35 protein-coding genes and 2 tRNA genes are annotated in these 42039 nt (G+C 56.6%); 25 read left to right on the top strand and 12 right to left on the bottom strand.

The annotated features are described in order from the left end of the window. The 4 genes from VM163_10565 to gltA all read left to right on the top strand — a co-directional run. The coding region (locus tag VM163_10565) for an NADH-ubiquinone oxidoreductase-F iron-sulfur binding region domain-containing protein (protein ID HUT04319.1) at positions 1-1686 on the top strand (1686 nt) is incomplete at its 5' end. A 14-nt stretch (positions 1687-1700) separates the two neighbouring features. Further along, positions 1701-4175 (top strand): molybdopterin-dependent oxidoreductase, encoded by a 2475-nt coding sequence (locus VM163_10560; protein HUT04318.1) that lies wholly within the window; start codon positions 1701-1703, stop codon positions 4173-4175. Next, positions 4168-5001 (top strand): sulfide/dihydroorotate dehydrogenase-like FAD/NAD-binding protein, encoded by an 834-nt coding sequence (locus tag VM163_10555; protein HUT04317.1) that lies wholly within the window; start codon positions 4168-4170, stop codon positions 4999-5001. The genes VM163_10560 and VM163_10555 overlap by 8 nt, the downstream gene beginning before the upstream one ends. Before the next feature lie 38 nt (positions 5002-5039). Further along, the gene (gltA, locus tag VM163_10550) at positions 5040-6410 is read left to right on the top strand and encodes an NADPH-dependent glutamate synthase (protein HUT04316.1); all 1371 of its coding nucleotides are present in this window, start codon (positions 5040-5042) and stop codon (positions 6408-6410) included. 100 nt (positions 6411-6510) lie between these two features. Here gltA and VM163_10545 read toward each other — a convergent pair whose 3' ends face one another. Continuing rightward, positions 6511-7209, bottom strand: coding sequence for a YggS family pyridoxal phosphate-dependent enzyme (locus tag VM163_10545; GenBank protein ID HUT04315.1), 699 nt, complete (start codon positions 7207-7209; stop codon positions 6511-6513). 559 nt (positions 7210-7768) lie between these two features. Here VM163_10545 and VM163_10540 point away from each other — a divergent pair. After that, positions 7769-9649 (top strand): pentapeptide repeat-containing protein, encoded by a 1881-nt coding sequence (locus VM163_10540; protein ID HUT04314.1) that lies wholly within the window; start codon positions 7769-7771, stop codon positions 9647-9649. Between the two features lie 353 nt (positions 9650-10002). Here the strand turns inward: VM163_10540 and VM163_10535 are convergent, their stop codons facing one another. Next, positions 10003-10230, bottom strand: coding sequence for a hypothetical protein (locus tag VM163_10535; protein HUT04313.1), 228 nt, complete (start codon positions 10228-10230; stop codon positions 10003-10005). Between the two features lie 33 nt (positions 10231-10263). Here VM163_10535 and VM163_10530 point away from each other — a divergent pair, with 33 nt between their 5' ends. Then, entirely contained in the window at positions 10264-11955 is a 1692-nt protein-coding gene (locus VM163_10530) for a hypothetical protein (protein HUT04312.1), read from the top strand. 116 nt (positions 11956-12071) lie between these two features. Beyond that, the gene (locus VM163_10525; protein HUT04311.1) at positions 12072-13544 is read left to right on the top strand and encodes a MotA/TolQ/ExbB proton channel family protein; all 1473 of its coding nucleotides are present in this window, start codon (positions 12072-12074) and stop codon (positions 13542-13544) included. Between the two features lie 107 nt (positions 13545-13651). Here VM163_10525 and fmt read toward each other — a convergent pair whose 3' ends face one another. The 5 genes from fmt to VM163_10500 all read right to left on the bottom strand — a co-directional run bounded on the left by fmt (position 13652) and on the right by VM163_10500 (position 15822). After that, a complete protein-coding gene (gene fmt / locus VM163_10520) occupies positions 13652-14647 on the bottom strand; it encodes a methionyl-tRNA formyltransferase (protein HUT04310.1) in 996 nt (331 codons plus the stop codon). Between the two features lie 22 nt (positions 14648-14669). After that, on the bottom strand, positions 14670-15188 hold the full coding sequence (gene def / locus VM163_10515) for a peptide deformylase (GenBank protein HUT04309.1): 519 nt from the start codon (positions 15186-15188) through the stop codon (positions 14670-14672). 3 nt (positions 15189-15191) lie between these two features. Continuing rightward, complete coding sequence (locus VM163_10510) at positions 15192-15473, bottom strand: hypothetical protein (GenBank protein HUT04308.1); 282 nt, start codon at positions 15471-15473, stop codon at positions 15192-15194. Between the two features lie 50 nt (positions 15474-15523). Then, positions 15524-15597, bottom strand: a tRNA-Lys gene (locus VM163_10505). Positions 15598-15737: 140 nt separating this feature from the next. Then, positions 15738-15822 (bottom strand) — tRNA-Leu (locus tag VM163_10500). Positions 15823-16466: 644 nt separating this feature from the next. Between VM163_10500 and VM163_10495 the strand changes: the two genes are divergently transcribed. The 14 genes from VM163_10495 to VM163_10430 all read left to right on the top strand — a co-directional run bounded on the left by VM163_10495 (position 16467) and on the right by VM163_10430 (position 31474). Further along, positions 16467-17738, top strand: coding sequence for a pentapeptide repeat-containing protein (locus VM163_10495; GenBank protein ID HUT04307.1), 1272 nt, complete (start codon positions 16467-16469; stop codon positions 17736-17738). Between the two features lie 710 nt (positions 17739-18448). Beyond that, positions 18449-20896 carry a hypothetical protein gene (locus tag VM163_10490; GenBank protein ID HUT04306.1) on the top strand — a complete coding sequence of 816 codons (2448 nt, stop codon included), beginning with the start codon at positions 18449-18451 and terminating at the stop codon, positions 20894-20896. Positions 20897-21061: 165 nt separating this feature from the next. Next, positions 21062-23512 carry an LPS export ABC transporter permease LptG gene (gene lptG / locus VM163_10485; GenBank protein HUT04305.1) on the top strand — a complete coding sequence of 817 codons (2451 nt, stop codon included), beginning with the start codon at positions 21062-21064 and terminating at the stop codon, positions 23510-23512. 559 nt (positions 23513-24071) lie between these two features. Continuing rightward, positions 24072-24644, top strand: a complete 573-nt coding sequence (locus tag VM163_10480) for a rubrerythrin family protein (protein HUT04304.1) — start codon at positions 24072-24074, stop codon at positions 24642-24644. Positions 24645-24694: 50 nt separating this feature from the next. Continuing rightward, on the top strand, positions 24695-25342 hold the full coding sequence (locus VM163_10475) for a peroxiredoxin (protein ID HUT04303.1): 648 nt from the start codon (positions 24695-24697) through the stop codon (positions 25340-25342). A gap of 12 nt (positions 25343-25354) precedes the next feature. After that, positions 25355-25780: a desulfoferrodoxin gene (locus VM163_10470; GenBank protein ID HUT04302.1), complete on the top strand. Its 426-nt coding sequence runs from the start codon at positions 25355-25357 to the stop codon at positions 25778-25780. Between the two features lie 2 nt (positions 25781-25782). Continuing rightward, on the top strand, positions 25783-26301 hold the full coding sequence (locus VM163_10465) for a ferritin (protein HUT04301.1): 519 nt from the start codon (positions 25783-25785) through the stop codon (positions 26299-26301). Between the two features lie 3 nt (positions 26302-26304). Beyond that, positions 26305-26823, top strand: coding sequence for a ferritin family protein (locus tag VM163_10460; protein HUT04300.1), 519 nt, complete (start codon positions 26305-26307; stop codon positions 26821-26823). Between the two features lie 21 nt (positions 26824-26844). Beyond that, a complete protein-coding gene (locus VM163_10455; GenBank protein HUT04299.1) occupies positions 26845-27339 on the top strand; it encodes a ferritin family protein in 495 nt (164 codons plus the stop codon). Positions 27340-27468: 129 nt separating this feature from the next. Continuing rightward, complete coding sequence (locus VM163_10450) at positions 27469-28671, top strand: flavodoxin domain-containing protein (GenBank protein HUT04298.1); 1203 nt, start codon at positions 27469-27471, stop codon at positions 28669-28671. 1 nt (position 28672) lies between these two features. After that, on the top strand, positions 28673-29203 hold the full coding sequence (locus VM163_10445; protein ID HUT04297.1) for a flavin reductase family protein: 531 nt from the start codon (positions 28673-28675) through the stop codon (positions 29201-29203). A 29-nt stretch (positions 29204-29232) separates the two neighbouring features. Beyond that, positions 29233-29394, top strand: a complete 162-nt coding sequence (locus VM163_10440) for a rubredoxin (GenBank protein HUT04296.1) — start codon at positions 29233-29235, stop codon at positions 29392-29394. 6 nt (positions 29395-29400) lie between these two features. Then, a complete protein-coding gene (locus VM163_10435; GenBank protein ID HUT04295.1) occupies positions 29401-30216 on the top strand; it encodes a TIGR02757 family protein in 816 nt (271 codons plus the stop codon). After that, complete coding sequence (locus tag VM163_10430) at positions 30209-31474, top strand: SO_0444 family Cu/Zn efflux transporter (protein ID HUT04294.1); 1266 nt, start codon at positions 30209-30211, stop codon at positions 31472-31474. Before VM163_10435 ends, VM163_10430 begins: the two co-directional genes overlap by 8 nt. 93 nt (positions 31475-31567) lie before the next feature. Here the strand turns inward: VM163_10430 and VM163_10425 are convergent, their stop codons facing one another. The 4 genes from VM163_10425 to cobO form a co-directional block, all read right to left on the bottom strand. Beyond that, complete coding sequence (locus VM163_10425) at positions 31568-32575, bottom strand: NDP-sugar synthase (GenBank protein HUT04293.1); 1008 nt, start codon at positions 32573-32575, stop codon at positions 31568-31570. Between the two features lie 100 nt (positions 32576-32675). Then, the gene (locus VM163_10420; GenBank protein HUT04292.1) at positions 32676-33782 is read right to left on the bottom strand and encodes a class I SAM-dependent methyltransferase; all 1107 of its coding nucleotides are present in this window, start codon (positions 33780-33782) and stop codon (positions 32676-32678) included. An 11-nt stretch (positions 33783-33793) separates the two neighbouring features. Beyond that, the gene (locus VM163_10415) at positions 33794-34468 is read right to left on the bottom strand and encodes a hypothetical protein (GenBank protein ID HUT04291.1); all 675 of its coding nucleotides are present in this window, start codon (positions 34466-34468) and stop codon (positions 33794-33796) included. Between the two features lie 89 nt (positions 34469-34557). Next, entirely contained in the window at positions 34558-35073 is a 516-nt protein-coding gene (gene cobO, locus VM163_10410; protein HUT04290.1) for a cob(I)yrinic acid a,c-diamide adenosyltransferase, read from the bottom strand. A gap of 509 nt (positions 35074-35582) precedes the next feature. On the opposite strand from cobO, the gene VM163_10405 reads away from it, so the two are divergent. The 4 genes from VM163_10405 (at position 35583) to VM163_10390 (ending at position 41485) form a co-directional block, all read left to right on the top strand. Continuing rightward, positions 35583-36971, top strand: a complete 1389-nt coding sequence (locus VM163_10405; GenBank protein ID HUT04289.1) for a GAF domain-containing sensor histidine kinase — start codon at positions 35583-35585, stop codon at positions 36969-36971. 150 nt (positions 36972-37121) lie between these two features. Continuing rightward, on the top strand, positions 37122-38510 hold the full coding sequence (locus VM163_10400) for a GAF domain-containing sensor histidine kinase (protein ID HUT04288.1): 1389 nt from the start codon (positions 37122-37124) through the stop codon (positions 38508-38510). A 109-nt stretch (positions 38511-38619) separates the two neighbouring features. After that, positions 38620-40038, top strand: coding sequence for a DUF4139 domain-containing protein (locus VM163_10395; GenBank protein HUT04287.1), 1419 nt, complete (start codon positions 38620-38622; stop codon positions 40036-40038). A gap of 70 nt (positions 40039-40108) precedes the next feature. Beyond that, positions 40109-41485 (top strand): nodulation protein NfeD, encoded by a 1377-nt coding sequence (locus tag VM163_10390; protein ID HUT04286.1) that lies wholly within the window; start codon positions 40109-40111, stop codon positions 41483-41485. A gap of 80 nt (positions 41486-41565) precedes the next feature. Here the strand turns inward: VM163_10390 and VM163_10385 are convergent, their stop codons facing one another. Then, on the bottom strand, positions 41566-41838 hold the full coding sequence (locus VM163_10385) for a hypothetical protein (GenBank protein ID HUT04285.1): 273 nt from the start codon (positions 41836-41838) through the stop codon (positions 41566-41568). Positions 41839-42039 lie beyond the last annotated feature (201 nt).

Here is a 42039-nt window from a genome sequence, read left to right as displayed (position 1 = left end):
CTACAAGAGGAGATGATTGTGGTCCCGACCGGCTGCAACGGGTTCTGTGAGAATGGGCCGCTGGTTCTTTTTCAGCCCGAGGACATCCTTTATCGGCGTGTGAGGGTCGAGGACATCCCGTTGTTGGTGGAGGAGCACTGCCTGAAGGGTCGGCCTGTGCCGAGCCTGATGTATGTGCCCCCTGGGGGGAAATCGCCAATCCCTGCCAGGAAGGACATTGAGTTCTTCAAGCACCAGAAGCTCGTTGTCCTGCGCAATAGGGGGCGGATTAATCCAGAGAACATCAACGACTACATTGCGTTCGACGGGTATATGGGGCTTGCCAAGGCGCTGAGAGAGATGACGCCTGAGGAGATAATCGAGGCGCTCAAGGTTGCGGGGCTGAGGGGGCGGGGCGGCGCCGGATTCCCGACGTTCAAGAAGTTAGAGATTTGCAGGGCTCAGGCCGATACGCCCAAGTATCTTATCTGCAATGCTGATGAGGGCGACCCAGGGGCGTTCATGGATAGGAGCATACTCGAGGCGGACCCGCACGCGGTTATCGAGGGCATGGCCATCGGTGCTAAGGCGATCGGTGCCCAACAGGGGTTCGTTTACGTCAGGATGGAATACCCTCTGGCCCTTGAGCGCGTCAAGAAAGCGATCGCACAGGCCGAGGAGAATGGCCTTTTGGGCGATGACATCTTGGGCAGCGGCCTTAGGTTTAATCTCTCTGTCGTTAGGGGCGCAGGGGCTTTCGTGTGCGGCGAGGAAACGGCGCTTATGAGTTCCATTGAGGGGAAAGTGGGAAGACCACGGCCGCGGCCACCGTTTCCAGCCGTGAGTGGACTTTGGGGCAAGCCGACCAATATCAACAATGTAGAGACTTGGGCCAATGTTGCGCAGATCATGCTCAAGGGCGGGGAGTGGTTCTCCGAGATTGGCACTGAGAAGAGCAAAGGGACAAAGGTTTTCTCACTCGTGGGTAAGATCAATAACACCGGCCTTGTCGAGGTCCCAATGGGCATAACCATGAAGGAGATTGTTTACAGAATCGGCGGTGGCATACCGGGCAACAGGAAATTGAAGGCGGTTCAGACGGGCGGCCCTTCCGGGGGATGCGTGCCTGCATCGCTTATTGACATGCCGATCGACTATGAGAGCCTTAGCGATGCAGGGTCGATGATGGGCTCAGGTGGGCTTGTGGTGATGGACGAGAAGACCTGCATGGTGGATATCGCGAGGTATTTTACTAGCTTTCTTGCCAGCGAGTCGTGCGGCAAGTGCAGCAGCTGCCGGGTAGGGCTTGTGCGCATGTTGGAGATATTGACCAGAATCTGCGATGGCAAGGGCGGGCATGGCGATGTGGAGCGCCTTGAAGAGCTGGGAGCGGTGATCAAAGAGACGGCCATGTGTGGTCTTGGGCAAACCTCCGCCAACCCGGTTCTATCAACCATACGTTACTTCAGGGATGAATATGACGCCCATATCAAGGAGCATAGGTGTCCGGCCGGCTTCTGTAAGGAACTGATAACCTACGGCATCCTGGAAGATAAGTGCGTGGGTTGTGGCGCCTGCTCGAGAGTCTGTCCAACGGGGGCGGTGTCTGGGCAGAAGAAGCAGGTTCACAGGATCGACACGCAAAAGTGCATCAAATGCGGAGCGTGCAGCGAGGTCTGCAAGTTCGACGCGGTCCAGGTTCGTTAGGAAGGAGGAAGAGGGTGCCGACGTTGACGATCGACGGCATTGAGGTTGAGGTTGAGGAAGGCGCTATGGTGCTTTCGGCGATAAGGTCCCTTGGCATGGAGATACCAACCCTATGTCATCAGGATGGATTATCTCCCTACGGTGCGTGCCGGCTCTGCATCGTTGAGATAGAGGGCATGCGCGGCTTCCCCGCCTCGTGCAGCACCCCCGCTAAGGACGGGATGGTCGTCAGGACAAACACGCCCCGCGTTCAGCAGCTCCGACGCTCTGTCCTCGAGCTCATTCTATCGGAGCATCCTAGCGGCTGCCTCCTGTGCGAGCGAAAGCAGGAGTGCGAGGAGTTCAGAGGCCATGCAGGCAAATCCGGGCTCGTAACCGGCTGCATGTTCTGCCCCAAAAAGGACGACTGCGAGCTGCGGGAGCTGGTGGAGAAGGTAGGCCTCTCAGAGATCAGGTTTGAGCCGATCCACAAATCTCTTCCCGTTGAACGACTGGACCCGTTCTTTGACCGGGACTACAACCTCTGCGTTCTCTGCGGTAGATGCGTGCGGGTCTGTCAAGAGGTGCGAGGCGCTGGCACGATTTCGTTGATAAACCGAGGCCACGAAACTAGGGTGAGCACGGCATTCCATGCGCTTCATCTCGACATGAGCTGCCAATTCTGCGGCGCCTGCGTTGACGTCTGCCCCACTGGGGCGCTCTCAGACCGAACGAGCAAGTGGGAGCCCAAGCCCGAGAAGATGGTCCGCAGCACTTGTTCGCTGTGCCCGGTCGGATGCGGCATACAGGTGGGAGTGGCGCAAGGTCGCGTCGTCAAGTCACTCGCGGCAGAGGATGACAGCGTAGGCGCCGGCCAGCTCTGCGCTCTGGGCAGATTCGCCATTCAGGAGCTCACTAATACCAGGGAGCGCGTCTCAGTGCCGCTCGTCAGGAGATTCGATAACCTCCTCAAATCCTCCTGGGACGAGGCGATAGCACTTGCGGCAGAGGGTCTGGCCAAGTTCAAGCCCTCCGAGAGGGCCTTGATGTTCCCCAGATCGGTCACGCTCGAGGAGGCCCTCGCCTTCTCGAGGTTCGCAGACCAGGCGCTTGAGACTCAGAACGTATCATCCCTATCCCCGCCGCAGAAATGGGAGCTGTTCGACGCGAGCCTCACCTCACTCGAAGCGGGCGACTGCGTCCTGCTTTTGGGCGCCGACCTGATGCAGACGCACCCCATCCTCGGCCTCAACGTGAAGCGCGCCACCGAAAGGGGAGCGAGGCTCGTCATTGCCGATACTGTCTCAACCTTCCTCGACAAGTTCGCCTCGGCAAAGATAGCCACCCGTCCTGGCGGCTACGTATCGGCTGTGGCCGGTCTGGTCAAAGCCCTTTTAGAGACGAGTGACAAACAGCGCTATGAAGAGCTTGAGGGGTTCAATGAATTTGCCGGATGGGCCTCTCAGATCAGCTTTGACGATGTAGGCTCTGCGGCAAGCGCCGACGCAGGCTGCCTCAAGAAAGCCGCCGAAATGCTGAGCTCCTCTTCAAACGCGCTGGTCATTGTAGGCCCGGAGGTTGGTTCTGATGCCACAAGCGAGCCGTTCACCACGGGCGTCAATGACCTCCGGCTATTGCTTGGCGCAGAGGGCCGGCAGTGCGAGGTGGCCTCGCTAGATACGAGAGGTGATTTTGACGCTGATTGGCTTAAAACAGTTCAAGACATTCAGTCAGGACGAGTCAAAGCGCTCGTCATGGTGGGCGATCTTGTGCCGGAGCTCGGCCCGGAGGTCAAGAATCCGCTCGACCGCCTCGATTTCCTTGTCGTGATCGACAGCCACCGGGGCTCTTATGCGCCTCATGCTGACGTTGTCCTGCCCTCTGCTTTCGTGACGGAGATGGGCGGGACCTACACAGCGGTGGATGGCAGCAAGCGAGAGATCAAGCCTGCTGTCAGACCGCTTGGCCACGCCAAACCCGGCTGGGTGGTCGCTTCGCTACTTGCCAAGGCACTCGGCACAGATCTTGGCTGGGAGGATTTGGAGTCGATCAGGCGCGGTCTGGATGCCGATCGCAGAGAAGGCGCAGACCTCGGCGAGAGGCGGCCCGCTGTTCTTGCGCCGTTCGAGTTATGCGCCGTCGCGAGGCCCTCTAGCGAGTGGCCTTTGGTTCTGGTTAATCGGCACAATTCACATCTTTACAACGGGCATCGCATTGGTGGTCTCGTGCCCGGGATCGGCGCTTTGGATGATGGCTGTTTGCGGATTTGTGGGGAGACGCTGGTTGAGCTCGGCCTCAAGGACCGGGACGAGATTGAGATAGTTGCTGAGCACGGTCAGGTGGTCGCAGAGGTTCGCGCGGATGCGACCGTTCCGAAGGGGCTTGCCGTCTCGCGATGGTCGGCGAACGATCCTCGGCTGTTGGGCCTGCTTGGGGTTGAGGCCGTCTGTTTGGGGCACAATTCTGTTGCGGTGAGGATTGAAGGCATCAGAAGGGATAGCGATGTATAGGATCGTCGAGAAACACGAGATAGCGCCGAACACACACTTTGTGAGGGTCGAGGCGCCTCATGTGGTTTCTAGGGCAAGGCCTGGGCAGTTTGTTATCGTGATGGTTGACGAGCGTTCCGAGCGGATTCCTTACACGCTGTCGGGCTGGAACGAGGCGGACGGAACGATCGCTTTTGTGTTCAATGAGGTGGGACGTTCCACTCGCAAGCTGGCTGATTGCAGGGAGGGTGATTCGCTCTACTCAGTCGTCGGGCCGCTGGGAGTCCCGCTTGAGATCGGCAAGGTCGGGACGGTGGTCTGTGCGGGCGGGTGCTACGGGATTGGTGCAATAGTTCCAGTGGCAAGGGCTTTCAAAGAGGCCGGCAATCGCGTCATCTCGATCATCGAGGCGAGGACGGGGTTCTTGCTCTATATGGAGCGAGAGAATAGGGCGGCCTGCGACGAGCTGATCGTGGCCACTGGCGACGGGTCTCGTGGAATGAAGGGCTTTGCGCCGGATGCGATCGGGATGCTCATTGAGCGTGGTGAGAAGATTAACGAGGTCGTGGCGATAGGTTGCACATTCATGGCGAAGTTGGTCTCGGACGCGACGCACGATAAGAAGATCAAGACGATGGTGAATCTGTCGCCGATAATGGTTGATGGGACGGGGATGTGCGGTTGCTGTCGGCTCGAGGTGGGCGGAGAGACGAAGTTTGCGTGCGTCGATGGTCCGTTTTTTGACGGGCACAAGATTGACTGGCAAGTTCTGTCAGCACGTAGTGCAGCGTATCTCAGGCAGGAAAGGGACTCTGTGGAGTATTCAGATGCGCAGGGTGGGTCGTGAGCGAGCAGTCAAAGGGGGCCAAAAAGCCGATTCTCAAGATGGTCCCGATGCCTGAGCAGCCGCCCGAGGTCCGCAGGCGTAACTTCAAGGAGGTCCCGCTGGGCTACTCGCGTGAGCAGGCGATGGCGGAGGCGAGCCGCTGCCTTCAGTGCAAGAGTAGGCCGTGCGTTTCGGGATGCCCGGTCGGCATCGACATCCCGGGCTTCGTCAAGGCGATCGCTGACGGCGATTTCAGGACGGCCATAAGAATAGTCAAGCACGACAACACGCTGCCGGCGGTCTGCGGCCGCGTCTGTCCGCAATCGGGGCAATGCCAATCGCGCTGTGTGCTGGGCAAGAAGGGCGACCCGCTTGCGATCGGCAATCTAGAGCGCTTCGTAGCCGACTGGGAGCGGCGTGAGGGCGGAATGGAGATGCCGGAGCTTGCGCCTCGGACGGGCAAGAAAGTCGCCGTCGTTGGCAGCGGGCCGGCGGGACTAACTGTCGCGGCTGACTGTGCTCGTAACGGGCACGCTGTAACTGTGTTCGAGGCGCTGCACAGCTTGGGCGGCGTCCTGAGGTATGGAATACCGGAGTTCAGGATGCCGAAGGAGATTCTGGACGCAGAGGTGGGGATGCTCGAGAAGATGGGGGTCGAGTTTCGGACGGACGCCGTAATCGGCCCGATGCTCACCGTGCATGACCTGCTGGGCCAATATGACGCCGTGTATCTCGCCATTGGGGCGGGGCTGCCGTTCTTTATGGGCATCCCTGGCGAGAACCTCGCAGGCGTCTATTCCGCTAACGAGTATCTAACAAGAAGCAATCTGATGAAAGCGTACCTGTTCCCACAGTACGACACGCCGATAATCAAGGGCCGAAGGGTCGCTGTGATAGGCGGCGGAAACGTTGCGATGGATTCGGCCAGAACAGCGCTTCGGCTCGGTGCGGAGGAGGTCTTTCTGATCTATCGAAGGAGCAAGAAAGAGATGCCTGCACGGCACCAGGAGATCGAGCACGCATATCAGGAGGGCATCGATTTTCATCTTTTGAGGCTCCCGATGAGGATACTTGGCGACGAGCAGGGGAATGTTGTTGGGATGGAAGTAGTCAAGTCGCGGCTTGGCGAGCCGGATGCCTCGGGCAGGCGCAAGCCAATCCCCATTCCGGGCACCGAATACACTATCGATGTGGACGTCGTCGTCCCGGCGCTAGGCAACGGAGCGAACCGGCTTCTGACGAGGCCGACGCGAGGTCTTGACACGGACAAGAGGGGTAAGATCATCGCAGACCCCGAGACCGCTGAGACTAGCATCAAGGGCGTCTATGCTGGCGGGGACATCGTGCGAGGCGCAGCGACAGTGATCCTTGCGATGGGCGATGGCCGGCTGGCTGCCCGTGCCATCCACGAATACCTAAGCACGAGCTGAGGCGCAACCAACAATCCGCCTCGTGCTCGTTCGTGGCTGGCAGCGTTCTCTCAGTGCGGGGTCGTCTCGCAACTGGCACTAACCGCAAACTCAAAAGTGTTCACATCCGTGGGCCGAAGATGGCCGTCCCAACGCGGACAATGGTGGCGCCCTCCTCGACCGCAACCTCGAAATCGTTGCTCATGCCCATGCTCAGATGGCTTATGTCGGCGCCATCGATGTCTGCATCCCTCAGATTCTCGAACATGCGCCGGGACTTGCGAAAATAAGGTCTGGACTTCTCAGGGTCTGGATCGAACGGCGGTATGACCATTATGCCCTTGACCGCGATGCCCTGAAGGCTTGCACACAACCTTGCCAGACCGACGAGCTGCGAGGGGTCTATGCCGGCCTTTGCGTCCTCTGTGCCGACATTGACCTCAAGGAGGATGTCAATTCTCTTACCCAAATCCACGCATCGTCTCGAGACCTCCTCCGCGATGCGCTGGCTGTCGATCGATTCGATCGTGTCGAAAAGCTCGACCGCCTTCTTCGCCTTATTACGCTGCAAATGCCCAACCAGACGCCAGTGAACGTTGCCCACGATGTGCGGGATCTTGCCAGCCGCCTCTTGCACCCGGTTCTCGCCCAAATGCACAAGTCCGGCATCCACAGCCGCCTGGACCTTCTCTATCGGTTGAACCTTGGAGATACCGACCAGCGTTATCTCGTCCGGCGACCGTCCGGCGCGCTCGGCCGCGGCCACAATTCTGTTCCTGACGCTTTGGAGATTATTCTTGACGCTTTCTATCATCTTCATTCGTTCCCGTTGTTGCCGTGTCCAGAGATTGCCTCGCCACATCCAGCAATTCGCTTGCTTTACGCTTACATCATTCAGGATGCCATACAGAAGAGGCAACACACAACAGGATCTGCCGTCCTAGATAATCAGATTGAGCCAAAGCGGGCGCCTTTTTGGAGTGCGGCGGGTTCACGCCGCTTTCATTGGTGGTGGCTTGACACCACCCTCTGATAGACCGTCTAGAAGCCCTGCCACGGAGAGTGGGACGTTCTCTATCTCGGAAGTATGAACCATGAAGGATGAATCATCGCTCGTCGTTAGAGATGACGCCGCGTCAGGCCGCGGCCAGCCAAAGCGGCGTCAAGCCGCCGCACTCCAGAATCACCCAGCGGGCGCAGCCCACGAACCAACCGCGGTCCAAATCATCGCCTGTCAGGAGCCGCCGAAAATGTTCATCTATGGAGCCGCCTGCCTCGAATCTGATTCTTGGGGTCTTTGCGGGCGTGTGGACGTTCCTTGCACCCTCTGATACTATCTATCTATATGCCACGAGGCACGAACCACTGGGAGACGTTGCTTGACGGAAGATAAGGTTCTGCACACCGATTCTGACGGCCACAAGGTCGAGTGGGAGGTGGACGAGGCCGGCAATCGCACCGGCTACATCAGATACGACCGCTACCCAGATGTGCGATACGCCTATTTGACCGCCCTGCAGGCCGCGGCGAAGATCCTCAAGGGTGAAGTGATTGAGCACTGCTACATCGAGGCTCTCACCGTCGATGCCCTTGCAGCGGCGGAGAACGAACATCCGACCGGCCAGTTCCTGCCAATAGGCTCAATCGGGGTTGACGGTGAGAAACGAGAAAGGCCGGTTCTTAAGCCGGAGATACGATGTTTGGGCTGCCTGATCGGCGAAATCAATTTGCGTGGCCTGATTTTCGAAAGTCATGCGAGTTTCTCTTTGCCCGGGTCCTACATTGACCGAGCCTTTATCTTCGGCAAAGCGGATTTGTGGAGAGCGACATTCTGTGGCGATGCGTACTTCGGGGGAGCGACGTTCAGCGGCGAGACCCAGTTTGAGAAGGCCGACTTCACAGGCGACGCCGACTTTGAGGGAGCGACGTTCAGCGGTGACGCGCATTTCTGGAGCTCGACGTTTGGCGGCGAGGCTGTCTTCTTTAAGAGCGCGAGGTTTGGTGGCGAGGCGGACTTTAGCCTAGCGACGTTCAGGCGCACTGCGGACTTCGGAAAAGCGAGTTTCGACAGTTACGGCGGGTTCATGGGAACCAGGTTCGGCGGCAATGTCAGCTTCGAGACAGTGACCTTCCGTTGCGTAGCGTTCTTCAATAACGCAAGGTTCAGCGCCAATGCGCACTTCCTGGGAGCGACGTTCGGTGCCCGCGCGCATTTCTGTGGGGCGACATTCGATGCTGACGCTACCTTCCGGGACGCGACGTTCAATGGCGACACCAGCTTCTGGGACGCGAAGTTCAGCGGCAAGGCGGAGTTCCGAGGAGCTTGCGCACTGTCGTTCAGTCTCAATGGTACTCGATTCGAGACGTTATGCGATATGAAGGAGATTGCCGCGGCGAGAGTCAATCTGGAAGAGACCATTTATAAAGAAGGTGTGCTCCTTTCAACCGTTCGGGATAGCAAGCAGCTAAAGGCCAGACAGGAGCAGATCTGGCAATCGCTCCGGAAGCGGAAAAACGACCTCCAAACCAGAAGCGACAGAATCCGAGATTCGCTCGAAAAGCCAGAGGAGAAATATGACATTCCCGGGATGCGGACGCTGTTACGAGATTGGTTGTGTCTAATACGGGACAGGCTCAAGCCATTCCACGATTGGCGCGAGAGCAACCGCGGCATTTACACCGTCAACTTCAAAGACACGCTCGTGCAGGGCGAGCTGGACTGCGAATTCAGGGACCTTTCCCCATCAAAGACCGGCCTGCCCGTCATCAAGCCGCACAGAGAGGGCAAATGGGACGAGGCGCGGAAGCAATACGCTTGGCTAAAGGAACAGTTCCGCAAGCGAGGCGCCTACAGGGATGAGGACGAGGCTCATTGGTGGGCCTCGGAATGCGCGCGGAAGGCCAGAAAGGCAAAATGGCCTCTCCGTGTCGGGGTGTGGTTTCTGTATCGCAAGGTGTTCGGCTACGGCGTGAAACCGATCAACGTCGTGATTACGATCGCTGTTGTCATCGCTATATGCTCTGGCTTCTTTTGCTGGGCGTATGCGACGGGGAAGATAATGTCGGATTCGGGATCGTTTCCGTTTGCCTCGGCATTCTTTAATGGGCTGTATTTCAGCGTGATAACGTTCGCGACTGTGGGTTACGGCGATGTGCGTGCGATTGGCTGGGCGGCGGGGCTGGCGATGGTGGAGGGCCTGCTGGGCATCGGTCTGAACGCGGCGCTGGTCGTCGTCATCTTCCGCAAGCTGGTCCGGTAGCGGGAACCACGAAGCGGGGAGGCGCCGCTGGCCTAGCTCCTTTGACCTTCGTGCACCTTCGTGTTCTTCGTGGATCAAGCTTACATTAAACCAGGGGTCCACTAAGGACACGAAGACACACGAAGAAAGCAGGAGAGAGAATCCTGCTATTAGTGTGCATTGGTGTTCACTTGTGGTTTGGGGGCACACAGGGCGGGGCAAGCACCGCCCCTACGCACGCAAAACGGACTTATTAAAGGGTTCTGACACGATGGTCAATCTCGCGAGCGCTTGGGCGGAGGAATGCATGAAGCGCTGCCCTTATGACGCTTGACGCCGATTCGCTCTTGACCGTCTCATGGCCGCCGTTAGACTCAGCATAATAATTTTAGTAGGAACTCGCATCTTGGGGATTCGAAGACATGTCCAAGCAGAATGGCCAGCGCGGCCTTATGCGCCTGTTTTATGTCGGCCGCATGGACGCCAACCTGGGGGTCTGTGGCTTTCTTGGCGGACGTGATTCCCGCAAGAGAGAAGAAACTTGAGGTCGTCGCACAGAACAAGCCCGGCAGCGAAAGCAGCAAATGCTCAAGCTTCATCATTGAATGAGAGCAGCTGAGGGCGCGTAACTCAAAATGGCTCGCGCGAGGAAGCTCTATCTCAACCTGTTGGCTCTATCGATCGGCGTCCTGCTGCTCTTCGGCTTGGAGGGCGTTCTGAGAATCGCCGGGGTTCCAGCCTACACGCATATAATGAGAATGCGGCTCTTGAGCAACGACCCTGGGCACATCTGGGAAGGACGTTCCCTCGGGGCTGCGATATTTGAGCTCCGCACATCTGGCTCCGGCGTCAAAATGTATGCGACCTCAGCGGAGCAGGCTGGGCTCCCGATTCAAACGCAGAGCTTCCCAGCCAAGAAAGGCCCGTCAACGCGCCGCGTATTCTGCTTCGGCGAATCGTCGATGTATGGAGAACCGTATCCGAACAACGTCGCCACGTTCGCGCGATGGATGCAGGAGTTCTTCGACAGGGCATGTGGGGACTACAAGTTCGAGGTGATAAACTGTGGCGTGTCGGGAATCGACAGCTATGGCATCGTCGAGATTGTGCGGGAATGTCTGGAATATGAGCCGGACATCTTTGTGGTGTTCTGTGGTCATAACGAAAGGGGCCGCAAGCCGCACACAAACAGATTGGCTTTTTTCAGGGGGTCCGGGGCTGGCCACAGAATCAAGCGTGCCCTTGCCCGGAGCTCGAGAATCTACTCTGTCATGGCGTCTCTCTTCGACAAAGTCGCCGGCCCGTCGCCGCCGGAAGGGGATGCAACGCTTCCGGAGCTAGCAGCGCTCTCGCCTGAAGAGAGGCAGGTGCGAGACCGCGTGACCGATTTCGAATTCAACTGCAATCTCCAGGAAATCGCCGACATGGCTCGGGAACACGCGGTAGGGCTCGTCTTTGCGGCGCCTTGTCCTAACTACCGGGACTGGCCTGCGTTTGACTGGCGTTTTGACCCCAATGCAAGCCACGAACAACAACGAGAGCTGATGATGAAGTTCTGGCGAGCGTTTTGCCTTTTGGACGCCAAGCAGCCGCAATCCTCCGTCAGTGCGTTTGAGGAGCTCATTGGGATAAGACCGGATTTCTCTGCCTTCTATTTCTGGCTGGGGAGGTCCTATGAGGAAATGGGTGACACCGCATTGGCCAAAGAGAATTACTTCAAAGCAATTGATACTGCAAGCACTGGAAAGCCAGGAATGACTCTCAAAGTCCTGCTTACTATGGAGGCACGAATGACTCTCGGATTGCGGGATACCATGGAGGAAGTGGCCGCGCGCAACTCAGCGCCGTTCGTGGACCTCTTCTCCCTATTTGAGGCCCACAGCGCCAACGGTCTGGTCGGCAATAACCTCATCATGGATGCGTGTCATCCGAGCCTCTACGGCCACAAGATAGCCGCAAAAGCCATACTCCAAGAATGTCAGACCTCTGGACTTATCCCTCCGGAATGTAACCTCGGTAGATTTGACGAGATAATGTCCGAGTTCACCGAGGATGACCTGAGCTGGCTACCGTCAACCGTATCCAAAGAACAGAAGGAAAACTGGCCGCGAGCCAAACCAGAAATGACCGCCCGGGCCTACATGGCGAGCTTAGCTGAATGGATGGGCGACGATTGCCGGCGTACGCACGAGTTTGACCGGTCGGCCGCCTGGTATCGGAAGGGACTCGAGCTGGCCCCCAATCAAGCCGCTCTGGACAAGAAACTCGATGAGGTGCGCCGATTGATGAGAGAGACGGCCGTCCATTCCGACAAGGATGGTGAGTGATTGTGCCAGTGCTTTAGGCAAGCTTCGACGCCGATTCGCTCTTGACCGTCTCATGGCCGCCGTTAAACTCAGCATAATAATTTTAGTAGAAACTCGCATCTTGGGGACTTGATGACATGTCCAAGCAGAATGGCCAGCGCGGCCTTATGCGCCTGTTTTATGTCGGCCGCATGGACGCCAACCTGGGGGTCTGTGGCTTTCTTGGCTTTGTTCTGACCGCTATCTTCTATTATCTGTTCCCGATCCCGCTCCTTAGCCCGGACAACTACGTCTATCAGCTCTTCGTGAAGCGGGGGTGGGTTCCCTATGCAATAACAATCCTTTTCTTCTGGGGTGCATCGATCCTACTCGCCAAATACCTCGGCATGAGGATGGAGAGAGCATACCTGCTGGCGGACCCAGTCGCGAAGGTGCACAAGGGACCTTTCAGCCCCGAATCGGCGAGGCAGATAGCGTCGGACCTCTCTGAACTATGGGAGGCATCGCGAGCAACTGTCCTGCCGAACAGGATTGTAAGGATGCTCGGCCAGTTTGCCTCGACCGGCGAGCCAGAATCGATGCAGGGCGTCCTCCGCGAGGAGAGCGAGATCGACGAGGCGGAGCTCTCGGCGTCCTACGTGATGGTGAAGGTGTTTGCCTGGGCAATTCCAATACTCGGCTTTATCGGCACGGTCATCGGGATCGTGCAGGCCGTTTCCGGCTTCTCGGATTTCGTCGATGCGTCTGTGGCGGACATCTCGCAGATAAAATCTGGCCTGGGCCTGGTCACAGGCGGGCTGTCGGTGGCGTTTGAGACCACCTTGTTGGCCCTCGTGGTCAGCCTGGTCTTGATGATACCGATGTCTGCGCTTCAGAAGTCCGAGGAGAACCTTCTGACTGCGTTCGATAGGTATTGTATCGACAGCGCGATCACAAGGGCGGTCAAGCGGAGAATCGAGACGCCAACGCCTGAATCGGCGATACTCGCAAAGGTTCTGGAACTCTCGATGAGAAATCAGCTCGACATCCTCGAGCGCTTCAAAAGCACGTTCATCTCATCGCTCGCAGGCGAGTGTGAGAAGTTCTCAGCAACGGTCTCAACCTTCACGCAGGACCAGAAGAAAAGCCTACTTGAATTCGCACGGCTCGCCGAATCGATGACTGGTCGCTTCGACGAGCTCAGGGCCGTGTCCAAGGAGGTTACCGAGTCCGCGACGGCCGCTGCATCTGCCGCCAGCGAGGGGATCACTGCGGCGTTCAAGGAGAACGTCGCGCATCTTGCCCAAGAGAGAAAGGCCGCTCAGGAGGAGATATCGGCGCTCATCAAGGCCGTCAGGAAGAGCGCAGCCGACGGCGCGTTGTCAATAGAGTCGCTCAGGGCGGGGCTCGAGGCCAAGGTGGATGCCTTCACAGCCGCCGTCGTGGAACAGAAGAAAGCGACCGAAACGCTCAACGCGGCCAACAAGAACCTCGAATTGCTCGTAACCTCCAAGGAGGTCGTCAGCGTCCTGGGGGCGATCAGGCAGCAGCTGGCTCAGCTTAGGCCCGGCGTTGAGAGGCTTTCTCGCCCGCGCACCATTCGCCTGATTGATGAGGAGTCGGAGCAGTAACCGTAGTCTCAGGCGCCTGCTGGCGATTCTGCTCTGCCCGATTAGGGTGAGTTTGCTGGGCGTATCTCTGGAGCGACCCAACCACACCCGCATTCGCTCGTGGCCATTTATTGCGGCAGCGATTCTTCGGTTAGTAGCGAGAACCGCTGGCCGACTTTCACCCTGTTGCCGGCGAGAAACTCCTTCGCTGTCATCTGTCGTCTTCCGGGTGGTTGAAGCAGCTCAACCGAGACGGCTCCCGGGTTCGCTTTGACAATGAGGCCATCCTTTGGCGACGCTGCGACTATCGTTCCGGCGGGACACTCGGGGCATGTGGGCGGCGCCTCTATATGTCTGAGTTTGGCGATTTTCAGGATGCGGCCCATGTAGTAGGTGTATGTCCCTGGCCAGGGGATTAGCCCTCGGACGTAGTTGACGAGCGTGTCAGGGTCCTTTGACCAATCAATGAGGCCGTCCCTTCTCGTGAGTTTTGGGGCGTATGTTGCCTTCTCGTGGTCCTGTTTCCTCGGGACTATCGTGTCGTTGGCAAGCCCGACTAGCGTCTCGAGCAGAAGCTCGGCCCCCACTTTGGCAAGCCTGAAATAGAGCTCCGCCGCTGTCTCCTCCTCACCGATTGGTGTGGCCTCTTGCAGCAGTATGTCGCCGGTGTCCATCCCCTTGTCCATCAACATCGTTGTTACGCCCGTCTCCCTATCCCCACGGATTATTGGCCAGTTGATGGGGCTAGGCCCGCGATACTTGGGCAGAAGAGACGGATGAAGGTTGACACATGCGGTCTTCGGGATGTCGAGCACCGATTCCTTCAGGAGCTGTCCGAAGGCAACTGTAACGATGAAGTCCGGCTCGAAACTGTCCAAAACCGCCCGTGGGTCGCGGCGTGAGACCCGCTCCGGGCAGAAGACATCAAGCCCGAGCTCTTGCGCCAGGACCTTGCAGACACATGGTGTCAGCCTCAACCCGCGGCCAGAAGGCTGGTCCGGCTGCGTAACGCACATCATCTCGTAACGGCCCGAATCGAAAAGAGCTCTCAGCGACGGAACGGCGAAGTCGGGCGTCCCCATGAAAATAAGGCGCAGCTTGCTAGGCGAACTTCCAGCAGACAATCTGGCGCGTTGCTCCAACTATCTAGAAAAAGACTTTCTTCTTGGACTGCTGCTCTCGGAACCTGCGCTCGAAGAGGTCTCTCTGTAACGGATTGAGAAAGTCCACGATCAGGCGCCCGTTGATGTGATCGATCTCATGTTGAATCGCTCTTGCAGCGAGGCCTTCCGCCTGGACCTCTATCGATTTGCCGTTCAAATCCTGGCCGACCACCGTTACGGAAGTTGCCCTTTGCACGCTCGTCACGAACTCCGGTATACTCAGACATCCTTCCTCGGCGACCTCCTCGCTGGACATCTCCGTCAACTCAGGATTGAGCAGCACCAAGCGCTGCGTGGCGTCGCGACCGGCGCTGGTGTCCAGGACTATCACTCTAACCGAGGCGCCCAACTGCGGTGCGGCCAGACCAACACCGTGGCTAGCATACATGGTGGCCTGCATGTCCTCCACGAGCCTGATCACGTCGCTCTTGACAATAGTGACTGGCTCGGCCTTCTTCTGGAGCACGGGGTCACCGTAAATGACGATCTCTCTTTCGGGCATTCCTTACTTTGCCTCCTCCTCAGCCTCCGGGGTCTTCCCCCTCGCAAACAGCGTAACCTCGCATACGGCTGCGCCGGGCCTCTCTTCCGGTGTAAGCCGTCCAGCCGCCTCGCCAGCCGGTGTCAGCTCCCATATCTTGTACTCCCTGCCCACCGTTTGCCTCAAGAACGCCCGACCAAAGTTGAGCGCTGCCCGGGCCACATCCGCAAGGTCCTCGGGACGGCTCACCCTACATTCGTCGCAAGCTCTCACGCCTCGCTCGTCGCCGCGAATCTCTATGTCCATCCCAACCCCCAAGAATCGCTCCACCAATTACGGTCAGGAGAGTCACGTTGCGGGCCATGAAGGAATCGAACCTTCGACCTTCTGATTAAGAGTCAGCTGCTCTACCTAGCTGAGCTAATGGCCCACTCTTGAAACATACGGCTCACCCGCCAAAATGTCAAGACTCGACACACTCCGGCGAGCACACCCATGCCAAATAATACAGCCTGAGGGCGCCTGCTTCTCACCGAAGCGCTGCCCCTTTTCATTGTCAGCTAGCAAAGATGCCGAGGGCCGGACTTGAACCGGCACGAGCCAACGGCTCAGCGGATTTTAAGTCCGCTGCGTCTGCCACTTCCGCCACCCCGGCATAATCGGGCAATCATCTCCACTAACAATAGTCCAAATGCAATGCGAATCAAGGCGAGGGGGAGTTTCCCCATTCTGTTTTGGACTGGTTCATGATGCCGACTTCGTCTCAGATGCTCGACGCCGCCTCCGAATCCCCGAAGGGGATTAACGTGGGTAGCCGTAGGCGTCAGCCTACGGAATCGGAACGCATCCCCACCTCCCCAGATCGGCCCTGAAGGGGCCGCACAACAGTCCTTTCACACCAGAAGCCTTCGTCATGAAACGGTCGATTGTGCAACCCTTTCAGGGTTGTTTTTCTTTTTCTTCGCTGGCCGTGATCCGTAGGCTGACGCCTACGGCTACCCACGTTCCACCCTTTCAGGGCGGAAGTATGCCCCGGCTCCGGTAAGCTCCAATTCCAGTCGATGCCGTCCGGAATTAGAGCCACATAGCCGATAAACCAGCTATTCTGCGCTCAAGATTGGGGAAACTCCTGGAATCAAGCGAGGGGGGTGGAGCAGAGGCGGGGCTGCCTATTGACCTGAAAGGCATCTCAGCAATCTTGATCGAGCAATGTCCCTTGAAAGAACGGGGTCAATAGCGGATAATCCCGCTCGCACAAAAATTGACTAGAAATAACATAAGGAGCCGGAAGCGGAGCGCATGATGGCGAGCGACAAAGTCTGCAAACATGAGGATTGCGAGAAGCTCGCTCTGTTTGACGAGGACAACTGCTGGGAGCACTTAGCCGGGCAGCAGAAGCGTGGATTCAAAATACACATCGAACATCAAAAAGCCAAACTCTTCGGTGCCGTTCTGCAGGAAGCTGACCTTGTGGCGGCAGAGCTTGGGGGCGCCAAAATGGGTGGGGCGAAGCTGGAAGGGGCTAATCTGTCACGCGCCAAGATGCAGGGCGCGGATATTTGCCACGCCAAGCTGAATGGAGCCATTCTTAATCATACACATCTAGCGCAGACCATCGCAGAATGCGCCGATTTTTCAGATGCCGACCTTACTAAGGCGGATCTTCGCGGTGCCAGCCTTCAAAGCGCTGAATTCAACAATGCACGGCTAGACGGTGTTAACCTGGAGGGAGCGACCCTAATTGCCGCCTCGATGAGAGGGGCTTCGCTTCGTCAAGCGTGGATACGGGGAGTTCTGCATGGGTGGGACATGGACCTGCGGGATGCGGGTTTATTCGATGTGAATCTCGAGGGTTCCAACATCTGGAACTCCGACCTTCGAGGGGCAAGTCTTAGAGGAGCCAATCTGACGCGAACTGACCTGCGCTATTCGGATATACGGAATGCGGATCTATCGCTGGCGAAGATGAATGAAGCCGACCTCAGAGAGATAAAGCAGACACTATATACCGTATCGACGATGTTTAGAGATGCACTCAGAAGCAGAGACGGTAGGATCCAAATTACTCGCTGGGACGGCGCCGATGGCATTGATCGAGCTCGCATGACGCCCGCCGCCAGGCGTTACGTGAAGTGGATTTCGCGCGTAGAAGATTACCGTGCACATAATCCTGCAAATGCATTCATGCTGCGCTGGCTCCTCTTCTACGGTAAATCATACATTCTTTTCTTTATCCAAATCGCCATATTGGCTTTCATCTTCGGCTTCGCGTATGCAGACTATACATGCCCTCAATGGCTTCCGGAACCCATTGCAGGATTTCTCTCAGTAATCGATCCCAAGGTGGGGGAAGTTTATGAGCTTTCTCTGGATGGATATGCTTCGGATGGATTCGTTCCCTATTATTACAGCATTGTTACGATGACAACTCTCGGATTCGGCGATGTGGTTCCTTTGAATCTTCCGGGCCGGCTATTTGTGGTAGTTGAGGTGATCTTAGGATATATCTATTTGGGTGTTCTCATATCAGTGTTCGCTAGCGGAATCGTCCAATTCATAAAAGGTGATTGAGGGCGCACAACCAGGTTCGGTGCGATTCTTCGCGGCTCTCGAGGTCATCTTCGGCTACATTGGCCTGGGCGGGCTGATCTCTATTCTGGCGAACAAGGTGGCGAGGCGGGCGTGAGGAGGAGAGGGGAAGGTCGGCCCCGGATCCGTTGCGTTGCACGCACGGCTACCCACGGTGCGCCCTTTCAGGGCGTGTCCCTTTTGCCATTGCGCCTGTTGCCCATTCGCCCATGAGAGGGTGGTGTCAAGCCACCACCAATGAAAGCGGCGTCAAGCCGCCGCACTCCAAAGGGGCCGGCTTCGTGCCCTTCGTGGACGACTCATCTAATAAATAGGGGATCCACTAAGGACACTAAGAGACACGAAGAACAAAAGCTAGTCTGGCGCGATGCCCTCCGTTGATTCCCTTTCTACTTTGCTTCCCTTCGTGTGCCTTCGTGCCCTTCGTGGACGACTCATCTAATAAATGGGGGATCCACTAAGGACACTAAGAACCACGAAGAACAAAAGCTAGTCTGGGGCGATGCCCTCCGTTAAGTCCCTTTCTACCCTTCTTGTCCGCCGTAGCCTGGCGAAGGCGGATTCTCCTTTTGTGCCCCAGTTGATTGATCTCCGATTGACTTTGAGGCGCGGCAGAGGCTACATTGGCGGGACTTTGGAGCCGCTTTTGCGGGATTGAGGGCCAGCGTTTTACGGGTTATTCGAGGGCAGATTTGGACGAACATCAGGGGCGGCGGACGCTCCTTTTTTTGGGTATATTCTTCACGACGCTGTCGCTTCTGATGCTCGAGGTCAATATCACGCGGCTTTTCTCGGTCGTGATGTTCTACCATTTCTCCTTTCTTGCCGTAACGATGGCGCTGTTTGGACTCAGCGCGGGCGGCATCATAACCTACGTTTTCGCCGAGCGGCTCATCAAGAAAGAGCGGCCGCCGCATCTCTCGGTCTTTGGCGTTCTTTTCTCGGCCTCGATTCTCGGTGCATTTCTCGCATTCAAGTGGTTTCCGTTCGAGGCGGCGATGACGGCGAGCTCGTTTTTGAGGCTTCTCGTGTTATGCCTCGAGTGGACTGTGCCTTTCCTCATGGCCGGCATCTGCGTGGCTCTTGCTCTGCGTGCCTACTGCCAGCTAGTAAGCAGGCTCTACTTCGCAGACCTCGCCGGCGCAGCGTGCGGCTGCGTGGGCATCGTGGTGCTGATGCAGAAGTTCGGCTCGCCAACGGCCATCCCGATCATCGCGGCAACTGCGGCTTTGGGCGCGGCATTCTTCGCGGGATTCGAGCGGCGTCGAGCGTGGATTGGCGTCTCGGTCGTGGGGATATGCACGCTGCTGTCCATCGCGGCTTTCAGCCACCGCGACGGCATGCTCGAGGTAACGTCGAAGCGGGACCTCGTGTTGATGAGGAAGGGCGAAAGGCCGAACCTTCTTTTCGTCAGGTGGAATGCGCTATCAAGGGTGGACGTTTTCAACTGGCATTCCGTGCCCGGATGGGGCGTGAGCAAGACCTTCAAGGGCGCTCTTCCGAAAATGCTGGCGGTGCAGATCGATGCCGCGGCAGCCACGCCACTTATTAACTTTGATGGCGATTTTGCAAAGCTCAAGTTCCTCAAGTATGACGTAACCGAGATAGTCTATTTCCTAAAGCAGCATCCAAGCGTCTTCGTGATAGGTCCCGGCGGCGGTCGGGACGTTCTCTCGGCGCTGATGTTCGGGGCAAGAGCGGTCTTCGCTGCCGACATCAACGGGCTTATCGTCGATGTCGTCGGCAAGCATTTCGGGAGGTTCGTGGGAAACATCTACGACCGGCCCGACGTAACGGTTGTGGTTGACGATGCGAGAAGCCAGGTCCGCCGCTGCAAGCGCAAGTTCGACATAATCCAATCCTCGATGACTGACACGTGGGCGGCAACCGCTGCGGGCGCCTTCTCCCTTTCGGAGAACAATCTGTACACGCGGCAGGCGTTCAACGAGTATTGGCAGAAACTTACTGATGACGGTCTATTATCTTTCTCTCGCTACGTCTCCTCGCCGCCAACGCAGACGCTGCGCGTTATGTCTCTTTGCATCGCCTGTCTCGAGGACCAGGGCGTGAAGGACCCCGCAAGGCACGTTGCGGCGCTAGCCTGTCCGCCGGCCGGAACGACAATCCTCAAAAAATCGCCGTTTACTGAGGATGAGATCGACCTACTTCAGAAGATCGCTGAGACGCTTGACTACAAGGTCTTGTTCCTTCCGGGACGGGGAGGGGACCCGACGTTCACCAAGCTGATCGAGAGTAAGGACAGAGACGCATTCTTCAGGCAGTATCCCCTGGACGTATCGCCGCCAACCGACGATCGTCCCTTCTTCTTCAACCTTCTGAAGCCCTTCTCAATGTTTAGCTCGCTCAAACACCTCGGAGGCGCTCTAGACCACAACCTATACGCTCAAATCGTGGTCGTTTTCCTGTTCTTTGTGTATCTTGCGCTCAGCCTATTGCTCATACTCTTGCCGCTCTACTTCAAGAGTGGCAGGCTAAAGAGCCTTTCCGCTAGCGTTTTGCCGAGGCTTCTCTATTTCGTCTCGATTGGCCTGGGTTTCATGCTCGTCGAGATATCCGTAATGCAGAGGATGACGCTTTTTCTTGGCCATCCAACCTACTCGCTTGTCGTAGTGCTTTTCTCTCTGCTGCTGTTCGCGGGCATCGGCAGCCTGCTAACGGAGCGCGTGGGGCCACGATGGTCATCAGATAAAGGCGCCGGGACGCCTGACGGTGCTCCTTCGCGCGCAACGTCGATAGGACAGCGCCGGCTGAGGCTTGACTGTGCGGTCTCTGCCCTGGCAGTGATCGTTCTTTTGGGTCTGTTCATCGCCTATTCCGCGAGATTCCTTGAGCGCTTCACGTCAGCGGGGCTGCCTGCCAGATTCGCTGTATGTGTGGCAATGTTGCTGCCGTTCGGGCTGGCCATGGGCAGGCTATTCCCGCTTGGGATCAAGTCCCTTTCCGGCAGTGAGGAATTCCTGATCCCGTGGGCCTGGGCAGTCAATGGCACAGCTTCGGTGCTTGGCTCGATCCTCGCCATCATCACCGGGATGTGGGCTGGGTTCACAGCATGTCTCCTGCTTGCTATACTCTGCTACGGCCTCGCCATTGTCGCAGTCGCTCGCCGGAAGCCCGCATAACCTTACTACGCCAACTATTGCCTCGCTAATTTGCTTAGTGAGTGTAGGGAAGTTTTTAGACCGCCGTGTCTGACCTAGAGATTCGAGACGCAGCGGTGAGATGATGTATTCTTTGGAATATATAACTGCGGCGCATGCTAGAACTTGGGCTTTGAGCTGTAAGTCATGACGAAGCTTGACAGATACATATTCCGGCAGATGCTGGGACCCCTTGGGCTGTGCATCGCGCTGATAACGACAATCCTTGTCATGCACAGGATGCTCCGGTTGATGGAGATGATCATCAACAAGGGTGTTCCTGCCTCGGTCTTCTTTCTGTTTTTGGTGTTCCTGCTCCCATCGCTCTTGGTGCTTTCGGTTCCGATGGCGGTGCTGGTGGCGATTTTGATGACCTTCTCACGGATGTCGGCCGACAACGAGATTGTTGCGCTGAAGGCTAACGGCATCAGTCTCTTCAGGATGCTGCGTCCGCCACTCGTGCTGGGGATTCTGGGCTGGCTGCTGTCTTCAGCGATAATGCTTTACGTCCTGCCCTACGCTAACCGCCCTGCCAAGGAGAAGATCATTGAGATAGCCACCAAGCACGCTGACGCCCAGATCGAGCCCAGGGTCTTCTATGACAAGTTCAAGGACTTCATGCTCTACGTCCAGGAGAAGCTCCCGGACGACCCAACCATGCACGGCATATTCGTCTCCCACACCAATGACGCGGGCGACCAGCAGCTGATGGTTGCAGCGAGGGGACGTCTTTTCTCTGACCAAGAGGGCGAGCAGACCTACCTCAAGCTTGAGAATGGCAGTATCCATGAACTACCCCGGTCCCACGCGAAAAGATACACCGTCTCGAGTTTCGCCACGCAGAACCTTCCATTGCTCAATGAGCAGACAAGAAAAACGCTCAAAAAAAAGGTCCCATTTAGCCACCGTGAGATGACGGTTGCGGAGCTGAAAAACGTCATAGCCGAAAACCTCAAGCAGTTGAAGGCCTCTAAGAATGCCTACTTAGAGGCCGTTGAAAAGGGGCCTGCCAATGGGAGCAATGAGGAAAACACAAAGGGCCTCGAGCGATCATATCGCTATTGGCAGTGGGTCCATAACTCCAGCCGCGTCGAGCTTCACAAAAAATTCTCGTTGCCGTTTGCCTGTATAATCTTCGCCCTCATCGGTGTTCCGTTGGGCATCTTCAACCGCCGCAGGAAACAGGGCGGCAGCATCGGGATGAGCCTGCTACTGTTTCTCGCCTACTATGTACTTCTCTCGGCCGGCCAGAATCTTGGCGACAACGGCGACCTGTCGCCAATGCTTTCGATGTGGCTCCCCAACATAGTCTTGGCCATCTTCGCCGCCTTCCTGCTTTACTACTCGGCCCTGGAGAGGAAACCGAAGCTCTGGCTGTCGGATGCGCTGTTTCTCTTCTTTGCACGGGTGAGAAGCCGGCTTTCGGGGCTCGGTGCGAGAAGGAGACTTGGGCTCAGACCCTCAACTGGGGCAAGGTTGTCCGGATACTGGGTCGGCAGCGGCAGGCCTCGCTTTCCCAGGCTTCTAGACCGCTATGTCGCCGCGAAGTTCGTGCGCATCATGGCGATAGTGGTCTGCGGGCTGATTCTAATCTTCTGCGTCGTGAATTTTGTGGAGGTCATTGACGATGTAATCGAGCATAAGTCCGGCGTGATGTCGGCGCTCAGATATGTCGCCCTTTCAATCCCCCAGCTGCTCTTCTGGGTCATCCCCATGGCGGTGCTTGTGACGGCGCTGATGACCATAAACCTGATGTCGCGGAGCAACGAGCTCGTAGTGTTGCAGGCTGGTGGGACGAGCCTACAGCGCATATCGGCCGGGGTCTTTGCAATTGCGCTGCTGGCGAGTGCGGCATCGTTTCTTCTTAGTGAATACATTGTGCCCTATACGAATCAAGAGGCGTACAGGGTCAAGCATGAGGAGATCAATCTCCAGAAGAGAAAGAGCAAATTCGCCAAGTACAGGATTTGGTACAGAGGCGTCGGTAACCGCATATACAACATCGGCTACATCGACCAACGCCCTCGAGAGCCCATTATGAAGGACATAACCATCTTTGAGTTCGACAGAAGCTTGAATATCGAGCATATCTTGCAGGCCGAGAGCGCCTATTACACCGACGGCAAGTGGTTCTTTGAGAACGTGGACTTCAAACGAATGACGCCAGAAGGGCCGAGGTCTGAGATAATGGAGCGTCTGGTGCTTCGGCTAGATGAGACGCCGGATGACTTCATCAAGCTAAAGCCGGAACCCGACGAGATGAGTTACGGCCAGTTGAGTCGATATATCGAGGAGCTCAAGAGCGCAGGATACAGCTATCAGCAATACGAGACCGATCTAATGAACAAGATAGCGATGCCCATGATTGCCTTCATAATCGCGCTCATCGCTGTGCCTCTTGGAGCGATGGCGGCCAGAAGTGGGAGGCTGGTGGGGCTGGGGGCCGGGATCGCTATCGCGGGCGTCTTCTTCGTGGTCCATTCAACGTTCATATCTTTCGGCCACAGCGCGCGGATACCTGACTTTCTTGCTGCCTGGTCAGCAAACATTCTTTTCGGCACGACAGGACTATTTCTCTTCTCTCACGCAAGGACCTGAGAGTGTCTATCATCTGCCACTGGACGGGTCTAAAAGTCAGGGCCGATTCGTGCGGCTCGGTGTGCAGAGATGGTTCTCGTCCGACAATCAGATTGGAGCGGGGAACGTTGCGGCTGCCTCGCGGCTGGAGGGCAGAAGCTCCTGCCCGAAGGGCAGACCATGGGTAGCCGCAGGCGCAGCCTGACGGTCCGAATAGCGCCACAATCCCCCTTTCTAACCTCCCCGTTGCGTTGCACGCACGGCTACCCACGGTATCCCCTGTCGGGGATTTGCAGCCTGCACCCCTCGTTCGCACCCGCTAGCTGAAAGAGCCAGCAACTCGGCCGTCGACATGAACTCCCGTGCCCACGTGGCAGCCAGCTTCAGAGCTCAACTTCAGAAACGATCAATCTGATTATCGGGGCCTCTCAGTCAGGTTGACATACCGGTGGAGAGGGTTTATTGTAATCGCTGATGCGAGCTCGAGGGTATTGGCGGGGTAGAAAGGCCGTCCAGCGGAGGAAGGATGTTATTTTTTGAGGAATGAGGATAGGTAGCGCTTAAAGAAGGGAGTGATGTATTGAACCTGAAAGGGAGCAAGACTGAGAGAAACATTTTGACGGCGTTTGCGGGCGAGTCGCAGGCCCGCAATCGCTATACATATTTCGCCGGCGCAGCGATGAAAGAGGGCTTTGTGCAGATATCAGCCATCTTCGAGGAGACCGCTAACCAGGAGAAGGAGCACGCGAAGCGGCTGTTCAATTTTCTCGAGGGCGGCGAGGTTGAGATAACCGCAGCGTTTCCGGCTGGTGTGATAGGGACCACGGCGGAGAATCTCAAGGCTGCCGCGGCTGGCGAGCACTACGAGCACTCGGAGATGTATCCGGGCTTTGCTAAGATTGCGCGTGATGAGGGCTTCGAGGTTATAGCAAGGGTATTCGAGGCAATTGCCGTTGCCGAGAAGCAGCACGAGAAACGCTACTTGGGCCTTCTGGCAAATGTCGAGGCGGGCACAGTTTTCAAGAAAGACAAACCTATCGTCTGGCGCTGCCGCAACTGTGGCTATTTGCATGTCGGGACTGAGGCGCCTCAGTCGTGTCCGGCCTGTGCGCACCCGCAGGCACACTTCGAGGTTTTGTGCGAGAATTGGTGACCCAGTATATCTTATATCTAAAGTGTTTTGTTTAATTAGGAGGAGATGTAATGGTGGAAGGGATGCCGCTGATTGGGGATAGGTTCCCCGATATGGAGGTTCAAACAACTCATGGGAGGATGAAGCTGCCGGACGCGTTCGACGGCAAATGGTTCGTGCTGTTCAGCCATCCGGGGGACTTCACGCCGGTTTGCACGACTGAATTCGTTGCATTCCAGAAGCGTTTTGAGCAGTTCGAGGAGCTTGGCTGCAAGCTGATTGGGCTGAGTATTGACCAGGTCTTCTCTCATATTAAGTGGATTCAATGGATTGAGGAGAACCTGGGCGTCAAGATTAAGTTCCCTGTCATTGCTGATGGTCTGGGGGATGTGGCCAAATCTCTCGGGATTATCCACCCTGGCAAGGGCACGAACACGGTTCGCGCGGTTTTCGTCGTTGATCCCCAAGCCATCCTTAGGGCGATGGTGTATTACCCTCAGGAACTTGGGCGGAATATGGACGAGATCGTTCGTATGGTCAAAGGGCTTCAGGTCTCCGATGCCAACAAGGTAGCGATGCCGGCTAACTGGCCTGAGAACGAGCTGGTCAAAGACCACGTGATAATCCCACCCCCGTCAGATGAGAAGGGTGCCAGCGAGCGGAAGGCACAATATGGGGAGGGCTGTTATGATTGGTGGTTCTGCCACAAGAAGTTATAGGAGGGCTAGGCGATGACCGAGATGCTTCAAGTTTACAGGTGCGAGGTATGTGGGAACGTCGTAGAGATGCTCCACACTGGCGTGGGGGAACTTGTCTGCTGCGGTGAGCCGATGAAACTTTATGCGGAGAACACGACTGATGCGGCTTTGGAGAAGCACGTTCCGGTAATCGAGAAGCTCGGATCTGGTTCTCAGATACTCACGCGCGGCCTTGGTGGCTCGAGAGGACCCCGGTTCAAGGTGCAGGTTGGCAGCGTGGCGCACCCGATGCTAGAGAAGCACTACATCGAGTGGATTGAGCTTCTGGCTGACGGTAAGGCATATCGGCAGTTCCTGAAGCCGGGCGATGCTCCGGAGGCAACTTTCTGTGTCGAGGCGGACAAGGTAACGGTCCGCGAGTACTGTAACGTCCACGGACTCTGGAAGAAGGAGCTGTGATCATGATGGGAAAGAGAATCCTTGAGGCCTTCAACAAGCAGATCAAGGAGGAGCTTGAATCGGCCTACTTGTACCTGTCGATGGTGAGCTACTTTCACTCTGTTGGGTTTGATGGGATGGCGAGTTGGATGCGAGTGCAGGCCGAGGAGGAGCTCGGGCACGCCATGAAGTTCTTTGACTTCATAAACGAGCGTGACGGGAAGGTGGAGTTGCTGCCTATCTCAACCGAGCGACAGAAGGATTGGTCTTCGCCTCTTGAGGTGTTCCAGGCGGCATTCGGACACGAGCAGTTCATCACGGGCAAGATCAACGACCTTGTGAAGATTGCACGGGAGGAGAACGACAGCGCCTCTGAGGTCTTCCTGCAATGGTTCGTTACTGAGCAGGTAGAGGAAGAGGCGAATACCTCGAAGGTGGCTCAGATGCTCGAGAGGCTCGGCGAGTCGGGCCATGGTTTATTCATGATGGACCAGAGGCTGGGTGAAAGGGCTACCGCGTCTGGTTCGGTCGGGGAGAGATAAGCGATGTCAAACGAGGAATCTATGGACGAGGTCGCGAAGGGGATCGCCGAGGCGATCAGGACAGAGAACGAGGGGAGATACTTCTATCTGATGGCAGCGAACAGCACCACTGATCCCAAGGGCAAAGAGGTGTTTAAGACGCTGGCTGACGAGGAGGAGGTCCACATGAATTATCTTAAGAAGCAATACCTGTCGCTTCTTGAGCATGGCGAGTTTGACAAGAAGTTGAAGCTGGGTCCCAAGGCGGATTTCTCCGGAGCGAACCCGATATTCTCAGAACAGTTGCTGGAGCGGCTTTCGGATGCTCATTATGAGATGAGTGCGCTTTCGATAGGCGTGCGGCTCGAGCTATTTGCCTTGAGCTACTACAAGAGGCGGGCTGAGGAGAGTTCTGACGCTTACGCCAGAGGATTCTTCAATGAGCTCGCGGAGTGGGAGACCGGCCATTATCGCGCGCTCCTGACGCAGCTTGATGCTCTGAAGGATTTCTATTGGGAGGCTGCCGGCTTTGCGCCATTCTGACGTGCAACAGGGAAACAAACGATGAGTATCACGTTTAACGCTGACGAGGTTTTTGAGGTAGCCGAGCAGATCGAGAGGAACGGCGCGAATTTCTATCGACGTGCGGCGGAGGCATTTGCAGGCTCCGACTCTCATCAGCTGCTAACTGACCTCGCCAGTTGGGAAGAGGGCCACGAAAGGCTCTTCGCTGACATGCGCGAGCAGCTTTCTCGGAGAGAACAGGAACCTGTGTTCTTCGATCCCAACAACGAGGCTGTCATGTATCTGCGAGCTATGGCGGACGATCACGTTTTCAGTCCTAAGAAGGAGCTCTCTAAGATATTGACAGGCAACGAGGGACTGGTGGAGATTCTCCGAAAGGCTCTTCGGTTCGAAAAGGACTCCATCGCTTTCTACCTGGGAATGAGGGACTTGGTTAGCGTGGAGCTTGGCAAGGACAAGGTGGCCAGGATAATTGAGGAGGAGAAGAGCCACGTCGTCATGCTGACCAAATGGATTGACAAGTTGGGTGAATAGACGCTCGTATTCTAGACGAGGTGACCGTTCGGCCATCCTTAGTGGGCACGCTGGAATGAGACCCCTGGACACGCCATCTATTGCCGCACAACGGCCAAGGGGCGTGGGCAATATGAAAAGGAGGATAGTGTGAAGGGACCCGAAAGTGCAGTCAGAGTTACTGACCATGTGTATTGGGTTGGTGCCATTGACTGGGGCATTCGGAACTTCCACGGCTATCTGACCAGTCGCGGCACGACGTACAACGCATATCTCGTTCTGGCCGACAGGATCACCTTGATAGACACCGTCAAGGCCCCATTCGTTGACGAGATGCTCGCACGAATCGCCTCGGTTGTGGAACTTGATAAGATAGACTACATCATCTCGAACCACTCCGAGATGGATCATACTGGCGCATTGCCCGGGACTATCGAGGCAGTGAAACCTGAGAGGGTCTTTGCCTCAGTCATGGGCGCAAAGGCGATCTCCAGTCATTTCGAGCTCGGCCGCGAGGTGGTCCCCGTGAAGAATGGCGAGAGCCTAAGCCTCGGCAACATGAGCCTGACATTTGTTCATACGCCGATGCTGCACTGGCCGGACAGTATGCTGTCGTATCTGGCCGAGGATGAGGTCCTCTTCTGTCAGGATGCGTTTGGCATGCACCTTGCCTCGACCGAGCGATTTGACGATGAGATAGGTAAGGATGTTCTGGTCGATGAGGCAGCGAAATACTACGCCAACATCCTTTTGCCGTTCTCTCCGCTGGTAACGAAGCTTATCGAGAGTCTTCCGACGCTGGGACTCATGTTGAAAACTGTGGCGCCTGACCACGGCCCGATCTGGCGGGCAGGTTTCGAGAATGTGCTACGGCTGTATTCCGAGTGGGCTGCGCAGAGGCCGTCCATGAAGGCGGTGGTTCTTTTCGATACGATGTGGCACAGCACAGAGATGATGGCCAACGCGCTCTGCGAGGGGTTGAAGGAGGGCGGAGCGAGCGTCCACGTTATGCCACTTGGATCTTGCCACCGAAGCGAGGTGGCGACGGCAGTGATGCAGGCCGGGGCACTTCTGGTCGGCTCACCAACCATGAACAACAACATCTTCCCCTCGGTCGCGGATGTCTTGACCTATTTGAAGGGGCTGAAGCCCAAGAACCTTCTTGGCGCCGCGTTCGGCTCGTTCGGCTGGAGCGGCGAGGCTGTTGGTCATATCAATGACTTTTTGAGAGCCATGAAAGTCGAGCTCGTGAGCGAGGGCGTCAAGTCCAACTACGTGCCGAACCGGGAGTCGCTCGATGAATGCTACTCGCTGGGTACTGATTTGGCTCGCAAGATGAAGGAGAGATGCTGACATGGCGGCCGAAATAGCCCCCGGAGCATTGTTTTGTATAAGCTATGGCCTGTATATCGTGAGCTCGCGCTCTGGCGATAAACTGAACGGTCAGATCGTCAACACGGTCGTCCAGGTTGCTGCGAGCCCTCCGAAAATTGCCGTCAGCATCAACAAGGAGAACCTGACGCACGAGTTCATTTCCGAAAGCGGCGTTTTCGGTGTCTGCGTGTTGGACCAAACGACGCCCATGACGCTCATAGGCAGGTTCGGCTTCAGGTCCGGACGTGACATTGACAAGTTTGATAAAGTCGAGCACAAGCTTGGGCAGACAGGCGTCCCGCTCGTAACCGAGCATGTTCTCTCGGTGCTTGAGGCGAAGGTCATTGACGCAGTGGACGTGGGCACTCACACGTTGTTCGTCGGGGAGCTTTTGTCTGCCGAGATCGTGGGGACGGGGGACCCACTTACTTACGATTACTACCACAAATATCTGAAGGGCAAGACGCCCAAGAATGCGCCGAGTTATGTCGAGACCCAAACCCAGGCATGAGAAACAGTATTAGAACAGGAGCGAGGCCAATGACTAGATATGTCTGCACTGTCTGTGGATACCTTTATGACCCCAAGATGGGCGACCCGGACGGCGGGATTGAGCCGGGAACCGCATTTGAGGACATCTCAGATGACTGGGTTTGTCCCGTCTGCGGCGCCGGAAAGGATGCCTTCGAGGCGGAGGAGTAGGGCGAGATCGTAGATAAGCAGACGCTTGAACGGCTATACGCGAGATACAACAGACGCGAGTTCGTTCATCCAGACCCGCTTGAGTTTCTCTACGATTACCGGGACCTCCGCGACCGCGAGATAGTGGCGCTCATCGCATCGTCACTAGCCTACGGTAGGGTCGCACAGATTCTAAGGAGCGTTTCCGGCGTTCTCGACCGGTTGGGACCGTCGCCTTACGAGTTTTTGCTTGATACGTCGAGCGATGGCCTGCGGTCATTGTTTTCGGGATTCAAGCACCGTTTCACCACTGGGGGCGAGCTCGTTAAGCTTCTCATTGCCACGAGGCGTGTGGTAAGGTGTTATGGTTCCTTGCGCGAATGCTTTGGGGCTGGACTGAAGGACGGTGATGACACTGTGATGCCGGCGCTTGAGAGGTTCGTTGACGAGCTCAGACTCGCTCGCAGCCAAAGAGACGTTTCCAACAGCCTTCTCCCATCGCCGAGGCTTGGCAGCGCGTGCAAACGTCTGAACCTTTTCCTTCGTTGGATGGTGCGGCAGGACAATGTCGATCCCGGTGGATGGCAGAATGTCGAAGCCTCGAGACTGGTCGTGCCTCTGGATACACATATACACAGAATGGGGCTTGCGCTGCGCTTGACAGACAGAAAGAGCCCAGGTATTCGCTGCGCCCTAGAGATTACGGAAGCGCTGAGAGGTTTTGCACCCGACGACCCCGTGCGATACGATTTCGCCATGACGAGGCTTGGCATAAGGGAGGATGCCGATCCCGAATCCTTCCTCGAGGAATGTCGGCGGCGCGGAGATGAGGCTCATGCTTGATATCATCACTGATGTATTATCTGAGTTCTGGGGCGTGCTTGGTGAGATGTCGCCCTACCTGTTGTTTGGCTTTCTCGTGGCTGGGGTGCTGTCAGTTTATATCTCGGCGGATGTTGTGCGTCGTCATCTGGGCGGAAAGGGCCTCTTGCCAGTTATCAAGGCGTCGCTTTTCGGGGTTCCACTGCCGCTGTGCTCCTGCGGCGTCATTCCTGTCTCCGCCTCATTAAGAAGACAGGGGGCAAGCAAAGGCGCCACGACCGCTTTTCTGCTTTCTACGCCTCAGACGGGCGTTGACAGCATCTTCGTTACGTTCAGCCTTCTTGGGCCAGTCTTCGCCGTATTCAGGCCGATAGCGGCACTTCTGACGGGCTTCATTGGCGGCTCGCTTGTATCACTTCACGAGAAGGACGGGGAGGAGGTTCAAGAGAGCACCGAATGCACGTGCGCAACCGGGGCCTGCATGGTGCATCCCAAGGGCAAGAAACTGGCGCAGGTGTTCAAATACGGTTTTGTAACCTTGGCCGGGGACATCGCAAAGCCGCTCTTCTTCGGCCTTGTGGCTGCTGCGCTCATCTCGGCACTCATACCGCAGAATTTCTTTGCCGAATCGCTTGGCAGAGGTTTTCTAGGCAAGCTGCTGCTGATGGCCGTTGGGATACCGATCTATGTATGCGCTACGGCCTCCGTGCCTATTGCCGCGGCGCTGATTGCGATAGGTGTTTCTCCCGGTGCTGCGTTTGTTTTTCTTATGACAGGACCTGCGACGAACGTTGCCACAATCGCTACTGTTTGGAAGGTTATGGGACGCAGGGTCGCGGTTATCTACCTTCTCACTACAGCTGGATGTGCCCTGTTGTTCGGGACAATCCTCGATGCGATCTACACTTCCACATCCCAAACCGTGGAGCCCTACATGCCCTGGATGCTGCCGCCGCAGCTCAGGTCTGCGAGCGCCATAGTCCTTCTGGCGGTGCTTGCCTGGTCAAAATACGCAAGCAGACACGTTCATCATGAACCAATCCCCAAAGACAAGGAGGAGAGAATGCTGGTACTGAACGTTACGGGAATGACTTGTAGCCACTGCGTTGCGGCTGTAACGCGGGCGTTGAAAGAAGTCGCCGGAGTCGAGACGGTTGACGTGAATCTCAGGACTGGCAAGGCGCTTATTGATGGCAAAGACCTCGATGCCGAGACGCTCTGCAAGGCCGTGCAGGAGCTTGGCTACGGCTGCGCTGTGAGCGCGGAGCCGTCATCTTGACGTCCTGTCGCTAGCGATCGGGTAATGGACGGGATGCGTAACGCAACCAGGGGCTTCCTACGCGACGCCGGATAGCAGGAGAACGCCGAGGGGCTAGGATGGGACTATCTCGTTGGCAAGGACTGCGTCGGGAGCTATCTTGGCGCCTCGCCAGACGACCGATCGCGTGATCTTTGCTCCGCGGCCCACGCTGGCGCCCTCGCCCACGATTACGTAGGGCCCAACCGATGCGCCTTTGCCGATTGAGCAAGACGCACCAAGCGCAACGGGAGGCTCGATCTTCGCCCCGCTAGACACATCGATGCCGAGCTTCTCCATGGTTTCCGCTTGGTCATTGTGTTTGATAATCGCGTAGTTGCCGGCCATCTCGACCGCTCGCCGAAGCGGGCTTGAGCCGTCAAGAACGTCGAAATGCGCCTGTAGGTAGCCCTCTTTATCCCCCAACTCTTGCCAGTAGCCGTTATGCACGAATCCCTGAACGAGCAGCCCTGTGCGCAGCATCTTGACGTTCGCCGACATCACCGTGTCCGGCCGGCCAGAACATAGGTACTCGAAGATGGCTGCCTCGAGTATGTGCAGGCCGCAAAACACGTAGGACGGGCGCTCGCCGTCAGCAGTGCCGAACAGCCCCCCCAGCATCGAGATGCGGCCCTCAGCATCGGTCTGGATCGGCGTGTACTTCTGCGATTTGCGCTGGGCAAGGAGCAGCGTTGCGGCGGCGGCTCTCTTTGAGTGCATCTGGACCACGTGTTCCATATCTATTGACGGATCGAGAACAAAATCGCTATTGACGGCCAGGAAAGTCTCGTCACCGAGGAGCCGCTCCGCCCTCTTCAGGCCGCCGCCAGTCCCGAGCAGCTCCTGCTCCTTTGAGAAGTGTAGGCCAAACTTGCTCCGCCAGCGAGACAAGATGTGCCGCTTGATGGTCATGGGCCTGTGGAACAGGTTCACCACGATTTCATCTATGCCCCAATCCGCAAGCTGGGATAATGTGTAGTCCACTAACGGCTTGCCAAAGAAATCCACCATCGGTTTGGGGACGGTCTCTGTGATCGGTAACAGCCGCGACCCAACGCCCGCACAGAACAACATCGCCTTCATTGAATTGTGCCTCGCTGTGGCGTCCAGTGTCGGAGAGCGGATTTTGAAGGTCTAGGACCTCGGCTCTGCTTGGCGCTGCCGCTGGATTTGAAGCGCATCGTCATTTTTTGGCGCTAAAACAAGCAGTTAGGATATCTCCTGCCTTGAACACAATGATCGGCAGGTATAAAAGCTGAGTGATGAGCGTTCTGGACGCAACGTCAGGGATGAGGCGCAGGCCGAGGCGCGAGTTAATTGATTCGGCGAGATGGTGCAGGCTGGCTTCCATTGGGAAATGAAGTGTCTGGAGCCTCAAACCTACTTTTTCGGCCATCATGGACAGTGCATCGGAGCCAAACAGGAAGAGATGTCTGGGAAAATCGTAACCAGTCCAGTGCTCTTTGAACGTTCTCGCTGAGAGTGAATTTGGGTTGGGCACGCTGATCACAACCGCCCCCTGGGGAGCGATTATCCTTCGCGCCTCGCGCAGGGCGCGCATGGGATCGGCAAGGTGTTCGAGTGAGTGCGAGAATATGACAAGATCGAACTGGTTGTCCTCATAATTGGCTTCCCAGAGCTGCCCGCAGAACGTGTGAACACCGAGGGTTGCGGCCAGCACCTTGCACGCTTCGGGCGAGATTTCTGTCCCGAAAAGCTCCGTGTCAAGGTGCGAGAGAGCGTCCAGCAAGAGACCGTTGCCGAACCCCACCTCGAGCACGCGGGCAGGCTTTCGGCGGAATTGGAAGAGCCGGCGGTTATAGACTAGGGTTCTGAGAAGCGAGCTCTGTCGAACAGCAAGCGGGAAGACGGAGGTTTTGCACACAAAGTCCCAGAGAGCCGCAAGTGGTTTTGTCGGGGCCCGATGCGAGCTACTCTTGTGTTTTTCGGCTTCGGGTTTCTGAATCAGGCCATAGCTGCGCAGTATGCAAGCCTGAAGCCGCTGCTTCAGACGGGAAGGCTTGTGCATAGCGGCCTGGCGAATCGCCCGGAAATCCCTCGCGTAGTATTGGTCTGGATACAGAAGGTCAATGCTCTCGGCTGTTGGCTTGGGCTCGAGAAACAGAATGCCACAGTCGGGGCACCTGATGAATGCAAACTCCGGCGAATTACTGCCGAGAGCTGGGTCGTTCCCCCTCACGACCACTTCACCATCTTCTCGACCGCAGAGACAGCATGCGCCCTTCTCGAAGGTCAGGGCGCTTGAGCCGGGCCCTGCGTCCTGGCTCATCGAGACCCGAATCAGACCAGCCTGGAGAGGAAATGGTCGAACACTATTTGCGACCACGATTCCATTTGCGGGTGGATTGAGGCGAGCTCCTTAATCTCGATGAAGTTGCCGGTCATTTTGGATGTCTCGCGAATCCGAACGCTGTTGTTTGAAAAGAGCGCCTGAAACACAATGCCGAAATGGACTCTTCCGACATCGGTTGTGTCATCGTTAATGCATCCAACGAGCCGACAGGCATACTTGTTCGAGATGTAGAGCTCCTCGTGTAGCTCACGTTCCATGCCTGACAAGAAAGCGTCGAAGAAGTCCGCCGGCCCATCCTCCGGATTCACATGCCCGCCGATACCGAGGGATAGCTTGTCCCAGAGCCGACTCTCCGATTGGCTGTGAAGGCGCCTCATTAGCAGGACACTAGTCCCGTATCTGATGATGACGTAGGGGATAATCTGTTTCAGCGACGGGTCGTTTTCGGCATCATCACGCTCAACAAACCGATAAGAACCGGACATAGCCTTTAGCACTTCCCACGCAACCTCGGTGTTGCCGAAAGGCTCTAGAACAGGCTTGCTGGAGCGGGAGAGCACCTCCTGTTCAGGGCCAGCCTGCATTGATGCCGGCGGCCGCAAATGGGCCACGGTCCGCTCCAAAACGTCGCGAGGCACGACCAAGATTCGCTCTGACGACATGACAGTTACCCCAAATGGATTCAGACAGCCTGCTCAATGTACTCCTATCGGACATTCCCAATCAAGTACGTAATTCGGGACATCTCATCTTATTTCTCAATCCCCTTTCGCGCCTCGACCCCCTTTTGATAATAGTGCTTCACCTCTACCATCTCGGTTACGAGGTCTGCCCGCTCAATCACCCTTGGATCGGCCTTGCGGCCAGTGATCACTAGCTCCACGTCGTCGGGCTTGCCGTCGATCACAGACAACAGGTCCTCGACCGAGAACATTCTTAAATACGTCGCGATGTTCGCCTCGTCCAGGATGACGAGCTGATACTCGCCAGATGCGATGCAACTCTTGATCTCCGAAAGGCCCTTCTGCGCCGCCTGCACGTCCGCCTCGTTCGGCTCGTCGTAAATGAGCACCCCTCGGCCAAACTGCTTGACCGTGATCAAGTCCGACAATCGCTTCAGGGCGTCAAGCTCGCTGGAGTGCATGCCCTTGACGAACTGCGCAATGAAGACCTTGAGCCCGGCGCCGGCTGCCCTGAGGGCGAGGCCCAGAGCTGCTGTCGTCTTGCCCTTGCCGTTCCCCGTATAGACCTGAACGTAACCTCTCATTGACCCTCCCTGCGACAATAGGTGTGTGCATAAGTGATTTGTTCACTCATCTGCGCCGCCACGTCAAAATTGACACGCCTTCCGTGCTTTGTAAAGCCGGACACCTCTACCCTACAAACCAGACCTTCCGGCTTCCAATAATCAGATTGGAGCGGGGAACGTTGCGGCTGCCTCGCGGATGGAGGGCAGAAGCTCGTGCCCGAAGGGCAGACCATGGGTAGCCGCAGGCGTAGCCTGACGGTGCGAATAACGCCACAATCCCCCTCCCCGTTGCGTTGCACGCACGGCTACCCACGGTATCCCCTCTCGGGGATTACAGCCTGCACCCCTCGTTCGCACCCGTTAGCTGAAAGAGCCAGCAACTCGGCCGTCGACATGAACTCCCGTGCCTACGTGGCAGCCAGCTTCAGAAACGACCAATCTGATTATCGGGGCGGCCGAACAGCAGTTGTTGATCGACAAGCAGTTGAGGTATCATGGACTAGAATAATTCACCATGGGAGACGATAGTGGGAAGTTCTAAGAATGCTGCTAGCCGAGGCGAGCCGAACCTCGCGAAGGAGAATGCTCGGCTTCGGACGTTGGTTGAGATCAATCAGAGGTTGCACGAAAGCCTCGACGTTGACCAAGTTCTCTCAACGATAGTTGACGTTGCGATGCGGAGCCTCGATGCGGAGCGGGGCACCCTTTATGTAGTTGACGCCGAAAGTGGTGAGCTATGGTCTCGGATTGTGCAAGGTGAGAATGTGCGGGAGATAAGGCTCAAGGTCGGTGATGGCATCGCAGGCTACGTTGCCAAGACAGGAGAAACCGTCAACATCGCCGACGCTCACAGCGATGAGAGATTCAATTCAGGCGTTGATGCTAGGACCGGCTTCCGGACCCGGTCGATGCTCTGCATGCCGCTCGAAGACCACGCTGGCAGGCGAGTGGGCGTGATTCAGGTTATGAACAAGAGGTCTGGGGTCTTCACGCAGGATGACGAGGAATATCTGTCGGCCCTCTGTGTTCAGGCGGCGCTTTCTCTTCAAAATGCTCAACACGCCGCTAGCCTGTCTGCTCTTTCAAGGCGGAATCAGGACCTGGTCGAGGTATTGGAGAGGCGGCTGCACGATCTTCAGGACCTCAAGATGATCTCGATGCAGAACCTGGCGCGCGGGATCGCGCACGAGGTCAACAATATGCTCGCCAAGATCCAGGGCGGTGCGCAATCTCTTGAGCAGAGCGTTGAGGACCTGAGGGGTACTCTGAGCGCTATCATAAAGGGCGAGGAGGTTGACACGGAAGAGCTCGGATATCTCGTCGAGGAGGGGCTTCCCGCGCCTCTTGGCGGAATCATGGAGGGGAGCGAAGGAATCGCCGAGATAGTCAAGAGAATAAGGGGATTCGTCAGACTTGACCAGGGACCGGTTCAGTTCACTGACCTCAACGAGGATATCGAGAACGTCATCAAGGTATGTTCCAGCGACATTAAGGAGGCAGGTGTCACGGTCCAGAAGCGTCTGAGCGCGCTGCCAAAGGTCGAGTGCAGACCGTCCGAGCTCAACATGGTACTCCGCGAGCTTCTGCGCAACGCGATCTACTACGCCAGCGAGGGCAAGGCGGCGCCTGAACCAGGACGCGTGCTGATCCGCACGGACGTTGTTGATGACGGCAAGCTGGTTGAGACGTCCTTCCTTGACAGCGGTCCCGGGATATCGAGAGATGCTTGGGAGAACATATTCGACCTTTTCTACACGACTAAGCCGGAGGGCTCAGGATATGGGCTTGGGCTTTCCGAGTGCTATGCAGTGGTCAAGAGAAACGGTGGGACGCTGTCGGTTGAGGAGCTTTTGAAAGAGGACGCCAAGGATTACAGCACAAGGATGGTGCTGCGCCTCCCTACTCGACGTGAGTGATTGTCCATCTCTTGGACTGGCGGCCGCGGCCGTTCGCGATTCTGGGTTGCTACTTTTGGCGGATAGAGCATGAACGTTTATTGACGTCCGACGCTACGGGAGTAGTATCAGCCTAAAGACCGTATCGTTGGAGACCATGCGGGGACTAGCATGACCGCTAAAGGCCAAACTAGAGAAGACGAAGAGCTGAGGCAACTGCGCAAGGAAGTGGCACGGCTGGAGGAGCTGATTGAGATCAACCAGCGGCTTCACAGCTGTCTCGGCGTTGATGGAGTTCTTCAGACCATTGTCGATGTTGCGACGCGCTCACTTGAGGCAGAGCGAAGCACGCTTTACGTGATAGACGACGCAGAGGGCGAGGTATGGTCCCGCGTCGCTCAGGGCGATGACGTTGGTGCGATCAGGCTCAAGATAGGAGAGGGAATAGCAGGCCATGTTGCCAAGACCGGGGAGACCGTTCGGATTCCCGACGTGCACACTGACGAGCGGTTCAACCCGAGGGTTGACGCGGAGACAGGGTTCATAACGCGCTCGATGCTCTGCATGCCGCTTGAGCTGTCAGATGGCAAGCGAGTGGGCGTGCTTCAGGTCCTAAACAAGAGGGACGGGGCCTTCACTGAGGAGGATGTGAAGCATCTTGCGGTTTTGAGTGTTCAGGCCGCGCTCGCGCTTCAGAACGCGCAGTATATCGCGCGGCTTTCATCGCTTTCTGAGCAGAACAGGCGGCTGGTCGAGATGTTGGAGCAGCGCTTGCAGGACCTTCAGGACCGCAAGATGGTTTCTATGAAGCATCTTGCGAGGGGCATTGCGCACGAGGTGAACAACGAGCTCGCCAAGGTCAAGGGTGGGGCGGAGTCCTTGCCTGAGGACATCGGTGAGCTTCGAAAGATGGCGGCAGCACTCCTTCGAGGCGACGAGGTTGACACAGACGAGCTACGTTATCTCCTGGAAGAGGGCATTCGGCTGTCTGTTGACGGCATCCTCGAGGGCACGGGCGGTATCGAGGAGATAGTGCGGAGGATACGTAATTTCGTGAGACTGGACCAGGAGCCGGTTCAATTCACCAACCTCAACAGCGACATTGAAATGGTCATCAAAATGTGCTCAACCGACATTGAGGATGCTGATGTTTCGGTCAAGACCCGGCCCGGCGAGCTGCCCGACGTTGAGTGCCGGCCGCGGGAGATCAACATGTTATTGAGAGAGCTGCTGTGGAATGCGATCTATTATGCGAGCGAGGGCAAGGCCAAAGATGTGCCTCGACTTGTGCTCATTAAGACAAGCGTTGCCGGTGATAAGGAATCTGTAACGGCATCCTTTTTGGACAACGGCAGAGGGATACCGAAGCAGTTGCGGGAGCACATTTTCGATCTCTTCTACACTACTAAACCTGAGGGCTTCGGCACGGGCCTGGGGCTTTCGGAATGTTACGCCATTGCCATGAGAAACGGAGGCAGTCTAGTTGTGGAGGACACGGGCCCCGAAGAGTCGCAGTTCTCGACCAAGATCACGTTGCGCCTCCCCGTGAGGGTTCGGTGAGCTCTGAGCGTTGACAGTTAACTTTCGCAGCTATAAATGAAAACCGGGTGTATGTAGTCGAATGAACCAAACGAGTGAATCATCTTTGCCATCGCGGTGCAGGGCAGGCATGGCAAACGACGCCGAACGCCTGCGCAGGCCGTTTAGGCTATTACTCTTAGGCCTCGTCGCAATCGTGCTTGTTTCTGCCACGACGGATGCCGAGACGCTGCAAACCGTCAACTCCACCGCCAAAGACAGGGAAGCGGTAAGACTCACCATTTATGACGACCGGGCGCTTGTGTCCGAGACGAGGCGGGTTGAGCTGCCGAAGGGGAGGTCGATTTTGGTCTTTGCGGACGTGCCGGGCACCATCGACGCGACTTCGGTTCAGCTTCTGTCGATGGGGCGCGAGCAGTCGTTCAGTGTCGTTGAGCAGAACTACAAGAAGGCCGGCATAACCACTGATAGTCTGTTAAGAGACTCGATTGGCAAGGATGTCGTTCTGATAGAGAAGGAGCGGAGGACCAAGGGACGGCTGCTAGCGCCTGGGATATATGAGATCGAGGGCCAAGTGCTCATCGGTTATCAGGGCTCTGTGCTTCTGCCGGGAGTTCCCAAAGGCCTTTCTGAGAGGCCGGTGCTCTCGTGTGTTATTGAGGCGAGGAATCGGGGGAAGCACACGGTAGAGCTAACCTATCTTGCGTCCGGCATATCCTGGAAAGGTTTTTACACGGCGACGATCAGCGAGGACGAGAGTTCGATGTCGCTGCGAGGACTGATTTCCATCGCGAACTGGAGTGGCTCCTCGTATCAGGATGCGAGGGTTAGCGTTGTAGCTGGTTCTGTGAATCTGAGCCGGGACGAGGTCCCTCGGCCGGAGATGCAGGCGCTGAAGATGGCAGGGTCCCCCATGCCAGGCGCTCAGATCGCTCCGCAGCAGGCATTCGAGTACCACGTCTATGCCCTTCCAGGGCCAGTAACGCTCGAGCGCGACCAGCAGAAGCAGGTCGGATTCATCTCAGCCGATCGATGTCGATTATCAAAGAGATACCAGTTTGATTGGTCCTATAATTCTGGCCGCGCTGAGCCTGAGAGGGAATCGGCCAAGATCGTCTTGCGAATCGAGAACAATGAGGCATCCGGGCTGGGCATGCCTCTTCCGCAAGGCAAGGTTAGGGTGTGTCAAAGATTGAAAGGGCTGCTGCTCCTCATTGGTGAGGATAGTATCGGCAACGTGCCCCAAGGGGAGAGGTTCGAGCTTCAAGTCGGCAAAGCGTTTGATGTGGTGGCCGAGCAGAAACGGACAAGTTCTCACTCTCTTGGCCGAGAGGGCGAGGAGGCCTCGTTCTCGGTTTCTGTCTCCAACCGCAAGGAGAAGGCGATCACGGTAATCGTCGGAGAGAGAATACCGGGAGACTGGAAGATGCTCGAATCGAGCGCCGATTATGAGCGGGTAACAGCCAACCGAGTCGAGTTCAAGCTCGATGTCGGAGCCAATGAGGAGAAGACGATACAGTTCTCAGTTAGGGTTAGTAGGCGCTATTGATTGATGTCTGAAGAGTAGTGCAGAGGCTCTTAATGCGGGTGGTAGTTCTCACAGGAGGGCGACGGAGAGAATGAAGAGATTTCCAGCAGTTATATCATTATGGTTAATTCTAGTCGGTAGCGTTCTTTTGGCCGGCTCCGACAGCACCGAGTCGCCTACCAGCGCCACGGTCGCGTCGGTTGCGACAGCCGGGTCTGTCGGGACGACCACGGCGGTAGTGGCTAAACCACCCATTGTGGTTGTTCTCACCGTGTCGGACACGATCAATCCCGCCACATCTGCTTACATCAAGAGGGGGATCGACAAGGCGGCAAAGCGAGGCGCCGAATGCGTCATCATCATGCTGGATACGCCCGGTGGCGGTCTCGGCCCGACAAAGGACATCATTAAGCATATCTTGGCAAGCAGCGTGCCCGTAGTTGTCTTCGTGGCACCTCAAGGAGCTCATGCAGCGTCGGCAGGCAGCATAATCCTTCTCGCCTCGCACGTCGCAGCTATGAGCCCAGGCACAAACATGGGAGCCGCGCATCCTGTTGCAGGCGGCGGCCAGAAGATGGACAAAACTATGGCCGCGAAGGTTGAGAACGATCTCGCCGCCTACGCTAGAAGCCTCGCCGAGAAGAGGGGCAGGGACCTCAAGTGGGCAGAGGAATCGATCAGGCAATCCAAGTCGATAACTGAGAGCGAGGCGCTGAAGAAGAACATGATCGACATCGTTGCCGAGAATCTTGGGGACCTGATGCAGAAGTTGGACGGTCGCAAGGTGAGGCTGGACACGCCCAAGACGGTCGTTCTACACACAAAAGGCGCTGTGGCGGAGCGCTTCGAGCCTTCCTGGCGGGACAGAGTGCTCAGCACCATCGCGAATCCCAACATCGCCTATATCCTGCTGATGATTGGCATTTACGGCATCATGTTCGAGCTGATGCATCCCGGGGCGATATACCCCGGTGTGATTGGCGTGATCTGTCTCATCACTGCCTTCTTCGCGTTTCAGATGCTGCCGGTCAACTACGCTGGCCTGATACTAATCCTCATTGGAATCGGATTGTTCATAGCGGAGGTCAAGGTTGTGAGCTATGGTATGCTTACTGTCGGGGGAATCGTCTGTCTGGTTCTAGGCTCGACCATGCTAATCTCGGAGCCACAGACAGGCCTGCATATCTCTCTGACATATATACTCCCGGTTGCGCTCTTCACCGCTGGCCTTGTCGTTTTTCTCGCCACGCTAGCTTTCAGGGCGCACAGGCGGAAACCATCCACAGGTGCAAAGGGCCTTATTGGCGCCGTCGGAACTGTGAAGGTCGCGATCACACCCCAAGCGGAGGGCAAGGTCTTCGTTGAAGGTGAACTCTGGAACGCTTCTGCCGACGAGGCGTTGGAGCTCGGAACGTCCGTGAAGGTCGTCTCGGTTCAGGGACTGAAAGTCAAGGTCGAAAAGGCTTAATCCCGCATTTTACTCAAGTAGCACGCACCCGCTTACTGGCAGCCGAGCGGCATTTCGCTGCACTCTCGCTAAAACGATGGTCAGTGTGTCCCCTTTTGCACCGCGTCCTCCAGCTCGCGTATATGCGTCCCCAAGTGCTGAAGCGCACGTTTGGATTCTCGGTCTTTACATCGACGTTCTATGTCTCGGACGTCATTCCGTATGTTAGACAGACATCGACAGACTTGCCGCAGATCGATCGCGTTTACGTCCTGATGGAACAAAGGTTTGCCGAAGCCCGCGATAGACCACAGCAGAAGCACACTCATCGCTACTATCAAGAAGATACCTATCGATCGTTTCCCCTCGCTCATTGCTCGCTCCTTCTTATTCTCATGGCCGTCCCGTCTTTAGCTTTGCGCAGTCCTGCGATTTTTTTGCGATGTTTTTATGAAACATAGCACGTTTTCAGGACGGCAGCAAGCTGCCCACCTGGCCTTGTTGCACCCAGCAGGTGGTTTGGAGTGCGGTGGCTTGACACCGCTTTGGAGCGCCGCGGCTTGACGCGGCGGGGG

It is taken from the genome of bacterium, assembly GCA_035527515.1.
In the GTDB taxonomy this organism is placed as follows: Bacteria; B130-G9; B130-G9; order B130-G9; family B130-G9; genus B130-G9.
The sequence above is the reverse complement of the archived record's forward strand: the minus strand, read 5'-3'. Positions and strand labels throughout refer to the sequence as shown.

Coding starts and splice junctions, on each gene's coding strand:
- VM163_10555 (HUT04317.1), top strand. CDS start 4,168: ATGTATAGGATCGTCGAGAAACACGAGATAGCGCCGAACACACACTTT.
- gltA (HUT04316.1), top strand. CDS start 5,040: ATGGTCCCGATGCCTGAGCAGCCGCCCGAGGTCCGCAGGCGTAACTTC.
- VM163_10545 (HUT04315.1), bottom strand. CDS start 7,209: ATGAAGATGATAGAAAGCGTCAAGAATAATCTCCAAAGCGTCAGGAAC.
- VM163_10535 (HUT04313.1), bottom strand. CDS start 10,230: ATGATGAAGCTTGAGCATTTGCTGCTTTCGCTGCCGGGCTTGTTCTGT.
- VM163_10530 (HUT04312.1), top strand. CDS start 10,264: ATGGCTCGCGCGAGGAAGCTCTATCTCAACCTGTTGGCTCTATCGATC.
- VM163_10525 (HUT04311.1), top strand. CDS start 12,072: ATGTCCAAGCAGAATGGCCAGCGCGGCCTTATGCGCCTGTTTTATGTC.
- def (HUT04309.1), bottom strand. CDS start 15,188: ATGCCCGAAAGAGAGATCGTCATTTACGGTGACCCCGTGCTCCAGAAG.
- VM163_10510 (HUT04308.1), bottom strand. CDS start 15,473: ATGGACATAGAGATTCGCGGCGACGAGCGAGGCGTGAGAGCTTGCGAC.
- VM163_10495 (HUT04307.1), top strand. CDS start 16,467: ATGATGGCGAGCGACAAAGTCTGCAAACATGAGGATTGCGAGAAGCTC.
- lptG (HUT04305.1), top strand. CDS start 21,062: ATGACGAAGCTTGACAGATACATATTCCGGCAGATGCTGGGACCCCTT.
- VM163_10475 (HUT04303.1), top strand. CDS start 24,695: ATGGTGGAAGGGATGCCGCTGATTGGGGATAGGTTCCCCGATATGGAG.
- VM163_10470 (HUT04302.1), top strand. CDS start 25,355: ATGACCGAGATGCTTCAAGTTTACAGGTGCGAGGTATGTGGGAACGTC.
- VM163_10465 (HUT04301.1), top strand. CDS start 25,783: ATGATGGGAAAGAGAATCCTTGAGGCCTTCAACAAGCAGATCAAGGAG.
- VM163_10460 (HUT04300.1), top strand. CDS start 26,305: ATGTCAAACGAGGAATCTATGGACGAGGTCGCGAAGGGGATCGCCGAG.
- VM163_10455 (HUT04299.1), top strand. CDS start 26,845: ATGAGTATCACGTTTAACGCTGACGAGGTTTTTGAGGTAGCCGAGCAG.
- VM163_10445 (HUT04297.1), top strand. CDS start 28,673: ATGGCGGCCGAAATAGCCCCCGGAGCATTGTTTTGTATAAGCTATGGC.
- VM163_10440 (HUT04296.1), top strand. CDS start 29,233: ATGACTAGATATGTCTGCACTGTCTGTGGATACCTTTATGACCCCAAG.
- VM163_10430 (HUT04294.1), top strand. CDS start 30,209: ATGCTTGATATCATCACTGATGTATTATCTGAGTTCTGGGGCGTGCTT.
- VM163_10425 (HUT04293.1), bottom strand. CDS start 32,575: ATGAAGGCGATGTTGTTCTGTGCGGGCGTTGGGTCGCGGCTGTTACCG.
- VM163_10420 (HUT04292.1), bottom strand. CDS start 33,782: ATGAGCCAGGACGCAGGGCCCGGCTCAAGCGCCCTGACCTTCGAGAAG.
- VM163_10415 (HUT04291.1), bottom strand. CDS start 34,468: ATGTCGTCAGAGCGAATCTTGGTCGTGCCTCGCGACGTTTTGGAGCGG.
- cobO (HUT04290.1), bottom strand. CDS start 35,073: ATGAGAGGTTACGTTCAGGTCTATACGGGGAACGGCAAGGGCAAGACG.
- VM163_10400 (HUT04288.1), top strand. CDS start 37,122: ATGACCGCTAAAGGCCAAACTAGAGAAGACGAAGAGCTGAGGCAACTG.
- VM163_10395 (HUT04287.1), top strand. CDS start 38,620: ATGGCAAACGACGCCGAACGCCTGCGCAGGCCGTTTAGGCTATTACTC.
- VM163_10390 (HUT04286.1), top strand. CDS start 40,109: ATGAAGAGATTTCCAGCAGTTATATCATTATGGTTAATTCTAGTCGGT.
- VM163_10385 (HUT04285.1), bottom strand. CDS start 41,838: ATGAGCGAGGGGAAACGATCGATAGGTATCTTCTTGATAGTAGCGATG.